Annotated in this window: 57 protein-coding genes and 1 tRNA gene (2 of these 58 cut by a window edge); 22 read left to right on the forward strand and 36 right to left on the reverse strand. The window is 33.1% G+C overall.

The window, feature by feature from the left end:
* From OLM51_RS06775 to OLM51_RS06800, 6 genes are all read right to left on the reverse strand, one after another.
* Positions 1-1,706 carry the 5' portion of a TonB-dependent receptor gene (locus tag OLM51_RS06775; RefSeq protein ID WP_264553586.1) on the reverse strand. 913 nt of this gene lie to the left of the window's left edge, so 1,706 of the gene's 2,619 nt are visible here — the first part of the coding sequence; it begins with the start codon at positions 1,704-1,706; its stop codon lies off the left edge, out of view.
* Between the two features lie 99 nt (positions 1,707-1,805).
* Positions 1,806-2,648, reverse strand: a complete 843-nt coding sequence (locus tag OLM51_RS06780) for a FecR family protein (protein ID WP_264553587.1) — start codon at positions 2,646-2,648, stop codon at positions 1,806-1,808.
* A gap of 12 nt (positions 2,649-2,660) precedes the next feature.
* Positions 2,661-2,870 (reverse strand): hypothetical protein, encoded by a 210-nt coding sequence (locus tag OLM51_RS06785; RefSeq protein ID WP_264553588.1) that lies wholly within the window; start codon positions 2,868-2,870, stop codon positions 2,661-2,663.
* 46 nt (positions 2,871-2,916) lie between these two features.
* The gene (locus OLM51_RS06790; protein ID WP_264553589.1) at positions 2,917-3,438 is read right to left on the reverse strand and encodes an RNA polymerase sigma factor; all 522 of its coding nucleotides are present in this window, start codon (positions 3,436-3,438) and stop codon (positions 2,917-2,919) included.
* Between the two features lie 226 nt (positions 3,439-3,664).
* Positions 3,665-3,922, reverse strand: coding sequence for a hypothetical protein (locus OLM51_RS06795; protein ID WP_264553590.1), 258 nt, complete (start codon positions 3,920-3,922; stop codon positions 3,665-3,667).
* 117 nt (positions 3,923-4,039) lie between these two features.
* Positions 4,040-4,113: transfer RNA gene (locus OLM51_RS06800), tRNA-Met, on the reverse strand.
* Between the two features lie 150 nt (positions 4,114-4,263).
* Between OLM51_RS06800 and OLM51_RS06805 the strand changes: the two genes are divergently transcribed.
* Positions 4,264-4,656 carry an START-like domain-containing protein gene (locus OLM51_RS06805; protein ID WP_213259043.1) on the forward strand — a complete coding sequence of 131 codons (393 nt, stop codon included), beginning with the start codon at positions 4,264-4,266 and terminating at the stop codon, positions 4,654-4,656.
* 54 nt (positions 4,657-4,710) lie between these two features.
* Positions 4,711-5,547, forward strand: coding sequence for an aminotransferase class IV (locus OLM51_RS06810; RefSeq protein WP_264553591.1), 837 nt, complete (start codon positions 4,711-4,713; stop codon positions 5,545-5,547).
* Here OLM51_RS06810 and OLM51_RS06815 read toward each other — a convergent pair.
* The 6 genes from OLM51_RS06815 to OLM51_RS06840 all read right to left on the reverse strand — a co-directional run bounded on the left by OLM51_RS06815 (position 5,544) and on the right by OLM51_RS06840 (position 11,326).
* Positions 5,544-6,104: a YqgE/AlgH family protein gene (locus OLM51_RS06815; RefSeq protein WP_057117838.1), complete on the reverse strand. Its 561-nt coding sequence runs from the start codon at positions 6,102-6,104 to the stop codon at positions 5,544-5,546. The genes OLM51_RS06810 and OLM51_RS06815 overlap by 4 nt on opposite strands.
* A 127-nt stretch (positions 6,105-6,231) precedes the next feature.
* The gene (locus OLM51_RS06820) at positions 6,232-6,504 is read right to left on the reverse strand and encodes an HU family DNA-binding protein (RefSeq protein WP_012022249.1); all 273 of its coding nucleotides are present in this window, start codon (positions 6,502-6,504) and stop codon (positions 6,232-6,234) included.
* Positions 6,505-6,685: 181 nt separating this feature from the next.
* Positions 6,686-7,633 carry a methionyl-tRNA formyltransferase gene (gene fmt, locus OLM51_RS06825; protein ID WP_264553592.1) on the reverse strand — a complete coding sequence of 316 codons (948 nt, stop codon included), beginning with the start codon at positions 7,631-7,633 and terminating at the stop codon, positions 6,686-6,688.
* Complete coding sequence (locus tag OLM51_RS06830) at positions 7,633-9,528, reverse strand: ATP-dependent DNA helicase RecQ (RefSeq protein ID WP_264553593.1); 1,896 nt, start codon at positions 9,526-9,528, stop codon at positions 7,633-7,635. Before OLM51_RS06830 ends, fmt begins: the two co-directional genes overlap by 1 nt.
* 64 nt (positions 9,529-9,592) lie before the next feature.
* The gene (locus tag OLM51_RS06835) at positions 9,593-10,126 is read right to left on the reverse strand and encodes an AAA family ATPase (protein ID WP_213259047.1); all 534 of its coding nucleotides are present in this window, start codon (positions 10,124-10,126) and stop codon (positions 9,593-9,595) included.
* A 282-nt stretch (positions 10,127-10,408) separates the two neighbouring features.
* Entirely contained in the window at positions 10,409-11,326 is a 918-nt protein-coding gene (locus OLM51_RS06840; RefSeq protein WP_264553594.1) for an alpha/beta hydrolase fold domain-containing protein, read from the reverse strand.
* Positions 11,327-11,582: 256 nt separating this feature from the next.
* Here OLM51_RS06840 and OLM51_RS06845 point away from each other — a divergent pair, with 256 nt between their 5' ends.
* The 4 genes from OLM51_RS06845 to OLM51_RS06860 all read left to right on the forward strand — a co-directional run bounded on the left by OLM51_RS06845 (position 11,583) and on the right by OLM51_RS06860 (position 15,075).
* Complete coding sequence (locus OLM51_RS06845; protein ID WP_264553595.1) at positions 11,583-11,879, forward strand: DUF493 domain-containing protein; 297 nt, start codon at positions 11,583-11,585, stop codon at positions 11,877-11,879.
* Positions 11,880-11,882: 3 nt separating this feature from the next.
* Positions 11,883-12,602 (forward strand): DUF4290 domain-containing protein, encoded by a 720-nt coding sequence (locus OLM51_RS06850; protein WP_264553596.1) that lies wholly within the window; start codon positions 11,883-11,885, stop codon positions 12,600-12,602.
* A 105-nt stretch (positions 12,603-12,707) separates the two neighbouring features.
* Positions 12,708-14,021, forward strand: a complete 1,314-nt coding sequence (gene murA / locus OLM51_RS06855; protein ID WP_264553597.1) for a UDP-N-acetylglucosamine 1-carboxyvinyltransferase — start codon at positions 12,708-12,710, stop codon at positions 14,019-14,021.
* A gap of 178 nt (positions 14,022-14,199) precedes the next feature.
* Complete coding sequence (locus OLM51_RS06860) at positions 14,200-15,075, forward strand: cation diffusion facilitator family transporter (RefSeq protein ID WP_264553598.1); 876 nt, start codon at positions 14,200-14,202, stop codon at positions 15,073-15,075.
* A 224-nt stretch (positions 15,076-15,299) separates the two neighbouring features.
* Here the strand turns inward: OLM51_RS06860 and OLM51_RS06865 are convergent, their stop codons facing one another.
* From OLM51_RS06865 to OLM51_RS06875, 3 genes are all read right to left on the reverse strand, one after another.
* The gene (locus tag OLM51_RS06865) at positions 15,300-17,789 is read right to left on the reverse strand and encodes a DUF5686 and carboxypeptidase regulatory-like domain-containing protein (RefSeq protein ID WP_264553599.1); all 2,490 of its coding nucleotides are present in this window, start codon (positions 17,787-17,789) and stop codon (positions 15,300-15,302) included.
* 70 nt (positions 17,790-17,859) lie between these two features.
* On the reverse strand, positions 17,860-18,273 hold the full coding sequence (aroQ, locus tag OLM51_RS06870; protein ID WP_213259054.1) for a type II 3-dehydroquinate dehydratase: 414 nt from the start codon (positions 18,271-18,273) through the stop codon (positions 17,860-17,862).
* Positions 18,274-18,400: 127 nt separating this feature from the next.
* Positions 18,401-18,967: a porin family protein gene (locus tag OLM51_RS06875; protein WP_264553600.1), complete on the reverse strand. Its 567-nt coding sequence runs from the start codon at positions 18,965-18,967 to the stop codon at positions 18,401-18,403.
* 582 nt (positions 18,968-19,549) lie between these two features.
* Between OLM51_RS06875 and OLM51_RS06880 the strand changes: the two genes are divergently transcribed.
* From OLM51_RS06880 to OLM51_RS06895, 4 genes are all read left to right on the forward strand, one after another.
* Positions 19,550-20,128, forward strand: a complete 579-nt coding sequence (locus tag OLM51_RS06880) for a porin family protein (RefSeq protein WP_264553601.1) — start codon at positions 19,550-19,552, stop codon at positions 20,126-20,128.
* 157 nt (positions 20,129-20,285) lie between these two features.
* Positions 20,286-20,870 (forward strand): porin family protein, encoded by a 585-nt coding sequence (locus OLM51_RS06885; RefSeq protein WP_264553602.1) that lies wholly within the window; start codon positions 20,286-20,288, stop codon positions 20,868-20,870.
* 79 nt (positions 20,871-20,949) lie between these two features.
* Positions 20,950-21,846 (forward strand): site-specific tyrosine recombinase XerD, encoded by an 897-nt coding sequence (gene xerD, locus OLM51_RS06890; protein ID WP_264554278.1) that lies wholly within the window; start codon positions 20,950-20,952, stop codon positions 21,844-21,846.
* Between the two features lie 140 nt (positions 21,847-21,986).
* On the forward strand, positions 21,987-23,507 hold the full coding sequence (locus tag OLM51_RS06895) for a sensor histidine kinase (RefSeq protein WP_264553603.1): 1,521 nt from the start codon (positions 21,987-21,989) through the stop codon (positions 23,505-23,507).
* A 79-nt stretch (positions 23,508-23,586) separates the two neighbouring features.
* On the opposite strand, the gene rny is transcribed toward OLM51_RS06895, so the two are convergent.
* The 3 genes from rny to OLM51_RS06910 all read right to left on the reverse strand — a co-directional run bounded on the left by rny (position 23,587) and on the right by OLM51_RS06910 (position 25,946).
* Positions 23,587-25,149, reverse strand: a complete 1,563-nt coding sequence (gene rny / locus OLM51_RS06900) for a ribonuclease Y (protein ID WP_213259059.1) — start codon at positions 25,147-25,149, stop codon at positions 23,587-23,589.
* 207 nt (positions 25,150-25,356) lie between these two features.
* Positions 25,357-25,650 (reverse strand): cell division protein ZapA, encoded by a 294-nt coding sequence (locus OLM51_RS06905; protein ID WP_264553604.1) that lies wholly within the window; start codon positions 25,648-25,650, stop codon positions 25,357-25,359.
* 5 nt (positions 25,651-25,655) lie between these two features.
* Positions 25,656-25,946 carry a hypothetical protein gene (locus OLM51_RS06910; RefSeq protein WP_213259061.1) on the reverse strand — a complete coding sequence of 97 codons (291 nt, stop codon included), beginning with the start codon at positions 25,944-25,946 and terminating at the stop codon, positions 25,656-25,658.
* Positions 25,947-26,125: 179 nt separating this feature from the next.
* Between OLM51_RS06910 and OLM51_RS06915 the strand changes: the two genes are divergently transcribed.
* The 3 genes from OLM51_RS06915 (at position 26,126) to OLM51_RS06925 (ending at position 31,147) form a co-directional block, all read left to right on the forward strand.
* Positions 26,126-27,808 carry a M23 family metallopeptidase gene (locus OLM51_RS06915; RefSeq protein ID WP_264553605.1) on the forward strand — a complete coding sequence of 561 codons (1,683 nt, stop codon included), beginning with the start codon at positions 26,126-26,128 and terminating at the stop codon, positions 27,806-27,808.
* Positions 27,809-27,819: 11 nt separating this feature from the next.
* A complete protein-coding gene (locus tag OLM51_RS06920) occupies positions 27,820-30,282 on the forward strand; it encodes a TonB-dependent receptor plug domain-containing protein (RefSeq protein WP_264553606.1) in 2,463 nt (820 codons plus the stop codon).
* A gap of 142 nt (positions 30,283-30,424) precedes the next feature.
* A complete protein-coding gene (locus tag OLM51_RS06925; RefSeq protein ID WP_264553607.1) occupies positions 30,425-31,147 on the forward strand; it encodes a hypothetical protein in 723 nt (240 codons plus the stop codon).
* A 187-nt stretch (positions 31,148-31,334) separates the two neighbouring features.
* Here OLM51_RS06925 and OLM51_RS06930 read toward each other — a convergent pair whose 3' ends face one another.
* The 6 genes from OLM51_RS06930 to OLM51_RS06955 all read right to left on the reverse strand — a co-directional run bounded on the left by OLM51_RS06930 (position 31,335) and on the right by OLM51_RS06955 (position 38,381).
* Positions 31,335-32,036, reverse strand: a complete 702-nt coding sequence (locus OLM51_RS06930) for a hypothetical protein (RefSeq protein ID WP_264553608.1) — start codon at positions 32,034-32,036, stop codon at positions 31,335-31,337.
* Between the two features lie 131 nt (positions 32,037-32,167).
* A complete protein-coding gene (locus OLM51_RS06935; RefSeq protein ID WP_264553609.1) occupies positions 32,168-33,997 on the reverse strand; it encodes an ABC transporter ATP-binding protein in 1,830 nt (609 codons plus the stop codon).
* Positions 33,994-35,034 carry a PDDEXK nuclease domain-containing protein gene (locus OLM51_RS06940; protein ID WP_264553610.1) on the reverse strand — a complete coding sequence of 347 codons (1,041 nt, stop codon included), beginning with the start codon at positions 35,032-35,034 and terminating at the stop codon, positions 33,994-33,996. Before OLM51_RS06940 ends, OLM51_RS06935 begins: the two co-directional genes overlap by 4 nt.
* A gap of 1 nt (position 35,035) precedes the next feature.
* The gene (locus OLM51_RS06945; RefSeq protein ID WP_264553611.1) at positions 35,036-36,766 is read right to left on the reverse strand and encodes a phospho-sugar mutase; all 1,731 of its coding nucleotides are present in this window, start codon (positions 36,764-36,766) and stop codon (positions 35,036-35,038) included.
* Positions 36,767-36,885: 119 nt separating this feature from the next.
* Complete coding sequence (locus OLM51_RS06950; protein ID WP_264553612.1) at positions 36,886-37,842, reverse strand: glycosyltransferase family 2 protein; 957 nt, start codon at positions 37,840-37,842, stop codon at positions 36,886-36,888.
* An 8-nt stretch (positions 37,843-37,850) separates the two neighbouring features.
* Positions 37,851-38,381, reverse strand: coding sequence for a DUF4199 domain-containing protein (locus OLM51_RS06955; RefSeq protein ID WP_264553613.1), 531 nt, complete (start codon positions 38,379-38,381; stop codon positions 37,851-37,853).
* 249 nt (positions 38,382-38,630) lie between these two features.
* Between OLM51_RS06955 and OLM51_RS06960 the strand changes: the two genes are divergently transcribed.
* Both OLM51_RS06960 and OLM51_RS06965 read left to right on the forward strand, forming a co-directional pair.
* Positions 38,631-38,885, forward strand: a complete 255-nt coding sequence (locus OLM51_RS06960) for a type B 50S ribosomal protein L31 (RefSeq protein WP_008464817.1) — start codon at positions 38,631-38,633, stop codon at positions 38,883-38,885.
* A gap of 363 nt (positions 38,886-39,248) precedes the next feature.
* Positions 39,249-40,424, forward strand: coding sequence for a GlmU family protein (locus OLM51_RS06965; protein WP_264553614.1), 1,176 nt, complete (start codon positions 39,249-39,251; stop codon positions 40,422-40,424).
* Between the two features lie 222 nt (positions 40,425-40,646).
* Here OLM51_RS06965 and OLM51_RS06970 read toward each other — a convergent pair whose 3' ends face one another.
* Complete coding sequence (locus OLM51_RS06970) at positions 40,647-41,090, reverse strand: PepSY-like domain-containing protein (protein ID WP_264553615.1); 444 nt, start codon at positions 41,088-41,090, stop codon at positions 40,647-40,649.
* A 257-nt stretch (positions 41,091-41,347) separates the two neighbouring features.
* On the opposite strand from OLM51_RS06970, the gene OLM51_RS06975 reads away from it, so the two are divergent.
* From OLM51_RS06975 to OLM51_RS06985, 3 genes are all read left to right on the forward strand, one after another.
* Complete coding sequence (locus OLM51_RS06975) at positions 41,348-42,982, forward strand: ABC-F family ATP-binding cassette domain-containing protein (protein WP_264553616.1); 1,635 nt, start codon at positions 41,348-41,350, stop codon at positions 42,980-42,982.
* Between the two features lie 216 nt (positions 42,983-43,198).
* Complete coding sequence (locus tag OLM51_RS06980) at positions 43,199-44,347, forward strand: OprO/OprP family phosphate-selective porin (protein ID WP_264553617.1); 1,149 nt, start codon at positions 43,199-43,201, stop codon at positions 44,345-44,347.
* Between the two features lie 17 nt (positions 44,348-44,364).
* Positions 44,365-45,795 carry an anion permease gene (locus OLM51_RS06985; protein WP_264553618.1) on the forward strand — a complete coding sequence of 477 codons (1,431 nt, stop codon included), beginning with the start codon at positions 44,365-44,367 and terminating at the stop codon, positions 45,793-45,795.
* On the opposite strand, the gene OLM51_RS06990 is transcribed toward OLM51_RS06985, so the two are convergent.
* Positions 45,792-46,076, reverse strand: coding sequence for a GNAT family N-acetyltransferase (locus OLM51_RS06990; protein WP_413614538.1), 285 nt, complete (start codon positions 46,074-46,076; stop codon positions 45,792-45,794). The genes OLM51_RS06985 and OLM51_RS06990 overlap by 4 nt on opposite strands.
* Positions 46,077-46,382: 306 nt before the next feature.
* Here OLM51_RS06990 and OLM51_RS06995 point away from each other — a divergent pair, with 306 nt between their 5' ends.
* Complete coding sequence (locus OLM51_RS06995) at positions 46,383-47,039, forward strand: alpha/beta hydrolase (RefSeq protein ID WP_264553620.1); 657 nt, start codon at positions 46,383-46,385, stop codon at positions 47,037-47,039.
* 228 nt (positions 47,040-47,267) lie between these two features.
* Here OLM51_RS06995 and OLM51_RS07000 read toward each other — a convergent pair whose 3' ends face one another.
* Positions 47,268-47,783 carry a DUF2892 domain-containing protein gene (locus tag OLM51_RS07000; protein ID WP_264553621.1) on the reverse strand — a complete coding sequence of 172 codons (516 nt, stop codon included), beginning with the start codon at positions 47,781-47,783 and terminating at the stop codon, positions 47,268-47,270.
* Positions 47,784-47,950: 167 nt separating this feature from the next.
* Here OLM51_RS07000 and rpmH point away from each other — a divergent pair, with 167 nt between their 5' ends.
* Positions 47,951-48,112, forward strand: coding sequence for a 50S ribosomal protein L34 (gene rpmH / locus OLM51_RS07005; protein ID WP_008464848.1), 162 nt, complete (start codon positions 47,951-47,953; stop codon positions 48,110-48,112).
* A 146-nt stretch (positions 48,113-48,258) separates the two neighbouring features.
* On the forward strand, positions 48,259-51,114 hold the full coding sequence (gene carB / locus OLM51_RS07010; RefSeq protein ID WP_264553622.1) for a carbamoyl-phosphate synthase large subunit: 2,856 nt from the start codon (positions 48,259-48,261) through the stop codon (positions 51,112-51,114).
* 53 nt (positions 51,115-51,167) lie between these two features.
* On the opposite strand, the gene OLM51_RS07015 is transcribed toward carB, so the two are convergent.
* From OLM51_RS07015 to OLM51_RS07050, 8 genes are all read right to left on the reverse strand, one after another.
* Positions 51,168-51,314 (reverse strand): hypothetical protein, encoded by a 147-nt coding sequence (locus tag OLM51_RS07015; protein WP_264553623.1) that lies wholly within the window; start codon positions 51,312-51,314, stop codon positions 51,168-51,170.
* Complete coding sequence (locus tag OLM51_RS07020) at positions 51,301-51,885, reverse strand: zeta toxin family protein (protein ID WP_264553624.1); 585 nt, start codon at positions 51,883-51,885, stop codon at positions 51,301-51,303. Before OLM51_RS07020 ends, OLM51_RS07015 begins: the two co-directional genes overlap by 14 nt.
* A gap of 192 nt (positions 51,886-52,077) precedes the next feature.
* Entirely contained in the window at positions 52,078-52,623 is a 546-nt protein-coding gene (locus OLM51_RS07025; protein ID WP_264553625.1) for a DUF6252 family protein, read from the reverse strand.
* Positions 52,624-52,758: 135 nt separating this feature from the next.
* Positions 52,759-53,157, reverse strand: a complete 399-nt coding sequence (gene yiaA, locus OLM51_RS07030; RefSeq protein WP_264553626.1) for an inner membrane protein YiaA — start codon at positions 53,155-53,157, stop codon at positions 52,759-52,761.
* Between the two features lie 206 nt (positions 53,158-53,363).
* Positions 53,364-53,900 carry a DUF4252 domain-containing protein gene (locus OLM51_RS07035; protein WP_264553627.1) on the reverse strand — a complete coding sequence of 179 codons (537 nt, stop codon included), beginning with the start codon at positions 53,898-53,900 and terminating at the stop codon, positions 53,364-53,366.
* Between the two features lie 12 nt (positions 53,901-53,912).
* Positions 53,913-54,440, reverse strand: a complete 528-nt coding sequence (locus tag OLM51_RS07040) for a DUF4252 domain-containing protein (RefSeq protein WP_264553628.1) — start codon at positions 54,438-54,440, stop codon at positions 53,913-53,915.
* 16 nt (positions 54,441-54,456) lie between these two features.
* Positions 54,457-54,915 (reverse strand): hypothetical protein, encoded by a 459-nt coding sequence (locus tag OLM51_RS07045; RefSeq protein WP_264553629.1) that lies wholly within the window; start codon positions 54,913-54,915, stop codon positions 54,457-54,459.
* Positions 54,902-55,411 (reverse strand): RNA polymerase sigma factor, encoded by a 510-nt coding sequence (locus tag OLM51_RS07050; protein WP_213259087.1) that lies wholly within the window; start codon positions 55,409-55,411, stop codon positions 54,902-54,904. Before OLM51_RS07050 ends, OLM51_RS07045 begins: the two co-directional genes overlap by 14 nt.
* A 161-nt stretch (positions 55,412-55,572) precedes the next feature.
* Between OLM51_RS07050 and OLM51_RS07055 the strand changes: the two genes are divergently transcribed.
* The gene (locus OLM51_RS07055) at positions 55,573-57,033 is read left to right on the forward strand and encodes a S41 family peptidase (RefSeq protein WP_264553630.1); all 1,461 of its coding nucleotides are present in this window, start codon (positions 55,573-55,575) and stop codon (positions 57,031-57,033) included.
* 66 nt (positions 57,034-57,099) lie between these two features.
* Here OLM51_RS07055 and OLM51_RS07060 read toward each other — a convergent pair whose 3' ends face one another.
* Positions 57,100-57,671: the 3' portion of a YncE family protein gene (locus tag OLM51_RS07060; RefSeq protein ID WP_264553631.1), read on the reverse strand. The gene runs 457 nt beyond the window's last position; only the last 572 of its 1,029 coding nucleotides appear in the window; its start codon lies off the right edge, out of view — the gene reads right to left on this strand; it ends in the stop codon at positions 57,100-57,102.

A 57,671-nucleotide genomic window follows, 5' to 3' on the forward strand; every position in this document is an offset into this window, starting at 1 on the left:
ATGCTTCCATTTGGCGTTCCTTCCTCATAAATTTTATATAAAGGATTGTATACAACCGCCTGACCATTTTCGTATGTACTTATGGTTTCGTCTCCTAAACGATAAAACATGCTATAACGAAGTCCGTAACGGAAGTTCAGTTTCTCTGTAATCTGATTTTCAAAATCAACAAAAGCAGAAGCCTCTAATGCATATTTTTTATCCAATTGCATATAATTAAACTGAGAATCTGAAGAAGTTGGCTGTACAACTCCGGGATTGAAATTGTAATACAAACCATCAATACCATAATTGATTTTGAACTTTTCAGATTGCTGGAAATTCCAATTGTATTTCAATCCATAACTTTGAATGTTGCTGTCCCATTTAAAACTTTCAATCGGAATTTCTAGATTAAATCTATAATCACTGTAGAAAGTAGATAAATTGCTGTTTAAGCGATCAGAAAATTTATGTTTCCAGCTTAAAATACCCATTGCGCTTCCGTAAGTACTTGCAAAACGATCGCTGATGTCGAATATATCATTTCCGAAGTAACCAGAAAAAGACAGCGAATTTTTAGCATTAAAACGATAATTCAACTTAGCATTCAAATCATAAAACATGGCAGAATTATTATTGTCGGCCAGTTTCATAAACAAATGTGCATACGAAGCACGTCCTGAAAGTATAAACGAACCTTTTTCTTTTTCTAAAGGTCCTTGAACCAGTAATCGGCTAGAGATTAAACCAATTCCTCCATTTACTTTGTATTCTTCAAAATCTCCTGTCTGTTGGGTAACATCTAGAACAGAAGAAACACGCCCGCCATATTTAGAAGGAATTCCTCCTTTATACAAATCTAAACCATTAACAATATCAGCATTAAAAATAGAAAAGAACCCAAACATATGCGAATCTGCATAAACAGGAGCGCCATCCAAAAGAATTAAATTTTGATCGGCAGCACCTCCGCGGACATTAAATCCCGAAGAGGCCTCTCCTGCATTGGTAACTCCAGGAAGAGTCAAAATCGATTTTAAAGGATCTGGCTCACCCATTGCAACAGGGATTTTTTTAATTTCCTGCATTGACAGCTTGTTAACACTCATTTGAGTATTTTTAATATCAACAGCTTTATTGTTCGTCACAATAACTTCTCCCAATTGCTGGCTGTCAGAATCGATGTTGAAATTCACTTTGGTATCGTCTGAAACAGAAACTCGTTTCTCTTCATTTTTAAATCCAACGTAACTAACCTGAACAGTATAACTTCCGTTTGGGACATCAATATTATATTTTCCGTTAACATCTGTTACAACCCCTGTTTCCAGTTCTTTAATATAAATATTGGCACCAATAACGGGCTGTCTTTCATCATCATAAACGTGACCGGTTAGCTTGCTTTTTTTTTTGGCAGGTTTTGTTGTCTGAGATTTCTGCTTCACAAAAATATTACTGCCCACTATAGAAAATTGTACAGATGAGGTTAGATTTAATTCAGTAATAAGTTTGTCAACTTCTACATTCTTAAAAGTGCTTTTTTTATTAAAATACTTTTTATTGGTGTCAATCTGATCGGTAAAAGCAAATTTAAAATCGGTTTGACTTTCAATTTGTTTGAAGAATTCTTTTAAAGTTACATTTTGATCAACAGTTACCGTAACCTTCTGTGCAGACACACACAAACTGAATAAAAAAAAGCATGCTGAAATTATATGCTTCATGAAATTTTGTATTTTTGAATATTATTAAATGGATAACTTTGTGTTATCCTGACTATAAGGAGGATGTGTAGTTTCGCGGCTTACATCCTTTTTTCTTTTCTATTGAAAAGTAATCTGTTTTAAATCTTCATTTATTTCAAAGTTTAGGTTATACATTTCTGATATTAATTGAACAATTGTTTTTAAATCTTCTTTCTTGTTGATTCTGATTGTGATTTTCTGGTTTAGATTTTCTGCCGGAATAATAACTTTGTATCCGTAGTTTTCTTCAATGTAATTGCTTAAAGCAGATAAGTTTTCATTGTCAAAATCTTTAAATCGGCTAAATTCAACTACTGAAGCAGTTGGGTTTGCATACGTAAATTTCTCTCCCGGTTTTAAAATCCATTTTTGATCCTGACCTTTTACATTCATCTGAACACTTCCTTCATAAAGCTCAACTGTTACTTCTTTTTTCTCAGATTCTTTTATAGTAAACGAAGTTCCTAGAACTGTAGTGGTGGTCTCATCACAAAAAACCTGAAAAGGATGTTGCTTATCTTTTTTTACTTTAAAATAAGCTTCACCAATAAGTTCAATTTTTCGGTTTAAGGCAAAATTGTTGGCATAAGAAATTTTAGAATTCGGGCTTAATTCTATTTTGGAACTATCAGGCAGGACAACATATTTAATTTTTGTTGTAGTGTTTTCAATTACATTTTCGGTAAGAATAACATGCTCTGATTGAGGTTTGTTGTTAAAGTAAATTCCGGTTCCTATACCAGCAAAAAGTAAAATTGCCGCTGCGGCAGCATAACGCCATGGTTTAAAAACTCTTTTATTTTTTGCAAAAGTTTGCGAATGGAATTGTTTCCAGGAATCTTCCTTTATGTTATCAGAATGGGAGAGGGGAGTCTCATTCCATAACTTTTCAAAATCATTGTCTAATTTTTCCTTATCCATGTTTTTTGTGTATTAAACTATTTGGCAGTGAAATCCCTGTTTGTTAAAAACACCATAAACCATTTCTTTAATATCCCGATTGGTTTCGATTTTTAAATTTCGCTCCTGATCTTTTAAATCAAAATTTATAATACAATCGGAAATAATGAACTGCAAAAGAACTGCAATTTTGTTTGCATCTTTTTTTGTTCTGACATTTGTTTTATACGCTTCAATATGCATTTTATGTTCTCGTTTTTATAGATAACAAACGAGAATTGAAAAGTTCCTAATGCTCCGCGATTTTTTTTCGAATAAATTTACTGGCAAGATAAATATGATTGGCAATGGTCTTTTCAGAAAGATCCGTAATTTCTGCAATCTCCTTGTAACTAAGGTTCTCCAGTTTGTGTAAAGTAAATATTTTTTGTTGTTGCTCCGGCAGCTGATTAATGAAGTTGTATAATTTTTCTTTTCTGTCGTCAAAAATTCCGGAATCAGATTCCTCCTGTGCAATATCAACCTGAAAAGGATCAAGCTGAACTATTTTGTTTTCTCTGTTAATGTGATTGATGATGATGTTTTTGCAGATTGTAAACAATTGTTTGTCAAACAAAACATCTTCATTAAGTAATTCTCTTTTATTGTAAAGTCTTAAAAAACTCTCCTGAACAAAATCTTCGGGAGTGAGAACAGTAAAGTTAAATCGTCTGGCAATATTGGTAAGTTTGTCGTAGTAATTGAAGTATACTTCTTTAAAAGCTGCTTCATTACCTTTTTTTAAACTTAAAATAAACTTTTTATTGTCCATAACGAAAATATAGCAACTAGTTTTTTACTAGTCTAAACTCATTGGTTTCAATATTATTGTACTAAAAAACAGACTGTTTTTAAATTACGAGTGTTATAAGTTGCAAAGAACCGTAATTTAATTGTAAGATTAGACGTAGTTGACTAAGAAATGTTACAATTGTTACAAATAAAAAATCCTTAGACTTTTCGGTTTAAGGATTTTTGTTTTTAAAATATAATTTGATCTATTTCTCCTGTTCTAATTTATCTGCATCAGAAATCTGATCCAATATATTGGTTTGATTTGGCGAAATATAATTTTTGTTTTCAACAGCGTTTTCTTTTTTAAACAAAAGGTCTAAGGCATTATATAGTTTTAATAAAACATCTTTGTCTGCTTTTTCGATTTCTAAAGCAGTATTAAAATTAAAAACATAATTATTCGAATTGCGTACTTCTACTTTTATCGTTTTTGATGTGATTTTAAATTTAACTATATCCATGCTGTTTCTAAATTACTTTGTTTGCAAAACGCTAATTTAATAAAGTTCTGCGCTAAACAAAGAGTTATTTTAAATAAAAAACCCCTAAACATTGCTGTTTAAGGGTTTTACCTTTTGTAGCGAGGACGGGAGTTGAACCCGTGACCTCAGGGTTATGAATCCTGCGCTCTAACCAACTGAGCTACCTCGCCTGGACTGCTATCATGAATTCCTGATTGCGGGTGCAAAGATAGAAATATTATTAAAGCATACAAGCATAAAATGAAGAAAAAAAAATATTTTTAAAAATGCATTGTTTTCGGACATATATTCTTATATTTCGAAAAAATTAAAAGTAGCACATGGATCAAAAAATACGTTACGAAATCGAGTTTCCGATCAATTCTTCGCCGCAATTATTGTATCAATATATATCAACACCTTCAGGTTTGTCAGAATGGTTTGCAGACAATGTAAATTCAAGAGGCGAATTTTTCACTTTTATTTGGAATGACTCGCAGGAAAAAGCGCGTTTAGCATCTAAGAAAACAGGTGAGAAAGTAAAATTTAAATGGGTTGATGAAAGCAGTAAGGATACTGAATACTTTTTTGAATTGCATATTTTAGTTGATGAGTTAACTAAAGATGTGTCATTAATGGTAGTTGATTTTGCCGAAAAAGAAGAAGTAGGTGAGGCTAAACAATTGTGGGAGAATCAAATTTCAGACTTAAAACATCTTATAGGATCTGTTTAGTAAAAGTCTATTATATAACTTATATTTGCCCTGAACAAAATTCAGGGTTTTTTTATGATCAATTTTAACGGAAACATCGGACTAGAAGAAAATGTATTAACTCAGAATCGTGCATTTTTGTACGGCGATGGCGTTTTTGAAACAGTAAAAATTATCAACAACAAAGTTTTGTTTCTTGAGGATCATTATTTTAGATTAATGGCTTCTATGCGTGTAGTTAGAATGGAAATTCCGATGAATTTTACCATGGAATATTTTGAAGAACAAATCTTAAACCTTGTTCAGCAAAAAAATATTGCTTCTTCAGCCAGAGCACGTATTACTGTTTTTAGAAAAAATGGAGGATTATATTTGCCACAAACCAATGAAGTGTCATTTTTAATTCATGCGACATCTCTGGGAAACACTTCTTATGTGTTAAATACAGCTGAATACGAAGTTGATTTATATAAAGATTTCTATGTAACCAAGCAGTTGTTATCGTCTATTAAAACGACTAACAAGATGATTAATGTTACCGGAAGTATATTTGCTAATGAGAATGGTTTAGCAAACTGTATTTTGTTGAACGATAGTAAAAATGTTGTTGAGGCTTTACAAGGGAATTTATTTATGGTTGTTGGAAAAAAGCTGGTAACACCCCCAATTTCAGAAGGTTGTTTAAACGGAATTATGCGCAAGCAGATTTTGGCTCTTGCAAAGAAAATGGAAACTATAGAAGTAGTTGAAGAAGTAATTTCGCCTTTTGATCTTCAAAAAGCTGATGAATTATTTCTGACCAATGTAATCATGGGGATACAGTCGATAACTAAATATCGAAAAAAAGAGTTTACAAGTAATCTGGCTCAGTTATTAGTACAGAAATTAAATGAATCCATATCTGAAAATTAATTCAGATATGGGTTTTCAGGTGCGTTCGACCAAATAAGGTAATCACCGCCAAGCTCAATAATTTGTTCTTTCCAAAAATGAGTGGTCGATTTGCCAATAATCTTGTTTTTGTAATTATTATCAGCAATGATCCAGGAGTTTCCCTGCATTTCATTTTCTAGCTGATTTTCATCCCAACCGGTATAGCCTAAGAAAAAACGAATATTATTTTTGCTAATAGATCCGTCATTTATTAAGTCCTTTGTTGACTCAAAATCTCCGCCCCAATAAATTCCATTAGAAATCTCGACACTATTCGGGATCAGTTCTGGAATATTGTGAATGAAATACAGATTGTCCTGTTCAACAGGTCCTCCATTGTATATTTTAAAGTTGGCCTCAATCTCCGGAATTAAGTCATTAATAGTATATTTTAATGGTTTATTAATGATAAAACCTATTGATCCTTCTTTGTTATGGTCTGCTAATAATATTACCGATCTGTTAAAAGATAAATCTCCAATTATTGAAGGCTCGGCAATAAGCAGGTGTCCTTTTTTTAATTTTTCTGAAATCATACGGCTACAATTTTTATTAAATTTAGTCATAAAAAAATTAAAATCCCAAATAAAATCGTTAAAGCGCATAAAAAAACCCTCCATAAGGAGGGTTTTCATTATAATATAAGTTTAGAGAACTTGTTGATTAGTTCACTGCACCTTCTAATTCAGCTCCAGCTTTAAATTTTACTACGTTTTTAGCAGCAATTTTGATAGTTTTTCCTGTTTGAGGATTTCTACCATCTCTAGCAGCTCTCGCAGAAACTGACCAAGATCCGAAACCTACTAATGAAATTCTTCCGCCTTTTTTCAAAGTAGTTCCTACATTTCCTAAAAATGACTCTAAAGCTAATTTTGCCGCAGCTTTTGTGATTCCTGCATCAGCAGCGATAGCATCGATTAATTCTGATTTGTTCATAATAATTAGTTATTAATTGTTGGTTAAAAAAAAATGTTAATACACAAATTTAGTAGGAAATCCGTTGCGTGCAAGCGTTTTCCATAAATTTAGCTAGAATTGTTAATAACTTGCTTTTTTTTGTTCATAAAGCAGGTTGTTTATCGATCAAAATCAGGTAGAAACCCCTGTTTTACTGAGCTTAATACACCTTTGCGCTATCAGAAAAAGTGATGCCGTTAAGTAATTCTGCAACCTGCATTCTTTTTTTTCCGGGCAATTGTAAACTTAAAAGCTGAATGAAGCCTTCTTTGATAGCAATTTTGATTTCTTTTTTACTGCTAATTAAACTTCCGGTTTCATAAGAATGAGCTTCCGGAACCAGTTTTGCTTCATATATTTTTACATTCAATTCTTCATTTTTATCCTTCAAAAAACACCATGCTGCCGGATAAGGACTTAAACCACGAATCAGATTATTGATTTCATCACCAGATTTTGTCCAGTCAATTTTACAGTTGTCCTTATTTAGCTTGTATGCAGTTTTAATATCTTCATTATCTTCCTGAATTGTAGTGGTTACATTTCCGTTTTCAATAACTTTTAAAGTATCAATAACGGTTGTGCTTCCTAAATTCATCAGACGGTCATGTAATTGTCCTGCATTTTCTGTGGGCTCGATTGCAATTTCTGAGTTTAAAATCATAGCACCAGTGTCAATTTTATCATCAATAAAAAAGGTAGTAACACCGGTTTTGGTTTCCCCATTTATAATAGCCCAGTTTATCGGAGCTGCACCACGATAATTAGGCAACAAAGAAGCATGAAGATTAAAGGTTCCCAGACTCGGCATTTCCCAGACTACTTTTGGCAGCATTCTAAAAGCGACAACAATTTGAAGATTTGCGTTTAAGGCTTTTAATTCTGCCAGAAAGTTTTCGTCTTTTAGATTAGTTGGTTGTAATAGTGTCAGATTATTTGCTAAAGCGTATTCCTTTACTGCCGAATATTTTATTTTTTGTCCGCGTCCAGCTGGTTTATCTGCAGCTGTGATAACACCAACAACCTCGTAATTGTTTTTAAGAATGGTATCCAGAATGCCAACAGCAAATTCGGGAGTTCCCATGAATATAATTCGTAATTTTTCCATTATGATTTTAAAGTATATTTATTATTCGCTAAAATAACGATATGATTGTTTTCTAATAATTCCTGAAGTACCAAAAGGATATCGCCTGTATCTAATTTTATCTGATTCTGAATTTCTCGCGAAGTCAGAGCAGTCGCTTTCAAAAGATGCAGAATTTTATCTGCAATAGAATCTGCTTCGGTGATTTTTCCTTTTTGAGTAATACAATAAGAGCAGACACCACAATTCGCTTTACTCTCTTCGCCAAAATAATCGAGAACCAGTCTGTTTTTACACGTTTTGTCTTCCTTAATATAATATAACACAGAAGAAAGCTGATCTCTTTTAAGCTTGTTTTGTTTTTCCAGATATTTAGAAATCCGGTTTATAGTCAAATCATCTTCGCGAACTTCATTAAACAAAATTGTTGCGTCGTTATTTTTAGACTTGTATTCAATGATTTCTTTTTCTTTTAGTTTTTCTAAAAGTGTCGAAACCTGCTCTTCTGTATGATTGGATTTTTTAGCAATGAGCGAAAGATTCAGTGGGGTTTTCATTTCGTGAACTCCCGGATAGGTTCTTAGAATCGCCAGAATAATTTCCTCGTCATTCGGATTCAGACTCATGTAGCGAATTACTTCTTTCGATTCAATTAAAAACTGCATCGTAACTTTTTCTGAAAATTCCTGAGACATCGTGATAATTCCCTGTTGATTCAAAAACTGCAAAGCATTATAAGTTTTTAAAGTAGGGAAGTCATATTTATTGCAAAAATGATTCATCTTAAAAGAATACGAATCGTCCAAACCTTCGCCATAGGCAATCTGAAAATAATTGCAGAGCTTAACATACATGGTTTTTAGGAATTTTTTGTCAGGAAGAATGCTTAAAAATTGCTGTTCGGTCTGGTTGGCATCGGAGTTATTAAACAACAAAACCGAAAAAGCTTTTTCGCCATTTCGTCCTGCTCTTCCCGATTCCTGATAGTAATTCTCTAAGTTTTCGGGCAATTGTGTATGAATAACGGTTTTAACATTGTCTTTGTCAATTCCCATTCCAAATGCATTTGTCGCTACAATAACCTGTGCTTGTTCCGACATCCACAATTGCATATTCTTGTCTTTTTCCTGAGATGAAAGCCCTCCGTGATAATACGTGGCGCTAAAACCTAATGACTGCAATTGTGTTGAGATATTCAGGCAGGATTTTCTGTTTCGGACATATATAATAGAGGGCTGAGGATTTTTCTTTAAAATCTGCTCAATGCGATACAATTTGTCTTCAATTTCAAATACCATGTAAGCAATATTCTTTCTCTCAAAAGACTGCTGAAAAAGTTTAACATCTTTTAAACCCAGCTCGGTTTTAATGTCTTCAACAACCCTTGGAGTTGCCGTCGCGGTTAAAGCTAAAAATGGAATCTTAGGAAAGAATTTTTTAAGTTCAGAAATTTTTAAGTAAGCCGGTCTGAAATCGTGACCCCATTGAGAAACACAATGCGCTTCGTCTATAGCAATTAAATTGATAGGAAGATTTTTAATACGCTCCAGAATCCAGTCTGATTGTAAACGCTCCGGTGATAGATAAAGAAATTTGTAATTTCCAAATTGGCAGTTGTCCAGAAGATCAATAATCTCTTCTGTGTGAATTCCGCCCGTAAGGGCAATCGCTTTTATATCTCTTTTTTGCAAATTCGCCACCTGATCCTTCATCAAAGCAATCAAAGGTGAAACCACAAGACAAATTCCTTCACGCATCATGGACGGAACCTGAAAGCAAATTGATTTTCCGCCCCCTGTTGGTAAAAGCGCAAAAGTATCCTGACCCTCTAATACTGAATCAATAATTTCCTTTTGCAAAGGACGAAAACTTTCATGTTTCCAGTATTTTAAAAGAATCTCTTGTGCTTCCTGCATGGCCAAAGTGTTAAAGTTAAAAATTTAGAAATCAGTTTCTAGTTTTGCAACTTTAAACCCGCCACTAAATTTTATCTAAGATATAAAGAATTCTGTTTTCAACTGTATCTTTTGGAACCTCAATTAAATCGTAACCATATTTCTTATAGGTTTCAATAAGGTGATCCTGAATTTCTAATGCTTGTTCAAAATTTTCATAACGCTCTGTGTCGCTTTGGTAAATTTCTTCCCAAGGGGGTAAAATAAAAGTTTTAGAATATTTAAAATCCTCACAAGCTTTTGTAAAATGCTCCGGATATTCATCACCAATATAATCCATATAAGCTACAACATCTGGAATTCCTCTGTCTATAAAAACTACATTGTCCGGCTCTTCTTTGGCATTTTTAAATTGCTGAATACGACCTTCCAGTAACATTTCGCTAAACAATAAAGGCTCTTCCAAAAACAATTGGTCAATGCCTCGTTGCTGTGCTTCGAGTGTAACTTGTCTTGAAATTTCAGGGTAACAGCAGTAGCCACGAGCCACTAATTCGTTAATAAGCGTAGATTTTCCTGTACCAGGACCGCCAAGGAGAACTATGATTTCTTTTTGCACTATTCTAAAAATAAAGCGCAAATTTACCTAAACTTATTTATAATTAAAAAGAATATTTACTAGAAGCGAAAGATTTGATGTTTTTGGACTGAGCTGGACTAAAGTCCAGCTCTACAATATTGGTTCATTCCTTCGGAATTTTAAAAAGAGCCATAGGCTCGTTAAATCTTGTAGGGCTGGACTTTAGTCCAGTCTGGAATGCGTATTTTTAGAATGTGTGAAAATTTTTAAATTTTGCAGGAAATTGAAATGTTATTTTTGAATTTTGGTTTGCCAAATTTCTTACTCACAAAATAAATACTTCCCAGGATCCTTGCTATTTTTATTAGAAGGAATAATCAAATGCGATTGGAATTTCTTTTCTTTCAAAACATCATTTACAAAATCGAGGACATATTGCTGTCCCTGATGAAAAAGATAACCGGAGAATTCATGTCCTCCTCCACAGAAAGTAATCAGTTCAATATCTTTATGTAAATCCTGCATCTGATTATAAACGGCATAAGAACCAAAAAGAATCAGCCATCCTGAAGCATTTGTTGGGCACGAGCGATGTGACCCTGCGCCATAAGGAACCGTGTCATCATTATTTCCGTGCGCCAGTAACATTGGAATTGCTTTTTCTTTGGTAATTAAATTAATATCCTGAATAGCCCCCGAACCTCCAATAAAACCTTTGTATTTGAAATTTTCCGGCAAATTATTTTTATATAAATTCATTAATTTATAATCCCAAAATGAGGCGTGAAAACCGATTTCGGCCCCGGCACTAATTCCGGAAATAAAGATTTTTGAAGTATCGAGATTGTATTTTTCGGCGTTTTCAATTAAATAAGAAGTTGCCTGCCACATATCACTCACGCCAATCTGAATGGCTTTTATTTTTTCGGTCAAAGTGCCTTTACAGCCAAAATCTTTCCCTTTCATGTATAAACTGTACGAAATGCTGGCAACGGCATAGCCATTTTGTGCCATAAAGATCCCAAATTCTTTCTCGCTTGTTCGTTCGCCACCAGAGAATCCTCCACCAAAAGCAAACATAATTAATGGAGTTTTTTCTCCCGTTTTTTTCTTTGGCAGATATAAATCTAAATCCAGTTTTAGTGTGTCATTCTGAAAATAAGTTAAGGTTTTGATTTCCTGTGCCTGGTTGTTGTAAAAAGTGAAAACAGTGAAGAGTAAGAAGATAATTTTTTTCATTGCAATATGTTTTGATTTCTCAATTCCGATAGTTGTCGGAAGCAAATCGGAGAAGATTCAAATATAAAGGTTTGTCGTGAATTTTAATTAATCAGGAGGTAGTAAATTTAGTGAACTAAGATTTTCAAATGTAATTAGTGTAAATTAGTGAAATTCGTGGCGAAAAACGGACTGTTTTTTCACAAGAAAAAATCTAAAATCTAAAAACCAAAATCTGAAAGCAAAAGCGTATATTTGCGTTTATTTTTAATTACGAATGGAGAACGATAAAGAAAAAAATACAGCCGAATTTTACGAAAGATTAAAAGTCGAATTAGATAATGCAAATACTTGGCCTGCAGAATATTTGTATAAATTTATTGTGCCAACAGTTGCAGATAACGTAGAGCGTGTTGAAAAAGCTTTTGACGGTATGGGAGCTGTTATTAAAACAACTAAATCTAAAACGGGTAAATTTACCAGTGTTTCTGTTGATGTTACAATGCATAGCTCTGATGCTGTTATTGGTAAATACAAAGAAGTTTCTACAATAGAAGGTATAGTTTCATTATAACTTATGAACGAAAAATATAAAAAAGAGAACGCCAACGACGTCGTATTTAATTTAGAATATAATTCTGAAAGACAGCGTTTATTAATTCCGGAGTATGGTCGTCATTTGCAAAAACTGATTGATCAGGCAACTGTTATTGAAGATGCTGAAACACGTAATAAGGCAGCAAAGTACATTATACAGGTAATGGGGAGTTTAAATCCGCATTTACGAGATGTACCCGATTTTCAGCATAAATTATGGGATCAGCTTTTTATTATGTCTGATTTTAAATTAGATGTAGAATCGCCATATCCAATTCCGTCAAGAGATGTTTTGCAGTTAAAACCAGATGTTTTACAATACCCGCAAAATTTTCCAAAATACCGATTTTATGGTAATAACATCAAATATATGATTGATGTTGCCAATAAATGGGAAGAAGGTGAGATGAAAAACGCTTTGGTTTTGGTTATTGCAAACCATATGAAAAAATCATTCTTAAGCTGGAACAAAGACACGGTAAAAGATGATGTAATTTTCGAACATTTATATGAATTATCCGGAGGAAAGATCAATTTATTACAAAGCACAGAAGAGCTTTTGAATACAACCGATCTTATGCGCACAAATAAACGCATGTCAAACAAAATTTCACCTGCCGGACAGCCGAAAATTCAAAACAACAAGAACAACAATAAAGGCGGTAAAAAGCCTTTTCAAAAAAATAATAATCAGAAATAAAAAAAGTTGCTAAGTGTCTAAGATACTAAGTTGCTAAGTTTTTTTATAAAGATAAAAAGCTTAATGCCTTAGAACCTTTGTAACTCAGAACCTTAAAAAAGATCTATGGGAATTTTTAAAATCGAAGGAGGAACTCCTTTAAAAGGAGAAATCACTCCACAAGGAGCAAAAAATGAGGCATTACAAATTTTATGTGCCGTGCTTCTAACGGGAGAGAAAGTAAAAATTAATAATATTCCTGATATTATAGACATCAATAAATTAATCACTTTGTTGGGTAATTTAGGGGTGAAAATTCAACGCAATGAACCGGGTTCAATCACTTTTCAGGCTGATGAGGTTAATGTTGGATATTTAGAAACAGAAGCTTTCAAAAAAGAAGGCGGAGCTCTTCGTGGTTCTATTATGATTGTTGGGCCGCTTTTGGCTCGTTTCGGAAAAGGATATATCCCAAAACCAGGAGGAGATAAAATTGGCCGTCGTAGATTAGATACACATTTTGAAGGTTTTATTAACCTTGGAGCAAAATTCAGATATAACAGAGAAGATCACTTTTACGGAGTAGAATCTCCGGCTGAGGGATTGAAAGGAACAGATATGCTTTTAGACGAAGCATCTGTAACTGGCACTGCAAACATTGTAATGGCTGCTGTTTTAGCAAAAGGAACAACAACTGTTTATAATGCTGCTTGTGAGCCTTACTTACAGCAGTTATGTAAAATGTTGAACTCTATGGGGGCAAAAATCACAGGAGTTGGTTCTAACTTATTAACTATTGAAGGTGTTGAAAGCCTTGGTGGATGTGAGCACAGAATTTTACCTGACATGATCGAAATTGGTTCCTGGATTGGTCTTGCAGCTATGACAAAAAGTGAAATTACGATCAAAAATGTAAGCTGGGAAAACTTAGGTTTGATTCCAAATACATTTAGAAAATTGGGTATTACAATCGAAAAACGTAACGACGATATTTACATTCCGGCTCATAAAGACGGATATGAAGTAAAAACAGATATCGATGGTTCTATTCTGACAATTGCAGATGCACCATGGCCTGGATTTACACCAGATTTATTAAGTATTGTTTTGGTTGTGGCAACTCAGGCAAAAGGAGATGTTTTAATTCACCAAAAAATGTTTGAAAGCCGTTTGTTCTTTGTAGATAAATTAATCGATATGGGAGCAAAAATTATGTTATGTGACCCGCACAGAGCTGTGGTTATGGGGCATAATTTTGAATCTCAATTGAAAGCAACGACAATGTCATCTCCTGATATTCGAGCAGGAATTTCATTATTGATCGCAGCGCTTTCTGCAAAAGGAACAAGTACGATTCAAAATATTGAACAAATTGACCGTGGATACGAGCGTATCGATGAGCGCTTAAGAGCAATCGGCGCAAAAATCGTGAGAGCGTAAATTAAGAGTTAGCCACGACACGAGCGAAAGCGAACTGGCGAAGCAATTAACGAATTACACAAAATTATCATTGTGTTTTATTGCACTATTTTTTTTGAATAAAATTTCGGAAGTTATAATTAGTTTAATTCGTGATCCCGATAGCTATCGGGAGTGGCAAAAAAATAAATGTCTTTAAATGACAAACGAACAAAAAGCTATAAAAGCTACTATTTTTAGTATAGCCGGAAACACCTGCTTAGCCCTTGTAAAAGGCTTAGCAGGTTTTTTTGGCAATTCTTATGCCTTGATTGCAGATGCAATCGAGTCGACAACCGATATTTTTTCGTCTTGTCTGGTCTTATTCGGAATCAAGTATTCTAATAAACCAGCAGATGAAAATCATCCTTATGGTCATGGTCGTGCAGAGCCTTTAATTACTTTTTTGGTAGTTGGATTTTTAATTACTTCAGCAACTATTATTGGTTACGAAAGTATTGCCAATATTGGTACTTCACACGAGTTGCCAAAATCCTGGACATTGTATGTTTTAGGAGCTATTATTGTTTGGAAAGAATATTCATTTCGATTGGTTATGAAACGAAGCAGGCAAACAAACAGTTCTTCTCTAGCTGCTGATGCATGGCATCATCGTAGTGATGCTATAACTTCTGTAGCAGCGTTTATTGGAATTACGATTGCGCTGGTTATGGGTAAAGGTTATGAATCTGCAGATGACTGGGCTGCACTTTTTGCTGCTTTTTTTATTCTTTATAACAGTTATAAAATTTTCAGACCTGCACTTGGTGAAATCATGGATGAAAATTTAAATGATGATCTGGTTGAAGAAATTCGAGTTAAAGCATTATTGGTACCGGGAATTCTTGGAACTGAAAAATGTTTTATTCGTAAAGCAGGAATGCGTTATCACGTAGATCTTCATGCAATAGTTTCGGCTAAAATATCGGTGAAAGAAGGACATGAATTGTCGCACAAACTACAAGATAAATTAAAAGAAGAAATTCCTGAGCTCGGAAATGTTTTGATTCATATTGAGCCAGATGATTATCACTGAGAAAGAGGTTCAGAGTTGCAAAGGTTAAATGGGACAAAGGTTTTTTTGTTATGTAAACTCTTTTACTGTTTTAAACTTTGATAAAGATTGAAATAAAAAATCCGTTTATTCTTTAAGAGAGAGTAAACGGATTTTTTTATGTGATAAAGTGTGGCAGTTCGAGCGAAGTCGAGAACCTTACAAGTGTTTAGACTTTGTTCCGCTGAACCTTTGCAACTTTGTGCCTAGTCTAGAACATTCAAAATCTTCAAACCAAATACAACGCCATTTTGCTGAATTCCGCTTTGGTACGAATGAACATAATCAATACGAAATACTTTTAATTTTCCAAAGCCTAAGTTGTCTAAGCCGACTGTAAATTCAGAATAAGGCTTTTTATCCGGAATTGCCAAAGCGTGAAATCCTAGATTCATTGTTGATTTTAATAGATTAATCAGCGGAATTTTATTGGTTACAAATCCCATGTCATTATGTTCCAGATGCATTTCGAAATAGCTGTCATTTGTACTGTTGGCATAATATGGCATTAAATTAAAGACGTTCAAATAACGATCACTTGTTCCGATATGAGTTTGGTTTCCGTTGAAATGTCTGTAATCTATAAAAGCAATATTTTCGGCATTAAAGAATTTTCCGGCTCTGAAATTCATTCCCAAAACACCTTTATTATTTAAAGCTAAATCATATTGTACAGAGGCACCGATTCTTTCAAATTCATATTTTTTCTCGCTTGCTGCAAATGCTTTTTCAAAAGCCAGAAAAACAGTTGGATACTTTTCATTTTTTACATTAAACCTCCCATCAGGTCTTGAAATATATTTGTTTCCAAAATTGATTCGGGCGGTCAAAGCGGTTTTAAATAAATGATGTTGATCAAAAGCCGGAGTTGTAAAATCATTTGGTGCCAGCGGATTGTTGGAGGAATAGATGTCATCTTTTTTAAAGAAAGAATAATCCGTTGTGTTAAACAATGACTTTCGTTGTTCATAAGCAATTCTGGCATTTAAATTTACTCCATTAGCAACATCTTGTCCGTAATTAATTTGAGCGAATTCCAGATTGTATAATTTCATGTAATTATCTTTAAAAAATAAAGAACTTATGGAATTGACAAATTTGCTGATTGGTTCTGCACCATTAAACTGCGCCGTTTTTGTACCTCCCGAAGCCGAGAGTGAAGCATAATTAATGGTGTTGAATCGATGGCTGAATTCGCCTGTTACGCGCAAACGCTCATCAGAAAATCCATAATTGAAAGTCGTGCTTATTGTAGTACTTTTTCCTTCCTCTTCATTCCATTTTTTAAAAGAAAATCCAGAATCCAGATTAAATCCCTGAACAGTATTAAAACTCAAAGAACTCAGATTTAGTAAGCCTTTATATTCAAAAGAGTGTTTTTTGAACGTATTTTTATATTCATAACCCATTATAACATCCCATACTTTAAACTTATTGCTTTTAGCATCGATAGAGTCAGTATATTTTTGAGACTTTCTAATGGTTTGTAAACTGTCTTTTTTAGTATAATCATTGCTTTCTTCGATGGTCAGTGGAATTGGACGTATTTGATTCCAGAATGCATCATCTTTTTTATTGGCATTTGGTTCAAAAGCTACAATTTCATTTGTAAAAGTTTTCTTTTCAAAAGAAGATGGAAACTCATAATTGGAATAAACATAATTGAATTTTCCGGAGAACTTTACTCCAAAAGCACCAGCATTAAAAGAAAGCGTTTGAGCGTTTTTTGACCAGATTTTATTTTTTACATTGTAGCTAAAACTTTGTTTCAGGTTCATTACTTCAGTAAATTCGTTTTTCATTCTGTAGCCTTTTATATCTAGGTCTACAGCATAAATCGCAAAACTATCATCAACGATATAAATGTAACCTTCAAAAACGGGTTCTTTATCCCGTTTTGGAGTTACCTTTATCTTATAAATCTGTTGATTGTTGTCGTCAAAAAAAGTGCCTTCAAGCTTGTATTTGTAGTAATTGAAAGCGTTATCAGCGATAGGAGAGATGAGATTAATATTGAATTCTAAAGTATTGTCATAAAAATCATAAGTCGATAAAGTCGCGGTATTATAACTGAATCCTTTGTTGTTTCCGGAAACTTTTGATGCAATGATTTTTTCTTTTAGTTTTTCTGGTTTTTCAAAAGAAATCTTAGAAATGGTCTCTGACAGATATAAAATACCGGTTCCGGTGGAGTCTAAATTTGAAGCCATTTCGTCACCGATATCGACCTTTAATCCCATTATTTTCTTTGGAAGATCTTTTATTTTGAACATTCCTTTTGAGTAAAAATCAGCTGTGTAACGGGCTGTTTTTTCAGCATTGTCTTTCTTGTTTGCAATAGCACTTTTTATAATTGCATTGGCAGGATTGTTTTTGGGATCAATAATGACTTCATTTAAAGCAAAACTTTCTTCCTGCATTACAATATTTAGGGTAACTGTTTTTGAATCTGAGGCAACAGTTGATTTTTGAGTTTTAAAACCCAGATATTGAAAAATGATTTTGTTTTTACCAATCTCTTTTACATTAAGTTGGTATTTTCCCTGATCATTTGAAGTGGTTCCGCTATAGGTGTTTTCTTCAAAAACAGAAACAAAAGGTAACGGATTTCCTTTTTCATCGGTAATCGTGCCTTTGATTTGTGCAAAGTTTGAAAGAGAAAAAAATAAAAAGGCGAGTAGAGTATAGTTTTTCATGAAAGTGGTTTCTCTCACAAAAATAAAATAAGTTAAATCTGAGCTTATTAATAATTTGTTAAATAACGTTTTACAAAAAAGACTGAATGGCTAGTTCGTAGCTTTTTAACCCGAAGCCTAAAATAACACCTTTTGCATTTCCTGATAGATACGATTGATGTCTGAAGCTTTCGCGTGCATAAGTATTTGAAATATGAACTTCGATTACGGGAGTTGTAACCGCTTTCATTGCATCGCCCAAACCTATAGAAGTGTGAGTATAAGCACCGGCATTTAAAATAATTCCATCAAAAGTAAAACCGCATTCCTGAATTTTCCCAATCAATTCGCCTTCAATATTGCTTTGATAATAAGAAAGTTCTATGTTTGGAAATTTTTGCTGCAACGTTTCAAAATAATCTTCAAAAGTCTGGCTTCCGTATACTTCCGGTTCTCTTTTTCCTAAAAGATTTAAATTGGGGCCGTTGATGATGCAGATTTTCATATTTTAAATTATTTATATTGAAATATTGACATTGCTATTGGTTTTTGCAATTGTCATTGTATGCTGTAAAAATAAAAAAACCGTTCTATATAATAGAACGGTTTTTATAAAAGTATGTGAAATTCTTTTAGAACATGAATCCTGCTGATAATTGAACTACAGAGTTTCTAATATCGGCATGCGAAGAAACATCTGTTAATCCTAAACTATAGCGACCTTGTACAAATATGCTTTTGGTAATTTTTAATCCTAGACCTGCATTAAGAGCAAAATCAAAAGTATTGGCATCTTCGAAATCTACTTTATTTTTTTGACTTAATAAAAATGAAGCTTGTGGTCCAACTTCTAAACTTAATGATTTTGTCACATAGATTTTAGCCATTACAGGAATAGACAAATAAGCTAATTCATTTTTGAAATCTTCTTGTGCATCAGCAAATTTATAAGTTGCTCCCTGTGTAGAATATAAAAGCTCTGGCTGAATAGCAAATTTTTCTAATAATTTTACTTCTGCAACTACACCAACATGGTAGCTTGTAATTCCATCTTTATCAAATGCTACACCGTCTAATGATGCATCTCCAGGTTGACTTGCAAAGTTAACCCCTGCTTTAACTCCAAATTGTAATAATTGTGCATGTAACGTAGCTGATGTTGCAAGGCAAAATGCAGCCACTAAAAATATCTTTTTCATAAAAAGGTTTTTAAAAATTGGTATTATAAAATGTTATCTACAGTTCAAAACTACATTTTTTTAGATTTATTGTTTTATAACTTTCTTTATATAATTATTAAAATTGGCACTTTTTAGGTTGTATTATGGCAGTAAAAGTTTGGTGTTTCTTTTTAATTGTTTGAAAATCAGCGGATTATTTGTAATCTAATTCTGTCTTATTTAATTGAACTCTTTTCTGTTTTCAATTATTTTTTAATCAGTATAATCTTATTTTTAGATTTAAAATGAAGAATATAAATAATATAAAAAGTTGTTTGTGTTTACTTGTGATGGTTTTGTCAATACTCATAATAAAGCGTGAAGTTAGGTCATTATGGATAACAGAAAAATAGTTGATGAGTTTGATTTCTATTTAGTTAAGAGAAAAATTAGTGCGAGGTATGTCTGGAAAAGTTTAGGAATAAATTATTTGATGTTGTAAAAGAATTTTAAGCAATATTTGGCTTGTTCAGGGTACTAATTTTTTTGTTAAAATAAAAATGTTTTTTAAGAAGTATATTTTTATATTTGGCTCATTAATTTAACCCAAAACAAATTAGAATGAAAAAAATTATTTTATCTGCCATTGCTATTATGGCTTTTGCATTCTCAAATGCTCAGGAAACAAGATTCGGTATTAAAGGAGGTTTAAATATTACAACTTTTGCAGGTGGGAATTATTGGGATGCTAACTCTTTAGTTGGCTTTCAAGTTGGTGGTTTTGCTGAAATTAAAGTTATCGAAAGATTATCTATACAGCCAGAGCTGTTATTTTCTACTCAAGGAGCCAGAATTGAGTTAGCTGGAAACAATGATTTTGATACAAAACTAAATTATATTAACGTTCCTGTTTTAGCAAAGTTTTATATTACAAAGCAATTTACTGCTGAAGCTGGACCACAATTAGGATTTTTAGTTTCTGCTAAAAGTGATGGAGAAGATGTTAAAGATGGTTTCAAATCAGTTGATACAGGATTTAATTTAGGACTTGGATACAACTTTACGGATAATTTCTCAGTTGGAGCTCGTTATACTATAGGTTTGTCAAATATCGCAGATAATGATGCAGATACTTGGGATGAATATTATGATAGCCCAAAAAACAGTGTTTTTGCTATAACTGCAGCATATAAATTCTAATCTGAATTTTAAAATATTTCTTGAACCTTCCTGATTCAGGAAGGTTTTTTTTATGCTAGTTCTTACTTGCTTAGCGCTTTACAAAACTTTAATCTATTAATAATGTAATCGTTATAGGTTAATTCTTATATTTGATACTTAACTTTAATTTAAAGAAATGAAAAGAATTATTTTAGTAACAATCGTACTTATGGCATTTGGATTTACAAACGCACAATCGACCAGATATGGTGTGAAAGGAGGCTTGAATGTTTCTGGTATAACAGGTTATGCTGAAGACACAAAAACTTTAATAGGTTTTCATGTTGGAGGTTTTGCAGAAATAAAAGTTATTGAAAAATTAGCTATTCAGCCTGAATTTTTGTTTTCTACACAAGGAACAGTAATTGAGGGCTTCAACGGAGATTCTAATACTACTGTAAAAGTGAATTATTTAAATATTCCGGTTTTAGCTAAATATTCTATTTCAAATGCTTTTACTGTTGAAGCGGGACCACAAATTGGGTTTTTATTATCTGCTAAAACCAGAGGTGAGGATGTTAGTGATCTTTATAAATCAACAGATTTTGGTTTCAATTTAGGATGTGGATATAATTTTACGGAAAATATTTCTGTAGGTGCTCGTTACACAATTGGTCTAACAGATGTTAATGATGCTTCTGATGAATCTCTATATCCGGATTTGTATAATGCAAGTTTTAAAAATAGCAATTTTGCATTGTCATTGGCATATAAATTTTAATATTTAATTCAGCATATTTTTAAAACCTTCCTAATTCAGGAAGGTTTTTTTATGCTTAAAAATGTTTTACTTTGTAAATATGAAATGGAATAATTATATAAAAGATTATCAGTCGTATCTGCGCATAGAAAGAGGTTTGTCTAAAAACACGATCGAAAATTATAGTTTTGATATTGAGCGATTGTGCCTTTTTTTAGAGACGAATCAGATGGATGTTTCTCCTGTAAAAATTAAGGACGAAACAGTACAGGAATTTATATATGCGGTTTCAAAAGAAGTAAATCCAAGATCGCAGGCTCGTATTATATCCGGACTTAAAAGTTTTTTTAATTATTTGGTTTTTGAAGATTACAGAAACGACAATCCATTAGAATTAATTGAGACGCCAAAAACAGGACGTAAATTACCGGATACTTTGGCAGTAAGCGAAATTGATGCGCTTATTGCCGCGATTGATTTAAGCACAAATGAAGGTGAGCGAAACAGAGCAATACTCGAAACCTTGTATGGATGTGGTTTGAGGGTTTCAGAATTAATTTCACTTAAAATATCGGATCTGTTTTTTGAAGAAGGTTTTGTCAAAATTACCGGTAAAGGAAACAAAGAACGATTTGTTCCCATTGGAAAATTAACTAAAAAGTATATTGAGATTTACAAAAATGAAATTCGTTCTAATTTAATTATTAAAAAGGGTTTTGAAGATACTTTGTTTTTAAACAGAAGAGGTAATCAGCTTACACGGGCTATGATATTTACAATTATTAAAGATCTGGCTGTTAAAGTAGGACTGAAGAAAAATATTAGTCCGCATACACTTCGTCATTCTTTTGCAACTCATTTATTAGAAAATGGTGCAGACTTAAGATCAATACAGTTAATGTTAGGTCATGAGTCGATTACAACTACAGAAATTTACGTGCATTTAGACAGAAGTTTCTTAAAAGAAGTGATGTATTCATTTCACCCTCGAAAATAATTTTTTTGAGAGCAGGCATTTTTATTTCAAAAATTAATATATTGTATGATATTTTCTATTAAAGGTAAATAAAATCGACAAACTGCATTTTTTTACTTTTATCCTGTTTTAATGATCGAATTTGCTAAAAAAGGTAATGTATGGTTTTTGATTTATATGGAAATGAAGATTGCTTAGAAGTAAATAATTTTTATAAAAAATTATTGGCTGAAATGCCCGATTTGCTTTTTCAGTTTGTAATAGATAAAGACAATAATTACTCTTTTCCGCTTGTTAGCAAATCAGCTGATGATATTTTTGAGATTTCTGCAACAGAGTTTACCAACGAAATTAAATTTATTATCTACGACCGAATTTTTCCCGACGATAGAAATTTCTTTTTTGAGACTTTAGTTACGGCACGAAAGGAAATAAAACCATGGGAAATTGAGTTTAGGGCTGTCTTACCCAAAAAAGGTTTGCGATGGTTTAAGGTTTCCTGTAAAACGGAAAAATCTCCAGATGAACGAGTGAGTTTTTTTGGGCATGTTTCTGATATCACAGATTTAAAGGATAAAGAAGAAAAACTTCGTATCTCTGAAGAGCGTTTTCAGTTTGCCCTTGATGCTTCTACTGTCGGGATCTGGGATTGGAATATGGTGACCAACAGTGTTTTTTACTCTTCACTTTCATTGAAAATTTTGGAATTAGAATCAACAGATATTTTTGATGATCCTGAACGCTGGGATAAAATTGTTCATCCGGATGATCTGCCCAAATATTACTCAGACATCCATGAACATTTTGATAATAAGATTCCGTATTACGAAAATTATCATCGTGTAATGACTTCGAGCGGACACTATAAATGGATTCTTGATCGCGGTAAAGTAATTGAGCGCGATGAAAATGGAAAACCTTTGCGGGTTATCGGAACTCATACCGATGTGTCTTTGCAGAAAGAAAAAGAATTGGAGCTGATAAAAACAATGAAATTGTACAGCGATCAGAATAGTAGGTTGCTGAATTTTTCGCATATAGTTTCGCATAACTTAAATACGCAGGCCGGTAATATAAAATCTATTTTGGATTTTATCGATGCCGATGTTGATAAACAAACTGTAAGTGAGATGTTGGTGCATTTACGAACTGTTTCGAATGATTTGAATGACACTATTTTAAATCTAACGCAGATTGTAAAGACTCAAAGTAATATCAATATTTCGGTCGTTCCTTTGAAACTTTGTGAATATATCGATAAAACAATCTCGACAATCAAAGGATTTGATAAACGTAAGCATGTTACGATGATTAATAACGTGCCCAATTATCTGACTATTAATTTTAATCCGGCTTATCTTGAGAGTGTTTTACTGAATTTTACAACTAATGCTATAAAATATGCGCATCCTGATCGTGATCCTTTGATTATTTTTGATTTTGCAATTGAGCCGGACGGTTATAAATCATTAAAAATTACAGATAACGGTTTGGGGATCGATTTAGCTATTCATGGCGATCTTTTATTCGGAATGTACAAAACCTTTCATAAACATGAAGAAGCTCGCGGAATTGGCTTGTATATTACCAGAAATCAAATTGAAGCGATGAAAGGAACTATTAAAGTAGAAAGTGAGGTTGGAGTAGGAACCAGTTTTAAAATTATCTTTGGAGATTTGTAAAACGGTTTTTAAGGATGATAAAAACAAATAAGGCTATCTAATTAAAGATAGCCTTATTTGTTTTTATGTTTTAGAGGTTTTATTTAGCAATATTAACTGCTCTTGTTTCTCTAATTACGGTCACTTTTACCTGACCTGGATAAGTCATTTCTGTTTGGATTTTTTGTGAAATCTCGAATGAAAGATTTGCTGCATTGTCATCAGAAACTTTTTCGCTTTCTACAATTACACGAAGTTCTCTACCAGCCTGAATTGCATAAGCATTTTTTACTCCAGAGAAACCATATGCAACTTCTTCAAGGTCTTTCAAACGCTGAATATATGAATCCAGTACCTGACGTCTCGCGCCTGGTCTTGCTCCTGAAATTGCATCACAAACCTGAATAATTGGAGATAATAATGATTTCATTTCGATTTCGTCGTGGTGAGCTCCAATTGCATTACATACTTCTTCTTTTTCACCATATTTCTCAGCCCATTGCATACCTAATAATGCGTGAGGAAGATCGCTTTCTGTATCTGGAACTTTACCAATATCGTGTAATAAACCAGCTCTTTTGGCTAATTTTACATTAAGCCCTAATTCTGCAGCCATAATACCACAAAGCTTAGAAACTTCTCTTGAGTGCTGTAATAAGTTTTGTCCGTAAGAAGAACGGTATTTCATTCTACCTACAACTTTAATCAATTCCGGGTGTAAACCATGAATTCCTAAGTCGATTACAGTACGCTTACCAACTTCAATGATTTCGTCATCAATTTGTTTAGCTGTTTTTGCAACAACTTCTTCAATTCTTGCTGGGTGAATACGTCCATCGGTCACTAATTTGTGTAATGACAAACGAGCAATTTCTCTACGAACAGGATCAAAACAAGAAAGGATAATAGCTTCTGGTGTGTCGTCAACAATGATTTCAACTCCTGTAGCAGCTTCCAAAGCTCTAATGTTACGACCTTCACGACCAATAATTCTACCTTTTACATCATCAGACTCAATGTTAAAAACAGAAACGCAATTTTCAACTGCTTCTTCTGTTCCAACTCTTTGAATGGTATTGATGATGATTTTTTTAGCTTCTTGTTGCGCTGTAAGTTTTGCCTCTTCAATAGTGTCCTGAATATGAGACATTGCTTTGCTTTTAGCTTCGGCTTTTAAACCTTCTACTAATTGCTCTTTTGCTTCATCTGCAGAAAGCCCTGAGATTACTTCTAATTGCTGTAACTGACTTTTGTGAAGTTTGTCAACTTCACTTTGTTTTTTGTCTAAAACTTCAATTTTGTTGTTGTATTCTTGTGTTTTAGCTTCAAAATCATCATTTACTTTTTTAGCTTTAGAAAGCTCATTTGAAACTTGAGATTCTTTATCGCGAACGCGTTTTTCTACTTCAGCAACTTTTTTGTCTCTTGCTAAAATAACTTGTTCGTGCTCAGATTTTAATTCGATAAAACGTTCTTTTGCCTGAAGGATCTTATCTTTTTTGATATTTTCGGCCTCTAAATTGGCGTCTTTTAAAATTGAAGCAGCCTCTTTTTTAGCGTTTTTGATTAAATTAGAAATATTACTTTTCTCGATAATTTTAGCTATTGCAAAACCTGCTGCAATACCCACAATACCTGAAATAATGATCGTTATTATGTCCATGTTTGTTAAAATTTATATATAAAAAAGCCTACATTAATTGCTTGTATAAACTCGTAAAGACAAGTTTTGAGCTAACTCACTGTTCAAGTTTCCCAGCCAAAGGAGGGCATACTATAGTAGTGACGATTCGCTCATTCTAAATTGTTAGTGTTGAGTTTACCAATTGTGAACTAATGTAGGCAGTATCTTAGTTTTTGTAAAGAACGTTTAGTTTTCGAGATATTGATCTAAAAGCAAATTTAAATTTTTAATTCTTTCGATAGTTTTATTTCCATCGATTGCGTTGTCAATTTGTTTTTGTTCCACTTGTGATGCAAATTGCAGGGCACACATGGCCAGTACATCTTGCTTGTCGCGAACGGCATAACTTTCTTCGAATTGCTTAATCATAGCATCAATTTTTTTTGAAGCACTTCTTAGTCCCTCTTCCTGAGATGGTTCAACCGTTAATGGGTAAACTCTGTCTGCAATTGATATTTTGATTTTAAGCTTTCCGTCCATGTTTCCTAATCTGATAGTTGTGCTATACAGTGATCAATTTCGCGAATTAATGAATTTATTTTAAGCTTTGTCTCTCTCTTATTATTGTCGCTGCCGAGCAACGAATTGGCTATTTTTAGTGTTTCATATTGCTTTTTCAAAGCTTCAATTTCTTCAGATTGTTTCTGGATAATTTGAACAGCTTTGGTTAATTCTAATTGTAAAACCTGATTGTTTTTCTCCAGACCTTTTGATTTCTCAAATAGCCTCTGGACTTTATATTCAAGAGTATCAATTATTTCGGCAATTACACTCATTATAAATCCTATTCATTACTTAATCATACAAAGTTAGTATTCCTTTTTATTAATGCAATTTTTTATCGATTTTTTTACATTAAAAATAGGTAAGTTTCTGAAATTTAATTATTTGTGTTTTTGTGGGTTAACTCTCGGTTTTTCCCTGTTAATTTTTTATCTTAGCAAAAATGTTAGTTATGAAATTCTCCGTATTTGCCTTTTTGTGTTGTCATTTTATTTTCGCTCAGACACAATATCCTAAAGATTATTTTCGCCCGCCATTAGATATTCCAATGCAGCTTTCAGGAAATTTCGGTGAATTAAGGCCGAATCATTTTCATGCGGGGTTTGATTTAAAAACAAATCAAAGAGAAGGATTAAATGTGTATGCGATTGCTGACGGATATGTATCGAGAATAAAAATTTCGACTTTTGGAAACGGAAAGTGTATCTACATAACCCATCCAAACGGGTATACTTCTGTTTATGGCCATTTACAAACTACGCTTGGTCCAATTCAGGAATATGTAACAAAAAATCATTACAAAGAGAAAGCTTATGAAATTGAAATGTTTCCAAAACCAGATGAACTCCCGGTTACAAAGGGACAATTGATAGCACTTTCCGGAAATACAGGATCTTCAGAAGGGCCGCATTTACACTTTGAAATTCGGGATACAAAAACTGAATTTGTAATTAATCCGATCTTTTTTGGTTTTGATAAAAATATTAAAGACACTAAAAAGCCAACTTTATCCAGTTTGTATGTGTATCCATTAGATAATTCAGTGGTAAATTTGTCAAAACAACCTTTGTTGCTTAATCTGACTTTACAAAAGGATGGGACGTATCTTGCCGGAAAAGTAAAGGCAAATGGAAAAATAGGGTTTGGAATTAATGCAATTGATACTGATGATGTTTCGTTTAATAAAAATGGCGTTTTTAATGTTTCGACTTTTTTAAACGGAAATCAGAATTACAATTACCAGTTTAATACCTATTCGTTTGATGAAATGCGTTATATAAATGCTTTTATTGATTATTCGAGGTATAAAAAGACAAGTCAGCGTGTGCAAAAACTCTTTATGAAAACTCCTTTTGCTTTGAGTATCATTAAAACAGATTCGTTAAGAGGAATAATTACGGCTCAGCCAAATCTGGCTTCTTCGTATAGAATTGAAGTTTCTGATTATTATGGAAATTTAAATTCCGTTACAGTTCCAATCGAATATGATAACGCAACTCCGCTTGTAGCACCTGAACCCACTACATCTAAATATTTTGTCAGGTATAATAAAGACACCAACTTTGAAAAAGATAATATGTCTGTTTTCTTTCCTGCCAAAACATTCTATGAGGATTTTAATATGAATTTTGATGTCAAGAATAATAAAATCTTCATTCATGATGATACGGTTCCGGTGCATTCAAATTTTACAATTACTATAAAAGACGATTCTTATCCAGAAGACTTACGTGATAAACTCTATATAGGAAAAGGGAATAGTTATAATGGTACAATCAGAAAAGGAGATGTTTTTACTGCCAAAGCAAAAATTTTAGGGCAATACGGATTGGTTCTGGATACCATTGCTCCGGTTATAAAAATAACGAAACCGGTTGAAGGAAAATGGATTAGTGAGCAAAAGAAAATTGAGTTTGTTATTAGCGATGCATCATCCGGAATTAAATCATACAATGGGTATTTAAATGGAAATTGGGTTTTATTTGAATATGAGAATAAAAACAGAAAAATTACACATACTTTTGATAATCAGTTTTTAGTAGAAGGTGAAAATACACTGAAAATTGAAGTAGTTGATAATGTAGGAAATTCTGCTATCTTTGAGACTAAATTTTTCAGAAGTCAACAAAAATAAAAACCAAGTCATTGAAGGTAAACAGAATAATATTCGCTTTTCTTTTTCTATTTTTTACAAGTTTTTCATTTGCCCAAAGTGCACATGTTAAAGGAATTATTTTAGATAATGCAAATCATCCTGTCTCAAATGTCAATATATCAGCAGGAAAAAACAGCACACAATCTGATACAAATGGTTTTTTTGAAATAGAAGTGGTTTCAAATAAAAAAGCCTCGATAATTTTTACTCATATTTCGTTAAAAATGATAAGCCTGACAGTGAGTTTAAAACCAAACGAGATTTTTGTTTTTAATCCTGTTATGAATAACTCGGAAGAACAGATGGGCGAAGTTTTTGTCTCTTCTAAAAACAAAAAACGTGTTCAGGGAATTGTTACTGTTGATGCCGGAACGATAAAAAAAATTCCCGGTGCAAATGCCGGAATCGAGAATATTCTTAAAACACTTCCGGGAGTAAATTCAAATAACGAACTGAGCACGCAATACGCTGTTCGAGGCGGGAATTATGACGAAAATTTAGTGTATGTAAACGAAGTTGAAGTCTATCGTCCTTTTCTGATTCGTTCGGGACAACAAGAAGGTTTAAGTTTTACCAATACAGATTTAGTACAAAACGTTGATTTTTCGGCGGGTGGATTTCAGGCTAAATTTGGGGATAAATTGTCTTCTGTTTTAGATATTACCTATAGAAAGCCAACTCAGTTTGGAGCAGCTTTTGAAGCGAGTTTTTTAGGCGGAAGTGCAGCAGTTGATCTTGTTTCTAAAAATAAAAAATGGTCGGCCGTTACTGGAATTCGTTACAGAAATAACAGTCTTTTGGTGAATAGTCAGGATACTGAAACCAATTATACACCAACTTTTGCAGATATTCAGACGAATATTAATTATGATATTTCAGAAAAATGGCAGATAAGTTTTTTAGGAAATATTTCTGAGAATAAATATTTGTACCAGCCCTTAACCCGTCAGACAAAATTTGGTACAATCGATCAGCCAATGGCGCTTGCTGTTTATTACGAAGGTCAGGAAAAAGATAAATATGATACTTATTTTGGGGCTTTAAAAACAACTTATGCGGTGTCGCCAAGTTTGACTTTAAAACTAATTGGTTCTTTATTTCATACAACAGAACAGGAACATTTTGATATTCTGGCGCAATATCGTTTAGGAAATGTTGATGAAGAAGGGAATACTGAAAATATTGATTTTACACGCGGAATTGGTTCACAGCTCAATCATGCACGAAATGATCTGGATGCCTTAATTGCGAATGCAGAAATTAAAGGTTTTAAAGAATGGCTAAATGACAGTCAACTGGAATTTGGTTTAAAATATACCAGAGAATCTATTCGGGATCGTGTTGTAGAGTGGGAGGTGATTGATTCGGCCGGATTCTCAATTAATCCGCCGCTTGTAATTTTACCTAAAAACAATCAGCCGTATCAGCCATATACAGGGCCATTATTGCCTTATCAGGATGTTCGTGCAACAAATTTTAATACGATAAACAGATTTTCAGGATATGCGCAATTTAATAAGAAATCAGAATTAGGGTCAAATCAGATTTGGTATCATCTTGGAGCCCGTTTTCAGAGTTGGAATGTTTCCGGTGCCTCAGTCGAAGGTAAAAATCAGATTGTGGTGAGTCCGCGTGGTCAGTTTGCGATTAAACCGGACTGGGATATGGATATGGTTTTCAGGATTTCCGGAGGATTGTATCATCAGCCTCCTTTTTATAGGGAATTGCGTGACTTAAATGGTGTTGTGAATCCTAATGTGAAAGCACAGGAATCGGTACACATTGTCTTAGGCAACGATTACAATTTTAAAATGTGGAATCGTCCTTTTAAATGGGTTACAGAAGTGTATTATAAGTCACTTTCAGATGTAAATGTGTATTCGATTGATAATGTACGAATTCGTTACATTGCCAATAATAATGCAAAAGCATACGCACAAGGTTTTGATTTTAGATTGAACGGCGAATTTGTTCCGGGAACCGAATCGTGGGTAAGTTTTGGATATTTGAAAACCGAAGAAAATTATGAAAATAAAGGATATATCGCCCGACCAACAGATCAGCGTTTGAAATTTGCGATGCTGTTTCAGGATTATATGCCAAATATACCAAGTGTAAAACTGTATCTGAATTTAGTTTATAATACTGGTTTGCCAGGCGGCGCACCGGCTTACTCGGATCCTTATTTGTATCAAAACAGGTTAAACGATTACAGAAGAGTTGATGTTGGGTTTGCCAAAGTTTTTGTAGACGCGAGCAATCAAAGCACTAAAAAAAGCTGGTTGAAAAACTTTAAAGAGTTATCTCTGGGATTGGAAATTTATAATCTGTTTAATAATCAAAATGCCATCACGAATACCTGGGTTCGTGATGTCTATTCTAAAAATGAATATGCGATTCCAAATTATATGACTTCCAGAGTTTTTAATGTTAAGTTGAATGCGAGGTTGTAATGGACTGAATTTATTGTTAAAAGACAATTTTTTGGTTCTAAAGAAGTTTTTATAAATAGAATTTCTGAAATTACTAAGATTCATAAAACCGGAAATTACAATCAAAAATAGTATATTTGATATTCTAATATAATTGCCATAAATGAAAAACTGTCTAAAATATATTGCCTTAGTAATTATCGGAACTGTAGTGAGTTGTAAAGATGAAGCTCAAAAACCGAAGGTAATTTATGATGCTGCCAATAAAGGACGTGTTGTAGCAAAAACGGATTCGACGCAAATAGAAGTTGCTGATTTGCCTATTCAAATGGAGGGGACGAATTATTTAATTCATCCTGTTGGAGATTTGCGCGTTTTTGAAAAAGGAACTAAAGCCCGTTATGGATCATCAAGTGTAAACGACGTAAGTTTTACGATTTCTAATTTGGGAGATAATGAAATTACGGGATATTTGCAGAATTTAAAATTTCAGAAAGTAGATTCAGATTCGATTCGCCCTTTGTCAGATAAACCAGTTTTAATTTTAACGGCTACTTATTTAAAAACTGTAGCAGATAAAACTTCAAATAAAGTAATGGTTTATACTTTGACAGATTCTGATACAAATAAAGACGGAAAAATAGATACCGGAGATATTAAAACGTTATACTTAAGCGATATCAGCGGAGAGAATTTTACCAAAGTCTCACCAGATCTTCAGGAACTGGTAGACTGGAGTTTGATAGAGTCTAAAAATCGTTTGTATTTCAGAACAATTGAAGACACAAATCAAAATGGTCAATTTGATAAAAATGATGTTTTGCATTATAATTATATAGACTTAGCTTCTAAAAAATGGGAAGTTAAAAGTTATAAACCTATTTAAGTTGCTAAGGTTCTGAGATTCTAAGTTTTTTTAGCCACAGATTACACAGATTAAAAGGATTTTTTTTGCATAATCTTTATACATATAAAAAGCCCTTTAAAAATTAATATTTAATTTTTAAAGGGCTTTTTATATGTATAAAGATTTGAAAATCTTAGAATCTTAGAATCTCAGAACCTTAGCACCTTTATATCAATATATCACTTTCCAGATCTGATTTTTCAATCTCGAAACCAAAACCCAAGCGTTCAACCAGTTCAATTACCAGTTTTTTGTACCAGTTTTCGGATTTTGGATGAATGTATATTTTCTCAATTAGCTGATTGATGTCTACATTGATTTTTAGGCCATCATTTAATTTAATGTCGCTTTTTGAAGTGTCACTCAGAATTCGGACTTCTCTTTCGTATTGAAAACTTTTTCTTTTAAATAAAAAGGGAAAGAATAAATCATTAAACGGAATGTATTCTTTTTTATAATCGATATAGTTTACTTCGCCAATATACTGGTCAAAATTATTTTCCGGTCTTACTGCTTTTTGCAGTCTTCCAATTGTAGATTGAATAGCTAATCCTTCGTTGTTTTTTGTAAAGATTTGCCACATGGCAAATGACTCATACTCGTTGATATGCCAGCTGCTTATGGCAACTTTTTCCCGATGTGTTTTGTAGTAGTTTAAAAATTCAGGATTATCTGCCGCCAGTTTTTTGATCTCTTCGTAAGTCGGTTCGCTAAAAGTGCCTTCGTACTGATCTTCAAACTTGTCAGAACGTGACATGAATAGCTTTTTTGAAAGTAAAAGATCAAGGAATTTAGATAAGTCAAGGTATTTCCAGACAATGGTATTTGGATCGTCTGGTAGTTTTATGTTGGGGTTGTTAAGATACATTTCAGGAAGAGTTACAGGATTTATTCTTTAACTAACCTAAAGTTATAAAAATAAACACAGATTAAAGAAATTAAACTTAGTTTTAATATTTCCTTAATCTGTGTAAAATAGTTGTGGTCTTTTGGAGAATCTTAAGATTCGAAAGATTGCATCGTTACCAGTTTATTATAAGTTCCGTTGTGAGCAATTAGTTCTTCGTGTGTGCCTTGTTCGACGATTCTTCCTTTTTGCATCACCACAATCACATCTGCTTTTTGAATGGTAGAAAGTCTGTGTGCAATTACAATCGAAGTTCTGTTTTGCATCATGTTTTCTAAAGCGACCTGAACAAATTTTTCACTTTCGGTATCTAATGCAGAAGTTGCTTCGTCCAAAATCATGATCGGAGGATTTTTTAATACCGCTCGTGCAATAGAAAGACGTTGTTTTTGTCCGCCCGATAGTTTGTTTCCACTGTCACCAATATTAGTGTAAATCCCTTGTGGTAATTCATTAACAAACTCATAAGCATTGGCAATTTTCAATGCTTCAATAATTTCATCATCAGTTGCATCTAATTTTCCTAAAGAAATATTTGCTTTAATGGTGTCATTAAACAAAATGCTATCCTGAGTAACCAATCCCATTAGGCTACGCAATGATTGCAAATTCATGTCTTTAATATTGATATTATCAATCGAAATTGTTCCGTCGTTTACATCATAGAAACGAGTCAATAAGTTTGCAATTGTACTTTTTCCACTTCCGGACTGGCCAACAAGCGCAACAGTTTGCCCTTTTTTAATTTGAAGTGAAAAGTCTTTCAGAACTGTTTCGTCTTCATATTTAAAATTGATATTCTGAATATTAATATTGTTGTCGAAAGTTGTTTTCTCAATTGCATTTTCTTTTGAAACGATAGTGTTTTCCTGTTCTAAAATCTCAAGAACACGTTCAGCAGCAGCGTTTCCTCTTTTTACTCCATAAGAAGCTTTAGAGATGGCTTTTGCAGGTGTCAGAATATTATAAGCTAATCCCATGTAGGCTATAAATGCGGCGCCTTCTAAAGTTTTGTCTATCAAAACCATTTGACCTCCGTACCAAAGTAATATAGCAATTACTGTAATTCCCATAAACTCACTTGCCGGTGAAGCTAAATTCTGGCGATTTCCAATACTATTAGATAAGGTGAAAAAGCGTTCTGTAGAATTTTGAAAAACGGTATTGAAATAATTCTCGGCATTATATCCTTTAACAACTTTCAGGCCTCCGATAGTTTCTTCGATAGTAGATAAAAAAGCGCCTTGTTCTTGTTGTGCTTTACTGGATTGTTTTTTTAGTTGTTTTCCGATTAACGAAATAATATATCCGGAAACGGGAATAAAAATAAAAACAAACAAAGTTAGTTTGGCACTAATAATCAGCATGGTGCTTATGGTGAAAATAATCGTTAAAGGCTCTTTTACGATAAGCTCAAGAATGGCTAAAAAGGAATTTTGTACCTCATTTACATCGGCAGAAATTCTCGAAATTACATCTCCTTTTCTTTTTTCAGAGTAAAATGCTAAGGGAAGTTCAAGTGTTTTTTTGTACAAAGCATTTCGCATGTCTTTTAAAACTCCGTTTCGTAAAAAGTTAATAAAAAACATTGCCAGATAATCGGCTAAGTTTTTTAATAAAAAGATCGAAATTATGATTGCCACCATTACAGATAAAATATAACCCGATTCGTGGGTTCCTTTTGTAGTTGTAATGTAATAGCTTAAATAGTTTTCGCCGTATTCTTTAAGTCCTAATATTCCGGTGTAAACGGGTTTAATAGTGTTTGCTTTTGTTTTGTCAAATAAAACCTGAAGCATTGGTATTAGGGCTACAAACGAAAGTGTGCTGAAAAGGGCATACAAAACATTGAAAAAGATGTTTAAGAATGCGTATTTTTTATACGGATATATAAAAGGAACTATTTTTTTGAAATTACTCATTTTTTATTGATGTTGTTTTCTGCAATGGCAATTGCTCTTTCGAGTTTTTCCAGCAATAATTTTTTTTCCGGTAATTGTGTTAAATAAGCTGAAACTTTGATTTGTTCATCATTGTCAAGCATTAAATAATTAATTTGTTCAGGAGATTTTTCACTGCACAAAATTAATCCAATTGGTTTGTTTTCACCTTCTTTTTGTTCGTTTTTCTCTAGCCAGCGGAGATAGAGTTCCATTTGGCCTTTATAGGAAGCTTTAAATTTTCCAAGTTTTAAATCAATAGCAACCAATCGACGCAGGCCTCGGTGGTAAAAAAGTAAATCGATGTAAAAATCTTCATCATCAATTGTTATTCTCTTTTGACGGGCAAGAAAAGCAAATTCGCTGCCTATTTCTGTTATAAAATTTTGGAGCTGAGCTAAGATTGTACTTTCTAAATCTTTCTCGGAATAGCTGTCATGTAATCCTAAAAAGTCTAAAAAATAAGGATCGCGAAATGTCAAATCAGCGGTAATTTGTTTTTCGTTTTTTAATAAAGCTAAGTCTTTAATTATGGTTTCTTCAGGCTTTTTGCTAATTGCAGTTCTTTCAAAAAGCATGCTGTCAATTCGTTCTTGTAAGGTTCGTACACTCCAGCGTTCATGAATACTCATTTGGATGTAGAACTCACGTTTTATATTGTTTTCAATATAAATTAGATTTCGGATATGAGACCAACTCAATTTTGCACACAGTGTGTGCAAAATTGTAAAGTCTTCAATTGTAGTGTTAAGTTTAACAAAGCTTTGTAGATTTCTTTTGTTAAAGCCAATTCCATATTTATTAGTTAATGCAATGCTTAAAGCTGGAATTATTTTCTTTCCGTAATCCGCTCTATCGTTTTTTAGAATTTCATCATTGATGCTTTTTCCTATTTTCCAATATAAAAGCGTTAATTCCTGATTAACTGTTTTGGCGACAAAATGACGAGTCTGATCTATTAGTCCAATTATTGAATCTAATAGTTCGGGCTTGTCATTTGTGTCCAGTTTGTCACTCATTTTATGAATTCAATTGCATATCTGCAATGATATTTTGTATCTTTTGATCTAGGAAACTTTCAGCTTCAGTAAAGTCTGAAACCGATTCTATTTCAGCATTTACACTAATGTAGAATTTGATTTTTGGTTCTGTTCCGCTTGGTCGTGCACAAATTTTAGTTCCGTCTTCTGTATAATAAATCAATACATTAGATTTCGGAATGTCCATTACGGATTCTTCATTAGTCAATAAGTTTAATGCAGTAGAAGATTGATAATCTTCAACCATAATTACGCGCTGACCGTTGATTTCTTTCAAAGGATTCTGACGTAAATTGATCATCATTTGGTTGATTTCTTCTAAACCTTCCATGCCTTTTTTAGTTAAAGAAACTAGATGTTCTTTATAGAAGCCGTTTTCAACATAAAGTTGTAAAAGTTCTTTGTAAACAGAGCTTCCGGCAGCTTTTGCCTGTGCAGCGACTTCGCATATTAATAAAGTTGCAGCAACAGCATCTTTATCTCTAACAGCATCACCAACCATAAAGCCAAAGCTTTCTTCACCACCACCAATAAATTGAAGTTCAGGAAAATCTTTGATCATTTTAGCAATCCATTTAAAACCTGTCAATCCAACTTTACATTCAACACCATAGCTTGATGCTAATTCCATCATCATTGGAGTTGAAACGATTGTTGAACCTACGAATTGTTTTCCGTTAATTTTTCCGGCTTTTTTCCATTGCTGCAATAAGAAAGAAGTCATTAAAATCATGGTTTGATTCCCATTCAGTAAGATCATTTTACCATCATTATTTCTAACAGCAACACCTAAACGGTCACAATCAGGATCTGTACCCACTACAATGTCAGAATTTGTTTTATCTGCCAAAGCCAAAGCCATTGTCAATGCTTCCGGCTCTTCCGGATTCGGAGATTTTACTGTTGGGAAATCTCCATCTGGGATGGCTTGTTCAGGAACAATGTGGACATTTTTGTAACCAGCCTGTGATAAGGTATCTGGAATAGATTTTATTGAAGTTCCGTGCAATGATGTAAAAACAATTTGTAAGTTGTCTTTGGCTTCTGCAGGGGTATTAAAACTTGCATTCTCGATAGACGATTTTATAAAAGCCTTGTCAATATCAGTATCAATATATTTAATCAGGCTTTCGTTTGCGTCAAATTTAATTTTGTCGTAGCTTAAATTTTCAATTACATTAATAATTGCAGCATCTTGAGGAGGAACAATCTGACCTCCGTCTTGCCAATATACTTTATAGCCGTTGTATTCCGGTGGATTGTGAGAAGCTGTCAAAACGATTCCGCATTGACATCCTAAATATTTAAGTGCAAAAGATAATTCCGGAGTAGGTCTTAAATCTGAAAACAAATAAACCTGAATTCCATTTGCAGAGAAAACATCAGCAACAACCTTTGCCAAAGTATTGCTGTTATGACGACAATCGTAAGCAATAACAACTTTTAAAGTTTCATTTGGAAAAACCTCATGTAAATAATTAGATAATCCCTGCGTATTTTTTCCAAGAGTATATTTGTTGATTCTATTGTTTCCAACACCCATAACGCCACGCATACCACCAGTTCCAAACTCCAGGTTTTTGTAAAAACTCTCTTCCAGTTCTTTTGGAGAGGTAGTCATTAATTCCTTAACGGCAGCTTGTGTGTCCTGATCAAACGTTGGTGTTAACCATTCGTTGACTGCGTTTAATATATTAGGAGCTATATTCATGTTAAATGTCTTTTTAATAATTGTTTTCTAATTAAAGATAAGTTTTTCTATCTGAGCTATATTTTTTTCTGTCTAAAGGAGTCAGAAAAAGAATGTCGTTCCTTAGGGCTGACCTTCCGTTAAAAATTAACCTCGCGGGCTACTTTATATCGTGCTTCGTTACTTTTAGTTCGTAAAATAATTTCACCCAGGAATCCTGCTAAAAATAATTGAGTTCCCAAAACCATTGTGGTTAGAGCAATATAAAACCACGGATTGCTGGTTACTAAATTGTATTTCATTCCGGTATACATATGGTATAGTTTTGAAACTCCAATATACCCTGCGGCTAAAAATCCGATAATAAACATAATGGAACCCATAGCACCAAATAAGTGCATAGGTCTTTTTCCGAATCTTGATAAAAACCAAATTGTAATTAAATCCAGAAACCCGTTTATAAAACGTTCCATTCCAAATTTAGTTTCACCGTATTTTCTTGCCTGATGAATTACTACTTTTTCACCAATTTTTCCGAAACCGGCATTTTTTGCCAAAACCGGAATGTATCGGTGCATTTCGCCAGAAACCTCAATGTTTTTTACTACTACATTTTTGTACGCTTTTAATCCGCAATTAAAATCGTTTAACTCAACGCCGGAAGTTTTTCTTGCAGCCCAGTTAAATAATTTCGAAGGAAGATTTTTTGCGACAACAGAGTCGTAACGTTTCTTTTTCCATCCCGAAACTAAATCAAATTTTTCTTTGATAATCATTTCATATAGTTCCGGAATTTCATCCGGACTATCTTGTAAATCGGCATCCATAGTAATAATCACGTCGCCTTTTGCTTTTGCAAAACCAGCATGTAATGCTTGTGATTTTCCAAAGTTTTTCATGAAACGAATCCCTTTTACATTTGGGTTTTCGTTAGAAAAACTTTCAATAATGTTCCAGGAATCATCTGTACTTCCATCATCTACAAAAATGATTTCATAAGAGTAATTGTTAGATTGCATCACTTTAATAATCCACGAATAGAGTTCTTTAAGTGATTCCTCCTCGTTTAGAAGCGGTATAAGTATAGATAAATTCATTTATTTTTTTATTCTTGAGTAGTTTTGCTTTTAAAAAATGCTGCGAATATTAATCCGAAAATGGCACTAACCACGATAGCAAAAACAGATCCTTTTAGTAATTCAAAAGTAGAGTATGGATTACTTTCCTTCATTTTTGCAATTGCCTCGTTGATTACTGAAGCTGGAGATCCAAATTTCTGCATCATATTAGCAGTGTATTTTGCCATAATATCACTTAAAGTGTCTTTTGCTCCCGGATCAATAACATTAAAAAGAATAATATTAAAAGTTGTAGAAATTAAAATGCCAATTACAGCAGCTATAAAATAAGTGGTAAAAGCTTCTTTAAATGGGAAAACACCATTTAATTCTTTCTTGGTTTTAGACAGTAAAATAATACTGATAGTAACGCTTATCGCTATACCTATAATGCCCATCCACCAAGCTGTGAATAAGTTTAAATCAACAGCATATATAGTAGCAGTCACCAATGCCGATGCAATTCCAATCATTACACCATAAGTAATACCGTTCTTTTTTATAACTTCATTAATCATATTTCTATATGTTTTAAAATTAATCCACAAATATAGTAATTCCCACTATAATCGTAGATAAAAAAAGCTTTTGGAAATAAACTAAAAAAAAGTGGGCTAAGTATTTGTTTATTAAAAAAGAATTGTAAATTTGCACACTCAAAAATAATTAAATTTTTAAACAAAAAAAGAGTAGTGTTGTTTACACCTTTTTCTAACCATGAAAAAGCTTCAGAATAAAAATGCTCTAAACAATAAATAAAAGAAAAGATGAAAAAAGGAATTCACCCAGAAAATTACAGATTAGTTGCATTTAAAGACATGTCAAATGACGAAGTTTTTATCACTAAATCTACTGCAGATACAAAAGAAACAATTGAAGTTGACGGAGTTGAGTATCCAGTTGTAAAAATGGAGATTTCTAGAACATCTCACCCTTTTTATACTGGTAAATCTAAACTTATCGATACTGCAGGACGTATTGATAAATTCAAAACTAAATATGCAAAACACGCTAAAAAATAATAGCTGTTTTAAATTATACAAAAGCCTTCCAATTTGGAAGGCTTTTTTTATGTGATAATTTGTTAGCCACGACTCGACCAAAGGGACAGACGAAGTAATTCATGTATTATTTTATTCTAAATTATTAAAAGATAAAATTGCATTTTAAAATATACCCAGTGGTTTCAACCACGGGGTGCGTGGTACAGATATATTGCGTTCCATCGTTGAAACTACGGACTATGTTTTTTATTATAATTAAGAGCAATGTAATTATTCATGAATTAATTGCTAACTACTAAAACAAGTTTAGTAAAAACATAAATATTTGTAACTTTGACCCTGATAACCAAATCAAGATTTTAACAAGTACAAATTTTATTTATGAATTATATTCTTTTTGACGGTCCCGTCCGGAATGCTTTATTACCTTTTACTTTTACAAGGCCGGTGGCTGATATCTTAATCGGGATTATGACGATTCGTCAAAAATGGGAAGCCCGTTTAGGTTCTACTATAACTACAATTACTGAGGAATATCTTTCGGAAAAATTTCCGATGGTTGAATTGGAAGAAAACGTAATGATTAACGCAGCTTATTTGCCAAATGATACGCTTGCTGAAATGGTTTCTAATTTGAAGACAAATCAGGCGATTTTTAAGGGTGATGATGTAATTGCTTTTTTTACAACAGAGAATCAGGAGGAAGTTGATTTTGACTCTTATGAAATCATTCAGTATAATGATGATTGTTTGACGGTTGAACATAACTGGGATATTTTTTCTAAAAATGATGCTGCAATCCGAGCTGATTTTGCTTATCTGACAGAGGATAGAAAATCACAGCCAATTCCGAAAAGTGTTAATGTAATTGCGCCAGAAAATATATTTATAGAAGAAGGAGCAAAATTAGAGTTTGTTACGTTGAATGCTTCAAACGGACCTATATATATAGGTAAGAATTCTGAAATTATGGAAGGAACCGTAATTCGTGGGCCTTTTGCTTTATGTGAAAACGCCCAGGTAAAACTAAACGCCAAAGTTTATGGTGCTACCACAGTTGGTCCCGGATCAAGAATAGGAGGAGAGGTTAAGAATTCTGTGCTATTTGCCAATTCAAATAAAGGGCATGATGGTTTTTTGGGGGATTCTGTTTTAGGAGAATGGTGTAATATTGGTGCAGATTCAAATAATTCAAACCTGAAAAACAATTACGAAGAAGTGAAATTATGGAGCTATGAAACAGAAGGTTTTGCAAAAACCGGACTTCAATTTTGTGGTTTAATGATGGGAGATCACAGTAAATGTGGTATTAATACGATGTTTAATACCGGAACTGTTGTTGGGGTAAGTGCTAATATTTTTGGTTCAGGTTTTCCTCGTAATTTTGTTCCAAGTTTTTCTTGGGGCGGAGCAGCAGGATTTACTACTTATGTAACTAAAAAGGCTTTTGAAACAGCAAAGTTAGTTCTGAGTCGTAGAAATATCGAATTTGATGAAGTAGAAGCTTCTATTTTGCAGCATATTTTTGACGAAACTAAAAAATGGAGAAAAGATTAATTAGATAATTAGTCAATTTGAAAATTAGATAATTTTTAGCAACCCGACAGGTTTTAAAAACCTGTCGGGTTTTGTTTTTTGCCACAGATAATAGGATTAGAAAGGATTTTTATAGTTCTTAAAGTAATAATCAGTGGTGAAATAAGATATAAATATCTTCTTTTTTAATAGCAAACCCGACAGGTTTTAAAAACCTGTCGGGTTTAATTTTTTAACCAAAAGCTATTTGTCAATTTTGCTAAAATCTCCTTTTAAGTTGAATTTTAACTCTAAGCCATTGGTTAGTTTTGTTTCATAACCAGAAGTTCCTAATTCTATTTTGGTTACTTTTTCTTTTGGAAAATTTGTTTTTACATAAGAAGCGATTTTTTTAGGAATTATGGAGGAAGGGATTTTAGAGCCTTTTGCATCAACTTCTTTCCAGTTTCCTTTTTTGTCAAACTCTATTTCGGTTTTATTGTCAAATTGAACTTTGTATTCTGTAGAGAGAATTTCTTTGTCTTCCAGTATGTAGCTCGGTTTTTTTGATCCAAAGTGAGTCTTTAAGAAAGTTTGAGCATTTGCTGGTAAAGCTTCTTTTTTTATTACGGTTTTTTGTGCATTTGCAGAAAATCCAAATATTAATCCTGCAATTAGGGAAACAGTCAGTTTTAATTTCGTTTTCATATTTTGCTGATTTTTAAATTTTTATACAAGATAAGATTAAAAATTTAAAATAAGAAGAAAGCTGTCCGGTTTGATTTGTTGCGATTTAGAATTTAGCTTTATCAAATTATCTCATTGACACATTTTCTAATTAACACATTCTCAAAATTATCTAATTATCTCATTGGCACATTATCTAATTAAATCTATCTTTGCACCACAAAAAAAATGGGTGGTCAAATAAACGATTAACCGATTAAACAAATTAACAAAGACAAATGATTACAGTTAACGATATTTCGGTTCAGTTTGGCGGAACTACACTTTTTAGCGATGTTTCTTTTGCTATAAATGAAAATGATAAAATTGCCCTTATGGGTAAAAATGGTGCGGGAAAATCGACACTTTTGAAAATAATTGCAGGTGAAAATAAACCTTCAACCGGAAGTATCTCAACTCCAAAAGATGCTGTTGTGGCTTATTTGCCTCAGCATTTATTAACAAAGGATGGTTCGACTGTAATGGAAGAGGCTTCAAAAGCTTTCGGCGAGATTTTTAAAATGAAAGCTGAAATTGACGAAATCAATGAGCAATTAACGGTTCGTACGGATTATGAAAGTGATGAATACATGAAACTGATCGAAAGAGTTTCTGACTTGAGTGAGAAGTTTTATGCTATTGAAGAAATAAATTACGAGGCTGAAGTTGAGAAGATTTTAGTAGGTCTTGGTTTTGAACGTGAAGATTTCGGCCGTCAAACGTCAGAATTTTCAGGAGGATGGAGAATGCGTATTGAATTGGCTAAAATCCTTTTGCAAAAACCGGATTTGATTTTGCTGGATGAGCCAACCAACCATATGGATATTGAAAGTATTCAATGGCTGGAAGAGTTTTTAGTGACTTCTGCAAAGGCAGTTGTGGTAATTTCGCACGATAGAGCGTTTGTTGATAATATTACAAATCGTACGATAGAAGTTACAATGGGAAGGATTTACGATTACAAAGCTAAATATTCTCATTATTTAGAATTAAGAAAAGACCGTCGTATTCATCAACAAAAAGCATACGATGAGCAACAAAAAATGATTGCTGACAACAGGGCGTTTATTGATCGTTTTAAAGGAACTTTTTCTAAAACAGATGCGGTTCAGTCACGTGTGAAGATGTTGGAGAAACTGGAAATTGTTCAGGTTGATGAAGTAGATACTTCTGCATTGCGTTTAAAATTCCCTCCGGCACCTCGTTCCGGGCAGTATCCTGTTATTGTAAAGGAAATGTCAAAATCTTACGGAGATCATGTTGTCTTTAAAGATGCTAATATTGTTATCGAAAGAGGTCAGAAAGTTGCCTTTGTGGGTAAAAACGGAGAAGGAAAATCGACCATGATCAAAGCGATTATGAAAGAAATCGGTGTTGACGAGGGTAGTGTAGAAATTGGTCATAATTCTCAAATTGGATATTTTGCCCAAAATCAGGCTTCTTTATTGGATGAAAATGCTACTATTTTTGAAACTATCGATAATATTGCTGTTGGAGATATCAGAACCCAAATTAAAAATATCTTAGGAGCATTTATGTTTCAGGGAGATGATATTACCAAAAAAGTAAAAGTGCTTTCAGGTGGGGAAAAAACTCGTTTGGCAATGATTAAATTACTGTTGGAACCGGTAAACTTATTAATTCTGGATGAGCCTTCGAATCACTTGGATATGAAGACTAAAGATATTATCAAAGATGCTTTACGTGATTTTGACGGAACTTTAATTCTTGTTTCTCACGACCGTGATTTCCTTGACGGATTAGCGACTAAGGTTTTTGAATTTGGAAACAAAAGAGTTAAAGAGCATTTTGAAGATGTTGCCGGATTCCTGGCGCACAAAAAAATGGATTCTATGAGAGAGATAGAAAAGTAATTTTTCTCTTAAAAACATAGTAAAGGCATAAGTTAAATCTTATGCCTTTTTTTATGCCTTTAAATTAGTAGCTGTATTTTAATGCAATTTTTTTTACAGATTGTTTATTTTTTGTTACATTAGTATTACCCTTTTTTGTTTTAAGTTAATAGTTTTTTTTGATTATAATTAAGAGGGGCACTTTTTAATCGATACTAAGTTTTTTTTTATAAGCCTATGAGTAAATATTTACTTTTACGAATTGTTTTCATTCTTTTTATAGTACCATTTTTCATGAATGCTCAAACTTCCACAGCTTCAAATGATGACTCTGGAAATGGTATAAAATATCCTCAGTTTCAGTTTAAAGGACTCTTACAGGCCAGATATCTGGAAAGTTTTGGCGATAACATTGATGTTTTGGGGGTTCATCATTCTACAGGTGATGTTACTCAAAGCTCGTTTGATATTAAAAGAATGCGTGTTGGTTTAAATACTAAATTGAGTGAAGCGACAGAAGTTGTAATCTTGGTCAATTTAGCCGATTTTAAATCTGATACCAAAGGAAAGGTTTTGGAGAATGCTTACGGAAAATATACCTTTAGTAAATATATTGCTTTGACGGGAGGACAATTTAGGCCAGCTTTTGGTATTGAAGAATTGGTTCCTGTTGATATCATCAAATCATTTGATTTCTCTAATCAATATTACGAATTTGGAAAAAATGGCTGGACGAGTTTCCAGATTGGTGCTTCTGCGACCGGTGCATTTGATATTGGTAAATTTCCTTTTAATTATGCTTTTTCTGTTTTAAATGGGAACGGAAAAGATGTAGAAATGGATAAAGATAATGGGAAACAGTATTCTTCAAGAGTTGTTTTTGGGCTTTCAGAAAAGCATAAAATCAACCTGGGGTTAAATGGAGGTATCGGAAAAGTTTTCAAAGAAAAAGTTTATGCGGTCGGTGCAGATATTACGAGTGTCTTTCAATTGACTGATAAGTTTGCTTTTGACTTGCAGATTGAATACAAGCAAGGAACAAATCATAATTTGTATTTTTCTTTACCAGTTGATAAAAGAACGCCAAATGTTGATGATTATCAAATGCGAGGGGTTTATTTTCTGCCAAATCTAAGGTATGTGGTAAATTACCAAAAATTAACCGCTTTAGAATTTTCCTGCCGATATGAAACTTTTGATCCGAATTATAAAATTGATTCAAATGTTAGACAAACATACACTCCAATGGTTAGTCTCGAATTCGGAAAAGCTTATACAGGAAGAATAGAAGCCGGATTTCAAATCGACAACTATGACCATGATATTCCGGATACTTCAACTTATAGTAATAATTTGTTTTTAATTCAGTTGCAGCTCCGTCTATAATTTAACCTCTATTTATAATGAAAGAAGTAAAGATTCTTCAAGCTCTGATAACACTGGTTGTCGGGGTAGTGATTTGGTTTATTCCAGCACCAGATGGTGTTGTAATTGAAGCCTGGCATTTGTTTGCGATTTTTGTAGCCACTATTTTAGGTATTATCCTCAAAGCTGCTCCTATGGGGACTATGTGTATGATTGCTATTGCATTGACAGCTTTTTTACAGGTTTTGGCTCCCGGAGATGCCGGGAAATCAATTACTTTGGCGCTAAAAGGTTTTGGGGATAAAGTGATCTGGCTTATTGGAATCTCATTTTTTATTGCGAGAGGATTTATAAAAACGGGTTTAGGAAACCGTATAGCTTTTTTGTTTATTCGAATATTCGGTAAAAGTTCACTTGGTTTGGCCTATGGTTTGGGTTTGGCAGATTTAGTTTTAGCGCCTGCGGTACCTAGTAATACAGCACGAGGAGGAGGGATTATTTATCCTATTATGAAATCGATGTCAATGAGTTTTGGGTCAATGCCAGACCAGCCGGAGACACATCGAAAATTAGGAGCTTATCTTACTTTAAGTAGTTATAATGCCAATTTGATTGCGTCTTCGATGTTTTTGACAGGAACGGCAAGTAATCCGATGTGTCAAAAGTTTGCGCTTAATTTAGGAATTAAAATTAGTTGGATTTCGTGGGCAACTGCGGCAATCGTTCCAGGGTTGATTTCATTTTTTGTGATTCCGTTTGTGTTGTATAAAATTTATCCGCCTGAACTTAAAAATACAGGAGATGCACCGCAGATTGCAATGCAGAAGCTAAAAGAAATGGGGCCAATTAGCCGTAATGAATGGATGATGCTTTTAACCTTTTTTATTTTGTTGGTTCTCTGGATGACAGGCGATCTTTTTTCTATCGATGCAACAACAACAGCATTTATTGGTTTAGTAATTTTGCTCTTAACTTCAGTTTTAACCTGGGATGATGTAAAAGCCGAAAAAGGAGCGTGGGATACTATTGTGTGGTTTTCTGTTCTGGTTATGATGGCCAGTTCCCTTAACGAATTAGGGTTTATTGGTTGGTTCAGTAATGTTGTAAAAGATGAAATTGGTGGTTTAAGCTGGCAAATGGCTTTTCCTATAATTATATTGGTATACTTTTTTAGTCATTATCTTTTTGCAAGTGCGACAGCGCATGTGGCAGCAATGTATGCTGCTTTACTAGGAGTCGGGATTTCACTTGGAATTCCTGGTTTATTGTTGGCGTTTATGCTTGGTTTTGTTGGTTCAATTTATGGAACTTTAACGCACTATGGCCACGGACCCGCACCAGTTTTCTTCGGAAGTGGGTATGTTGACCTGAAAAACTGGTGGGTAAAAGGGCTTATAACCGGATTGGTTATGCTTTTTATTTACATGGCAATTGGAGGTTTGTGGCTCCGATTGATTGGTGATTTTTAGATCCTGATTCCCGGAGGTAGTAACTCTTTGTATTTTGGATTTTTTTTGAAAAATGCAACAATTTTTGGATGAATGGGAACTACTCTGAGTTTTTTCTCGATGTTAATTTCCATAATACTCTTTAATAAATTGTCAATTGTTTCCGGGTTTTCAAAGTTTTCAGGTGTGTTTATTTTGGTTAAGAAAATCTTCTTTTCCTGAAATGAATATTCAATTGTAATCGGTCCTTCCGGGGTCATGCTTTCGAATTGTCGGGCAAAAGCATTGTCTTTAACTTCCATAGTAGTTTCAGTGGATTCCATAATTTGACATGTTTTTTTAGTAGGTACAAATGTTAATAGGTTTAGGGGCATTAACCCGGTTTAAAAACTTATCTAAGAATATTAAACGCGAGAGATTTGGAATGCAAAGGTAATCATTTGATTTTCAATATGGAGTTATTTTTTTTAAACAGTAGTAATAATGCTTATTTGTAATTTTATTTGTTTTAATCTGCAATTATGGTGTAAGATTTGCTGTGCATATAATTAAAAAAAGTAAATTTAACTGAAATTGAAAATCTGTAATTAAAATTCCTTTTCTAGCAAATGAGTAAAATCCCTGTTTATTTTATGCCTGGTCTGGCAGCTAGTCCGGCCATTTTTGAGAGAATTAAATTAGATGAAACTGTTTTTGAAATGTTTCTGCTCGAATGGGAAATTCCCAAACCCAAAGAATCATTGTCGGATTACGCACTTAGAATTACTAAAAACATTAAACATGAGAACCCGGTTTTAATTGGGGTTTCTTTTGGTGGAATTCTGGTTCAGGAAATGGCAAAGCATATTCAGACCAGAAAAGTAATTATTATTTCGAGTGTTAGAAGTAATGCTGAATTTCCGAGAAGAATGAAAATCGGAAAAACTACAAAAGCTTATAAGCTTATTCCGATGAAGCTGATTTTGAATGTAGAAAATCTGGCTAAATACTCTTTTGGAGAAAAAGTCAACAAACGAATTAAATTGTACGAGAAGTTTTTAGCGGTTCGTGATCTTAACTATTTACAATGGGCAGTAGAATCAGTAATTTTATGGGATAGAAATCAAATTGATGATAATGTAATACATATTCACGGCGATCAGGATGATGTTTTTCCTATAAAATATATTAACAAATGCATTGTTGTAAAAGGAGGGACTCATATTATGATTCTCAATAAGTACAAATGGCTTAATGAGAATCTGCCTTCGATTATACTTGATTAAATTCCAATATTTAAAATCCCAAATTCCAATTCTTTGTGGGTTTATTAATCTTTATCAAAGTTTTAGGCTTTGACAAAGATCTATATGTAAAGATTTATGCACAATCTTGTCATTTTGGCTGAAGGAAGAAATGACATTTGATGATAATTCCATTTAAAAAAAAACCCAAACTCCTTTTGGAATTTGGGATTTTATCCCGAGGCTTCGGGATTGTAATTTAAAAAATCGTTAGATTTTCTTCATTTGTTCTTTCATCATTGAGATTTGCTCTTTCAGCATTCCTTGTTTATCTAATTTCTTAGCTTCGTTCAATAAATTAGTCGCTTCAAGTTTTCTTCTTCGTGACATTGCCACTCCTGCAAGGTTTAATTTAGCTACAGCCAGGTCCATATCCATTGATAGTCCAAGCTCAATTGCTTTTTTAAAATGTTTCTCAGCCTGGTTGATATTGGTTTGAGATAACATAATTCCGTGTAAGTAGTTAAAATATCCTTGTTGTTTTCTTACCAGTGCAGCTTCCGGATTTTTGATATATGCCAGCCAGCTTTTAGCTCCTTCAAAGTCTTGTTTTCTTAATTTAAGGAAAGCTAAAAGGATAAATTCATTTTTAAAGTAAAGAAAAATTGGAATTGCAGTCAATAAAATAAGAAAGATTCCGTTTCCTATATTACTTTCTGTAAATTGCCAAATGCCCGCAACTACTAGAAGTCCGGCCAAAATAAGTTTAATATTTTTGTGAAACATAATTATTGTAAATTTGTGATTGCAAATATAGTAAAATGAATTAAAAATATTTTTATTAAAGTACTTGCCAGAAAAAAAAGTCTTTGTATATTTGCACTCGGTTTTTGAGCAACGATATTCAAAAACAGAAAAACAGATATTAGATACCATTTTAAAGATACAAAGCAATGAGCAAAAGAACATTTCAACCATCGAAAAGAAAAAGAAGAAATAAGCACGGATTTATGGACAGAATGGCTTCTGCGAATGGAAGAAAAGTTCTGGCGCGTAGAAGAGCAAAAGGAAGACATAAATTAACTGTTTCTAGCGAGCCTAGACACAAAAAATAATGTTTGTATAAACATACATAAGGCGATTACTTTTTTAGTATCGCCTTTTTTTATACCTTGTCGGTAATAAATTTGTAACATTCTAGTTTCTAAAGCACTGTGAATGTTTTTTGAATACATTATAATAACTACACAATACATACAAAATGCCTAAAGACACATCAATAAAATCCGTTTTAATAATAGGTTCAGGACCTATTGTTATTGGTCAAGCTTGCGAATTCGATTATGCGGGATCTCAATCTGCACGTTCGATTCGTGAAGAAGGAATTGAAGTTATTTTGATTAACTCGAACCCAGCAACTATTATGACCGACCCTTCTATGGCGGATCATATTTATTTGAAACCATTAACTACAAAATCGATTATTGAAATTCTGAAGGAACATCCGCAAATTGACGCTGTTTTGCCAACTATGGGAGGACAAACAGCTCTGAACTTGTGTCTGGAAGCAGATGAAAAAGGAATTTGGCAGGATTTCGGAGTAAAATTAATTGGAGTTGATGTAAATGCCATTAATATTACAGAAGACAGAGAGCAGTTTAAACAGCTTTTAGAAAAAATTAATGTACCAACTGCACCTGCAAAAACAGCTACTTCCTATTTAGAAGGTAAAGAAATTGCTCAGGAATTTGGTTTCCCACTTGTAATTCGTCCTTCATTTACACTTGGTGGAACAGGAGCAGCAGTGGTTTACAAAAAAGAAGATTTTGATGAGCTTTTAACCAGAGGTCTTGAAGCATCACCAATTCACGAAGTTTTAATTGATAAAGCTTTGATGGGATGGAAAGAATACGAATTGGAACTTTTAAGAGATAAAAATGACAATGTTGTAATTATCTGTTCGATCGAAAATATGGATCCAATGGGAATTCATACCGGAGATTCGATCACAGTTGCACCAGCGATGACATTATCTGATACAACTTTCCAAAAATTACGTGACTACGCCATCTTAATGATGAGAAGTATTGGAAATTTTGCCGGAGGATGTAACGTACAATTCGCAGTTTCACCAGACGAAAAAGAAGATATCGTAGCAATCGAGATTAACCCTCGTGTATCTCGTTCTTCTGCATTAGCATCTAAAGCGACAGGATATCCAATCGCTAAAATTGCTTCTAAACTGGCTTTAGGATATAACTTAGATGAATTACAAAATCAAATTACAAAATCTACTTCGGCTCTTTTTGAACCAACTTTAGATTATGTAATCGTAAAAATCCCACGTTGGAACTTTGATAAATTTGAAGGTGCTGACAGAACTCTTGGACTTCAGATGAAATCTGTTGGTGAGGTTATGGGGATCGGACGTTCTTTTCAGGAAGCTTTACACAAAGCGACTCAATCTTTGGAAATTAAGAGAAATGGAATAGGAGCGGACGGAAAAGGATATAAAAATTATGAACAAATTATCGAGAAACTAACTTTTGCAAGTTGGGATCGTGTTTTTGTAATTTATGATGCGATTGCAATGGGAATTCCGTTGAGCCGTATTCATGAAATCACAAAAATTGATATGTGGTTCTTAAAACAATACGAAGAGCTATATACTTTAGAAAAAGAAATTTCTAATTATAAAGTTTCAAATTTACCAAAAGAGTTATTGCTTGAAGCGAAACAAAAAGGTTTTGCCGACAGACAAATCGCTCATATGATGAACTGTCTGGAAAGTGAAGTACATACTTTGCGTATGGATATGAACATCAATCGTGTGTTTAAACTGGTAGATACATGTGCGGCTGAGTTTAAAGCAAAAACACCTTATTACTATTCTACTTTTGAGGCTGAAATCGAAAAAGCAAATGGAGAGCGTTATGTAGATAACGAAAGTATTGTAACTGAGAAAAAGAAAATCATTGTTTTAGGTTCCGGACCAAACAGAATCGGACAAGGTATCGAGTTTGATTACTCTTGTGTTCACGGAGTTTTGGCTGCAAAAGAATGTGGTTATGAAACAATCATGATTAACTGTAATCCTGAAACAGTTTCAACAGATTTTGATACGGCTGATAAATTGTACTTCGAACCAGTTTTCTGGGAGCATATTTATGACATCATTCAGCATGAGAAACCAGAAGGTGTAATTGTACAGCTTGGTGGTCAGACTGCTTTGAAATTGGCTGAAAAATTATCTAAATACGGCGTAAAAATAATCGGAACTAGTTTTGATGCGCTTGATTTAGCCGAAGACAGAGGTCGTTTCTCAGATTTATTGACAGAATTGCATATTCCTTTCCCTAAATTCGGAATTGCTGAAACGGCAGACGAAGCTTCTGCTCTTGCAGATTCATTAGACTTCCCATTGTTAATTCGTCCTTCATATGTATTAGGAGGTCAGGGAATGAAAATTGTAATCAACAAAAAAGAATTAGAGGAGCACGTAATCAATTTATTGAAAACAATTCCTGGAAATAAATTACTTCTGGATCATTATTTAGCCGGAGCAATTGAAGCTGAAGCTGATGCAATCTGTGATGCTGATGGAAATGTGTACATCATAGGAATTATGGAGCATATCGAACCTTGCGGAGTTCACTCTGGAGATAGTAATGCAACATTGCCTCCTTTTAACTTAGGAGAATTCGTGATGCAACAAATAAAAGACCATACTCATAAAATTGCAAGAGCACTTAAAACAGTTGGTTTAATCAACATTCAATTTGCAATAAAAGATGATACAGTTTATATTATCGAAGCAAACCCAAGAGCTTCAAGAACGGTTCCGTTTATTGCAAAAGCTTATGGAGAACCTTATGTAAACTATGCAACAAAAGTAATGTTAGGGCACAGTAAAGTAACAGACTTTGATTTTAATCCGCAATTAAAAGGATATGCGATCAAACAACCGGTTTTCTCTTTCAGTAAATTCCATAATGTAAACAAAGCGTTAGGACCAGAAATGAAATCAACAGGAGAAAGTATCTTGTTTATTGATGACCTAAAAGATGATCAATTCTACGAATTGTACTCTAGAAGAAAAATGTATTTGAGTAAATAATCTCAGATTCTATTATAAAAGAAAAGCTCCAATGTAAATTGGAGCTTTTTTTATTAGGGTTTGATCCTGACTATTTTGTTATCTTTAAGTATAACTAGTTCACTGTTTGATTTCTTTTTAAATTCAATTAATTTTTCATAAACTTTACCCATCCCGTCAACAATTTTTTGTTGATTTAAGGATCTTTTATATTCTTTCATTCCAATATCTTTTTAAATTATAGAATTTAATTTCACTTAAAATTTTGATTTCAGTTTCAAAAGATTTTTCAGCTATTAATTCGGGTATTCCGAATGAATTGTCAAAAATAAGCACTTCATCTACAATTTCAAGATAAATTTCGAAAAGGTTTTTAATTCCGTTTAGGTATCTGCGCTTTATAGTTTCTGTTTCGATGTTGTGACCTCCCTCTTTTACTCTCGTTTTAACTCTTTCAATTGCTAAATCAACCGTTTCAAGCCAAAAAAATAAAAGAGTGACGTTGTATTTTTCTTTTTTTGCCTGAATAATTTTTGATTTGTAACTTTTAGTTGCCAATGTAGTTTCAAAAGCAAAGGTCCGATTTCCATCTAAAAGTTCATGGATTCGATTTAGCATTATTCTTCCAGCTTCAAAAGATACTTTTTCAGGTTGAAAAGGAGATAGTCCTTTTGCAATTTCATCAGCATTTACAAACTCTTTACAATTTAAAATTTCTGGTAAAATAGTAAAGGAAGCAGTTGTTTTTCCTGCTCCATTACAACCTGAAATAATATAAAGATTTTTACTCATTCTTACAAAGGTAAAAAATAGCGGTCATAATTATTGTTTTTTTAGTATGTTTATTGATGACCTAAAAGACGATCAATTCTACGAATTGTACTCTAGAAGAAAAATGTATTTGAGTAAATAATCTCAGATTCTATTCTAAAAGAAAAGCTCCAATGTAAATTGGAGCTTTTCTTTATTTAGGGTTATAATTTTTTAGTTTGAAACATCATATCTATAACTGAAAGTACCATCAGTTACTTTTGTTGTAATAGGGTTTGATGTGCTAACAGGTTTTGAATAATCTTCAACACAATTAAACGAGAATGTTCCTTTTACAGTTTTAGCATTTGTGTCAACTGCTGTTATTATCACATTACCTTCAACCGGATATTGAATATTGGTTCCTTTGCTGTTGTATGATATTTCTACCTGAGTTTTAGAAGCATCAAAAGAAGCTACTGTAATTGGGTATGTACCAACTTTAAGATCACTTCTTTTAATTAAAATTCTAATTTCATCGATTAAAGTTTTTCTTCCCTGTAATTGGATATATTCTTTTTGTGGATAATAATCAAATAGGGGTTTAGTTGTGTAATCTGAAGCAAATGGATTATTCATTTCCCAAAGAGTTCCGTCAATTTTAGCAGTCATGGCAAATTTTGATGTAGAATCGGGTTTCTCTGTAGTATTGTCATCGTTACTAGAACAGCTGCTTAAAGCAAGAATTAAAAAAAGAAACAGGATTTTTGATGTTTTCATTAGGTTGATTTATGGATTAAAATCCAAAAGTAGATAAATGATTGTAATATATTTTACGTTAAAACGTAATGTGGTAAAAAAAAAAGAAGCTCTAATTTCTTGGAGCTTCTTTTCGTTTTAAAGTATTTCTAAATTCTATTCGTTTTGGCTAAAGTTCATATTGTCTCTGGTATTTTTTTGTACCGAAATTGCGCCAAACAGTGCCAGTAAAAAAGCAAATGCATAGAAACCTTTTTCGCTTGGCAGAATAGTTGCATTCCATAATCCAACGACCAAAAGAACGATTGATAACAATGTTCCGAACCAGCAGATTCCGTAATAAATATCAGTTACCGGAAGTTTTTCAAGTCGGTCTCTGACACTTTTTTGCAATGAAACAACAGCAAAAAGGCCAAACATTAAAACGGTAAAATAATATCCTTTTTCGTTTAGTAGCATTTCGGCTCTTGCAAGTCCTACTATAAATCCAACTGTTCCCGCTCCAAGCGCTACCCACGATGCCGCGATAAAGGCATTTGATGTTTTTTGTATCATGTTAATTCTGGTTAATTAGGTTTTGAAATTTTTATGTTTTGATGAATCAAAAATCTCAAGGGTAAATGTAATTAAAATTCGTTTGAAATCTAACTTTATTTATTAAGATAAATAGTGCAATTTGTTTAGTTTTTTATTTTAATATTAGTGTAAAAAAAAAGAGCTTCAAAATGAAACTCTTTTTTTTCTAAAGTAAGATTGTATTGTTATTTAAGTAATTGCTGTAAAGGTTTTAGCTGTTCCATATCAATTTTTGATTTTTGTAAAACCGACATAATTGTCATAATGTTGTTTGGGTTCATGTTTTTTCCCAGCACACGTACAACTGCAAAACCATTCTCTTTTCTGTTGGCAAAAATGACAAACTCTTCTATGTTTTCGTCAGAGCCAACATAACTTATTGATGCACCGTCTTTTCCTGATCCAACTTTCATTAATTGCTGATATTTTGGATCTTTTAAAATTGCATTTACTTTTGTGCGTTCTGCTGCAAATTCGGCTTGGTTTTTATCGTTTGCTTTAAAAGCTAAAATATTCATTTTGTCAAACGATTTTAACGCTTCATTTTGCTCTGCTGTTAGATTTGCTTTGTCTAAGTTTAAAATATTAGAGGAAACATCAAGAGCAATAAAGTCTTTCTTCTCTGTATGTTCAACAAAATATTTTTGCAGAGAAGGTTCAGAATTACAACTTACTAAGCTAAGTAATGCTATAAGGGCTAAGGTAAAAACGGATGGTTTCATAAGTTATTAGATTTATTTTTTTCCTTTAGAAGCCTTTTTTAAATCTGAGCCACCAGGAAGTTGCATTTTGTCTGTCAATACTGAGATTTCGTTTAGATCAAAATTACCTGTTAAAGATAATAAAACCGTTTCGTCGTTTTTTGCACCGTCAACAAACATTAGCAATTCTTTAATCTGCGTATCGCTTGCTCCGGATTTAACCATTATTCGAACATTTTTACCGCTATCGTTTACTCTCATTAACTCTTCTAAACCTGCAGTTTTAATGTATTTATCTGCAGAAGCTTTCATATCAGCTTCGATTTTAGGGTTTTTGGTCGTAAAAACTTTTAAGTAATCCAGTTTTTTAATCAGATTGATGTATTGTTGTGTTTCTTTATCAGAAGCATCAACTTTTACTTTGCTCATCAAATCAAACATTTTTTTGTTTACAATTACTGAGGTTACATCGTCCTGACCGTCAAATTTGTCAAAGGCGCCTTGTGCATAGAATGTATGAGTGAAAAAGGCGAAAACTAGTGTTATGATGAAATTTTTCATTTTGTTTTGAATTTAATTACTGTTTAAAGATTTTGTTTTTTGATTGTTCATATTCGTTAATGTATTGTACACTTTCAATACCTACATTAACATTGTTTGATAATAATGCCAAAGCTTTTTGCGTTGCTTTTAAAGCTTCTTCAGGATTATCATAGGTTCCTAATTCTGATTGCGCTACAGCCGGAGCTGCATTTTTTTCGCTCATAAAGAAGTAAGTTCCAATTCCTAGTAAAACAACAACTGAAGCTGCAATTGACAACCACGCCACATTTCGTTTCTTAGATTGTAGTGGAATCTCCTGCGTTGATTTTTGTTGTTTTACCTGAGAGAAGTAACCAAACATAGGTTGATATTGCTCTAAATGCTGCGCAACATTTGGAGAAGAAAAGTATTCTTTAAGTTCTTTTTCTTCAGCAATAGTAGTTTCTCCCTGAAAGTATTTTTCTAATATATTTTCTATTTTATCTAATTCCATAACTGTGTGTATTAACCATTGATTCTCGTATTTTTTTTCTCGCTCTCGAAAGTGCTACTCTTATAGCTGTTTCATTCATGTTGACAATTTTTGCAATTTCTTCAAATTCATATTGTTCTACATCGCGAAGCTGAATTAATATTTGGAGCTGTTCCGGCAGCTGATTTATAATTTTTTCTACCCATTCTAAACTGTTTGAATCTTCCAGTTTTTTATCCAATTGAGGTTCGCGGTCTGTAAAATTGTTGTGTACTATTTTAAGATTGCCTGCCCGTTTAGATTTTAGCTGATCCAGACAATAATTCTTGGTCATTGTCATGGCAACTGCTTCAATATTATTATAGGTGTCTAAGTTGTCTTTTTTATTCCATAGTTTTACCATTACTTCCTGAGTTGCATCTTCTGCCTCTTCAGTACTTGTGAGCAATCGTTTTGCCAGACGAAAAACTTTGTCTTTAAAAGGATTAATCAATTCTATAAACACATTCTGATTCATAAAACTTGGTGGTTATTCGTTAGCTTATATAGTCAAGACGAGGCACTATTATTTTTGTTACAACAGGTTTTGATTTTTTTTCCTGAAAAAATGCAATAAACTTTATTATGTTAAAACTAAAGGTAGTATTTTTACGTTAATACTTTACCAATTGAAGATTTATGAAAACAATATTAAAGAGTTTACTACTAATTTTTGTACTTGCATTTGCTTTGCAGTCCTGCGAAGACGAGGATGATGTTAGAGCTCCTGCAACTTTACAAGTAAATGATTTTATCTGGAGAGGATTAAATCAGGTTTATTTGTGGCAGGCCGATGTGCCAAATTTGGCCGACGATCGCTTTAGTACAAAAGCAGAATTAAACTCTTATTTGGCCGGATATTCAGATCCTAACGAACTATTTCAGGATTTATTAAATAAACCTATCAGTAAATATCCTGCCAGTGCAATTGATCGTTTTAGCTGGATTGTTGATGATTATACTGTTTTAGAACAGGAACTAAACGGAATCACAAAAAATAATGGTGTAGATTTTAAGCTTACAAGAGTAGCAGAAGGATCTAATGATGTTGTAGGGTATGTACGTTATATAGTTCCAAATTCTGATGCTTCAACAAAAGCAATCAAAAGAGGAGATTTATTTACTAGTGTAAATGGTACAAAACTTACGGTTTCTAATTATAAGACTTTATTAATTGCTCCGGATAGTTATACTTTAGAATTTGCAGATTATAATGGTTCTGCGTTTACTTTGAATGGTAAATCAGTTTCTTTAACTAAAACGACTTTAGAAGAAAATCCTATTTTAATCAATAAAGTAATTCCTTCAGGAGGTCATAAAATTGGTTATTTAATGTATAACGGTTTTTATTCAGAATATGATGGTAAGCTAAATCAGGCTTTTGGCGAATTAAAAGCGCAGGGAGCAACGGATCTGGTTTTAGATTTAAGATATAATGGAGGAGGATCTGTGCGTTCTTCTACTCGTTTGGCGAGTATGATTACCGGACAGTTTGATGGAAAGATATTTTCGAAACAACAGTATAATTTAAAGTTGATGGCAACAATGAATTCAGAAGATTTGGAATCTCTGAATCAGAGATTTGTTAGTAATATTGATGGTAACGCTCTAAATAGCCTGAATTTAACAACGGTTTATATTTTAACTACTTCAAGCACTGCATCTGCAAGTGAATTGATTATAAATGGCTTAAAACCGTATGTAAATGTTATTCAGATTGGCGAAACAACTATTGGTAAGAATGTAGGGTCGTTTACAGTTTATGATTCTCCAACTTTGACAAAAGCAAATGTGAATCCAAATCATAAATACGCTATGCAACCTTTAGTTTTTAAAATTTCTAATGCTAATGATTTTGGAGATTATAATCAAGGTTTAGCTCCAACCTATCTTCAATATGAAGTTGTTAATAATTATGGAGTTTTAGGAGATCCGTTAGAACCATTGCTGAATTTGGCAATTTCTAAGATTACAGGATCCAGTGCTAAAAAGATTCAAAACGACGACGAGTTTGTTTTACCTTATATAAATGATTCAAAAAAAATCAATGGACAACGTAATGAAATGTATTTAGAGAATATTCCAAAAGGATTTCAATAATGTTAAAATAAAAAAAAGGCTTTCAGAAATGAAAGCCTTTTTTGTCCAAAAATATAATAACAAATTCTAATTATTTGAGTAAAAACCATTTGGCCCTAAACCAACAGTTAAAGTTTTTAATACTGTTCCGGTAGAAGTATAAACAGTAACAGTTCCGTCTTTAGTAAATGCATTTGCATCTCCCGAGTATATTTTTCCGTCAATTACACCAAAGCCATAAAAAGTAGACCAGCTGTTGTCTGTAACAGAGAATAATGCTTTATCTGAAAAAGAGGTAGCAGTTAAACCAATTGCATAAACACCAGTTCCCTGGGTATAATAGATTTTGTCTCCGTCAATATCCATGTTTAAAGCACCTTTTACTGTAGTAGATTCTATAGATGTTGCAGTATCTGTTGCAGTATCTATTTTAAATAATTTACTTTTAGTATCATTTCCGGCTAATACATAAACGTTCCCATTATTTGCTTCAATAGAGTTAATTCCATTTTCAAGAGTCAGGGTTTTAGTAACTGTATTTGTTGCAGGATTAATTACAGTAACTTCGCTTCCGAATCCGTAAGAAGCATTTGTTACATAAAGTTTTCCGTTTGCTGCTACAATTTTTTCAGCTGTTTTGTTTAAAGGAATTGAAGCTA

Origin of the sequence: Flavobacterium sp. N2038 (genome assembly GCF_025947185.1) — a bacterium.
Taxonomy (GTDB): Bacteria; Bacteroidota; Bacteroidia; order Flavobacteriales; family Flavobacteriaceae; genus Flavobacterium.

Coding starts and splice junctions, on each gene's coding strand:
- OLM51_RS06780 (WP_264553587.1), bottom strand. CDS start 2,648: ATGGATAAGGAAAAATTAGACAATGATTTTGAAAAGTTATGGAATGAG.
- OLM51_RS06785 (WP_264553588.1), bottom strand. CDS start 2,870: ATGCATATTGAAGCGTATAAAACAAATGTCAGAACAAAAAAAGATGCA.
- OLM51_RS06790 (WP_264553589.1), bottom strand. CDS start 3,438: ATGGACAATAAAAAGTTTATTTTAAGTTTAAAAAAAGGTAATGAAGCA.
- OLM51_RS06795 (WP_264553590.1), bottom strand. CDS start 3,922: ATGGATATAGTTAAATTTAAAATCACATCAAAAACGATAAAAGTAGAA.
- OLM51_RS06805 (WP_213259043.1), top strand. CDS start 4,264: ATGGATCAAAAAATACGTTACGAAATCGAGTTTCCGATCAATTCTTCG.
- OLM51_RS06810 (WP_264553591.1), top strand. CDS start 4,711: ATGATCAATTTTAACGGAAACATCGGACTAGAAGAAAATGTATTAACT.
- OLM51_RS06815 (WP_057117838.1), bottom strand. CDS start 6,104: ATGATTTCAGAAAAATTAAAAAAAGGACACCTGCTTATTGCCGAGCCT.
- OLM51_RS06820 (WP_012022249.1), bottom strand. CDS start 6,504: ATGAACAAATCAGAATTAATCGATGCTATCGCTGCTGATGCAGGAATC.
- fmt (WP_264553592.1), bottom strand. CDS start 7,633: ATGGAAAAATTACGAATTATATTCATGGGAACTCCCGAATTTGCTGTT.
- OLM51_RS06830 (WP_264553593.1), bottom strand. CDS start 9,528: ATGCAGGAAGCACAAGAGATTCTTTTAAAATACTGGAAACATGAAAGT.
- OLM51_RS06840 (WP_264553594.1), bottom strand. CDS start 11,326: ATGAAAAAAATTATCTTCTTACTCTTCACTGTTTTCACTTTTTACAAC.
- OLM51_RS06845 (WP_264553595.1), top strand. CDS start 11,583: ATGGAGAACGATAAAGAAAAAAATACAGCCGAATTTTACGAAAGATTA.
- OLM51_RS06850 (WP_264553596.1), top strand. CDS start 11,883: ATGAACGAAAAATATAAAAAAGAGAACGCCAACGACGTCGTATTTAAT.
- murA (WP_264553597.1), top strand. CDS start 12,708: ATGGGAATTTTTAAAATCGAAGGAGGAACTCCTTTAAAAGGAGAAATC.
- OLM51_RS06860 (WP_264553598.1), top strand. CDS start 14,200: ATGACAAACGAACAAAAAGCTATAAAAGCTACTATTTTTAGTATAGCC.
- OLM51_RS06865 (WP_264553599.1), bottom strand. CDS start 17,789: ATGAAAAACTATACTCTACTCGCCTTTTTATTTTTTTCTCTTTCAAAC.
- aroQ (WP_213259054.1), bottom strand. CDS start 18,273: ATGAAAATCTGCATCATCAACGGCCCCAATTTAAATCTTTTAGGAAAA.
- OLM51_RS06875 (WP_264553600.1), bottom strand. CDS start 18,967: ATGAAAAAGATATTTTTAGTGGCTGCATTTTGCCTTGCAACATCAGCT.
- OLM51_RS06880 (WP_264553601.1), top strand. CDS start 19,550: ATGAAAAAAATTATTTTATCTGCCATTGCTATTATGGCTTTTGCATTC.
- OLM51_RS06885 (WP_264553602.1), top strand. CDS start 20,286: ATGAAAAGAATTATTTTAGTAACAATCGTACTTATGGCATTTGGATTT.
- xerD (WP_264554278.1), top strand. CDS start 20,950: ATGAAATGGAATAATTATATAAAAGATTATCAGTCGTATCTGCGCATA.
- OLM51_RS06895 (WP_264553603.1), top strand. CDS start 21,987: ATGGTTTTTGATTTATATGGAAATGAAGATTGCTTAGAAGTAAATAAT.
- rny (WP_213259059.1), bottom strand. CDS start 25,149: ATGGACATAATAACGATCATTATTTCAGGTATTGTGGGTATTGCAGCA.
- OLM51_RS06905 (WP_264553604.1), bottom strand. CDS start 25,650: ATGGACGGAAAGCTTAAAATCAAAATATCAATTGCAGACAGAGTTTAC.
- OLM51_RS06910 (WP_213259061.1), bottom strand. CDS start 25,946: ATGAGTGTAATTGCCGAAATAATTGATACTCTTGAATATAAAGTCCAG.
- OLM51_RS06915 (WP_264553605.1), top strand. CDS start 26,126: ATGAAATTCTCCGTATTTGCCTTTTTGTGTTGTCATTTTATTTTCGCT.
- OLM51_RS06925 (WP_264553607.1), top strand. CDS start 30,425: ATGAAAAACTGTCTAAAATATATTGCCTTAGTAATTATCGGAACTGTA.
- OLM51_RS06930 (WP_264553608.1), bottom strand. CDS start 32,036: ATGTATCTTAACAACCCCAACATAAAACTACCAGACGATCCAAATACC.
- OLM51_RS06935 (WP_264553609.1), bottom strand. CDS start 33,997: ATGAGTAATTTCAAAAAAATAGTTCCTTTTATATATCCGTATAAAAAA.
- OLM51_RS06940 (WP_264553610.1), bottom strand. CDS start 35,034: ATGAGTGACAAACTGGACACAAATGACAAGCCCGAACTATTAGATTCA.
- OLM51_RS06945 (WP_264553611.1), bottom strand. CDS start 36,766: ATGAATATAGCTCCTAATATATTAAACGCAGTCAACGAATGGTTAACA.
- OLM51_RS06950 (WP_264553612.1), bottom strand. CDS start 37,842: ATGAATTTATCTATACTTATACCGCTTCTAAACGAGGAGGAATCACTT.
- OLM51_RS06955 (WP_264553613.1), bottom strand. CDS start 38,381: ATGATTAATGAAGTTATAAAAAAGAACGGTATTACTTATGGTGTAATG.
- OLM51_RS06960 (WP_008464817.1), top strand. CDS start 38,631: ATGAAAAAAGGAATTCACCCAGAAAATTACAGATTAGTTGCATTTAAA.
- OLM51_RS06965 (WP_264553614.1), top strand. CDS start 39,249: ATGAATTATATTCTTTTTGACGGTCCCGTCCGGAATGCTTTATTACCT.
- OLM51_RS06970 (WP_264553615.1), bottom strand. CDS start 41,090: ATGAAAACGAAATTAAAACTGACTGTTTCCCTAATTGCAGGATTAATA.
- OLM51_RS06975 (WP_264553616.1), top strand. CDS start 41,348: ATGATTACAGTTAACGATATTTCGGTTCAGTTTGGCGGAACTACACTT.
- OLM51_RS06980 (WP_264553617.1), top strand. CDS start 43,199: ATGAGTAAATATTTACTTTTACGAATTGTTTTCATTCTTTTTATAGTA.
- OLM51_RS06985 (WP_264553618.1), top strand. CDS start 44,365: ATGAAAGAAGTAAAGATTCTTCAAGCTCTGATAACACTGGTTGTCGGG.
- OLM51_RS06990 (WP_413614538.1), bottom strand. CDS start 46,076: ATGGAAGTTAAAGACAATGCTTTTGCCCGACAATTCGAAAGCATGACC.
- OLM51_RS06995 (WP_264553620.1), top strand. CDS start 46,383: ATGAGTAAAATCCCTGTTTATTTTATGCCTGGTCTGGCAGCTAGTCCG.
- OLM51_RS07000 (WP_264553621.1), bottom strand. CDS start 47,783: ATGTTTCACAAAAATATTAAACTTATTTTGGCCGGACTTCTAGTAGTT.
- rpmH (WP_008464848.1), top strand. CDS start 47,951: ATGAGCAAAAGAACATTTCAACCATCGAAAAGAAAAAGAAGAAATAAG.
- carB (WP_264553622.1), top strand. CDS start 48,259: ATGCCTAAAGACACATCAATAAAATCCGTTTTAATAATAGGTTCAGGA.
- OLM51_RS07015 (WP_264553623.1), bottom strand. CDS start 51,314: ATGAAAGAATATAAAAGATCCTTAAATCAACAAAAAATTGTTGACGGG.
- OLM51_RS07020 (WP_264553624.1), bottom strand. CDS start 51,885: ATGAGTAAAAATCTTTATATTATTTCAGGTTGTAATGGAGCAGGAAAA.
- OLM51_RS07025 (WP_264553625.1), bottom strand. CDS start 52,623: ATGAAAACATCAAAAATCCTGTTTCTTTTTTTAATTCTTGCTTTAAGC.
- yiaA (WP_264553626.1), bottom strand. CDS start 53,157: ATGATACAAAAAACATCAAATGCCTTTATCGCGGCATCGTGGGTAGCG.
- OLM51_RS07035 (WP_264553627.1), bottom strand. CDS start 53,900: ATGAAACCATCCGTTTTTACCTTAGCCCTTATAGCATTACTTAGCTTA.
- OLM51_RS07040 (WP_264553628.1), bottom strand. CDS start 54,440: ATGAAAAATTTCATCATAACACTAGTTTTCGCCTTTTTCACTCATACA.
- OLM51_RS07045 (WP_264553629.1), bottom strand. CDS start 54,915: ATGGAATTAGATAAAATAGAAAATATATTAGAAAAATACTTTCAGGGA.
- OLM51_RS07050 (WP_213259087.1), bottom strand. CDS start 55,411: ATGAATCAGAATGTGTTTATAGAATTGATTAATCCTTTTAAAGACAAA.
- OLM51_RS07055 (WP_264553630.1), top strand. CDS start 55,573: ATGAAAACAATATTAAAGAGTTTACTACTAATTTTTGTACTTGCATTT.